General features: G+C 52.0%; 47 protein-coding genes (1 of these 47 running past the window's edge). 28 read left to right on the top strand and 19 right to left on the bottom strand.

Features of this window, described 5'->3' with window-relative positions:
- Positions 1-395: 395 nt before the first annotated feature.
- The 3 genes from HK25_RS09200 (at position 396) to HK25_RS09210 (ending at position 3,682) form a co-directional block, all read left to right on the top strand.
- Positions 396-1,271: a bestrophin family protein gene (locus HK25_RS09200; protein WP_086554332.1), complete on the top strand. Its 876-nt coding sequence runs from the start codon at positions 396-398 to the stop codon at positions 1,269-1,271.
- Between the two features lie 76 nt (positions 1,272-1,347).
- Positions 1,348-1,938, top strand: coding sequence for a CarD family transcriptional regulator (locus tag HK25_RS09205; RefSeq protein ID WP_086554492.1), 591 nt, complete (start codon positions 1,348-1,350; stop codon positions 1,936-1,938).
- Between the two features lie 148 nt (positions 1,939-2,086).
- Entirely contained in the window at positions 2,087-3,682 is a 1,596-nt protein-coding gene (locus tag HK25_RS09210) for a tetratricopeptide repeat protein (protein ID WP_086636019.1), read from the top strand.
- A gap of 35 nt (positions 3,683-3,717) precedes the next feature.
- Here the strand turns inward: HK25_RS09210 and HK25_RS09215 are convergent, their stop codons facing one another.
- A complete protein-coding gene (locus tag HK25_RS09215; RefSeq protein WP_086636020.1) occupies positions 3,718-5,094 on the bottom strand; it encodes a penicillin-binding protein activator in 1,377 nt (458 codons plus the stop codon).
- Between HK25_RS09215 and rsmI the strand changes: the two genes are divergently transcribed.
- Entirely contained in the window at positions 5,088-6,050 is a 963-nt protein-coding gene (gene rsmI / locus HK25_RS09220) for a 16S rRNA (cytidine(1402)-2'-O)-methyltransferase (RefSeq protein ID WP_086636021.1), read from the top strand. The genes HK25_RS09215 and rsmI overlap by 7 nt on opposite strands.
- Positions 6,051-6,088: 38 nt before the next feature.
- On the opposite strand, the gene HK25_RS09225 is transcribed toward rsmI, so the two are convergent.
- Together HK25_RS09225 and HK25_RS09230 are read right to left on the bottom strand one after the other, a co-directional pair.
- Positions 6,089-7,291, bottom strand: coding sequence for an NAD(P)/FAD-dependent oxidoreductase (locus HK25_RS09225; RefSeq protein ID WP_086636042.1), 1,203 nt, complete (start codon positions 7,289-7,291; stop codon positions 6,089-6,091).
- Between the two features lie 19 nt (positions 7,292-7,310).
- Positions 7,311-7,979 carry a glutathione S-transferase family protein gene (locus HK25_RS09230; protein WP_086554335.1) on the bottom strand — a complete coding sequence of 223 codons (669 nt, stop codon included), beginning with the start codon at positions 7,977-7,979 and terminating at the stop codon, positions 7,311-7,313.
- A gap of 159 nt (positions 7,980-8,138) precedes the next feature.
- Here HK25_RS09230 and minC point away from each other — a divergent pair, with 159 nt between their 5' ends.
- The 9 genes from minC to rsmA all read left to right on the top strand — a co-directional run bounded on the left by minC (position 8,139) and on the right by rsmA (position 18,774).
- On the top strand, positions 8,139-8,843 hold the full coding sequence (minC, locus tag HK25_RS09235) for a septum site-determining protein MinC (protein WP_086554336.1): 705 nt from the start codon (positions 8,139-8,141) through the stop codon (positions 8,841-8,843).
- 156 nt (positions 8,844-8,999) lie between these two features.
- Positions 9,000-9,815: a septum site-determining protein MinD gene (minD, locus tag HK25_RS09240; RefSeq protein WP_086554337.1), complete on the top strand. Its 816-nt coding sequence runs from the start codon at positions 9,000-9,002 to the stop codon at positions 9,813-9,815.
- Positions 9,812-10,165 carry a cell division topological specificity factor MinE gene (gene minE / locus HK25_RS09245; protein ID WP_086636022.1) on the top strand — a complete coding sequence of 118 codons (354 nt, stop codon included), beginning with the start codon at positions 9,812-9,814 and terminating at the stop codon, positions 10,163-10,165. Before minD ends, minE begins: the two co-directional genes overlap by 4 nt.
- A gap of 146 nt (positions 10,166-10,311) precedes the next feature.
- Positions 10,312-11,715, top strand: coding sequence for a siroheme synthase CysG (gene cysG, locus HK25_RS09250; RefSeq protein ID WP_086636023.1), 1,404 nt, complete (start codon positions 10,312-10,314; stop codon positions 11,713-11,715).
- Between the two features lie 161 nt (positions 11,716-11,876).
- A complete protein-coding gene (lptF, locus tag HK25_RS09255; protein ID WP_086554340.1) occupies positions 11,877-13,025 on the top strand; it encodes an LPS export ABC transporter permease LptF in 1,149 nt (382 codons plus the stop codon).
- Positions 13,026-13,045: 20 nt separating this feature from the next.
- Positions 13,046-14,161, top strand: coding sequence for an LPS export ABC transporter permease LptG (gene lptG / locus HK25_RS09260; protein WP_086636024.1), 1,116 nt, complete (start codon positions 13,046-13,048; stop codon positions 14,159-14,161).
- A 60-nt stretch (positions 14,162-14,221) separates the two neighbouring features.
- On the top strand, positions 14,222-16,498 hold the full coding sequence (locus HK25_RS09265) for an LPS-assembly protein LptD (protein ID WP_369824742.1): 2,277 nt from the start codon (positions 14,222-14,224) through the stop codon (positions 16,496-16,498).
- Between the two features lie 80 nt (positions 16,499-16,578).
- On the top strand, positions 16,579-17,949 hold the full coding sequence (locus HK25_RS09270) for a peptidylprolyl isomerase (protein WP_086554495.1): 1,371 nt from the start codon (positions 16,579-16,581) through the stop codon (positions 17,947-17,949).
- A gap of 3 nt (positions 17,950-17,952) precedes the next feature.
- The gene (rsmA, locus tag HK25_RS09275; protein ID WP_086554343.1) at positions 17,953-18,774 is read left to right on the top strand and encodes a 16S rRNA (adenine(1518)-N(6)/adenine(1519)-N(6))-dimethyltransferase RsmA; all 822 of its coding nucleotides are present in this window, start codon (positions 17,953-17,955) and stop codon (positions 18,772-18,774) included.
- A gap of 123 nt (positions 18,775-18,897) precedes the next feature.
- Here the strand turns inward: rsmA and HK25_RS09280 are convergent, their stop codons facing one another.
- The 8 genes from HK25_RS09280 to HK25_RS09315 form a co-directional block, all read right to left on the bottom strand.
- Entirely contained in the window at positions 18,898-20,109 is a 1,212-nt protein-coding gene (locus HK25_RS09280) for a cyclopropane-fatty-acyl-phospholipid synthase family protein (protein WP_086554344.1), read from the bottom strand.
- 86 nt (positions 20,110-20,195) lie between these two features.
- Complete coding sequence (gene rplI, locus HK25_RS09285) at positions 20,196-20,774, bottom strand: 50S ribosomal protein L9 (protein ID WP_086554345.1); 579 nt, start codon at positions 20,772-20,774, stop codon at positions 20,196-20,198.
- A 12-nt stretch (positions 20,775-20,786) separates the two neighbouring features.
- Complete coding sequence (gene rpsR, locus HK25_RS09290; protein ID WP_086554496.1) at positions 20,787-21,062, bottom strand: 30S ribosomal protein S18; 276 nt, start codon at positions 21,060-21,062, stop codon at positions 20,787-20,789.
- A gap of 5 nt (positions 21,063-21,067) precedes the next feature.
- Positions 21,068-21,538, bottom strand: a complete 471-nt coding sequence (rpsF, locus tag HK25_RS09295) for a 30S ribosomal protein S6 (RefSeq protein ID WP_086554346.1) — start codon at positions 21,536-21,538, stop codon at positions 21,068-21,070.
- 154 nt (positions 21,539-21,692) lie between these two features.
- Positions 21,693-22,232, bottom strand: coding sequence for a GNAT family N-acetyltransferase (locus tag HK25_RS09300; RefSeq protein WP_233127776.1), 540 nt, complete (start codon positions 22,230-22,232; stop codon positions 21,693-21,695).
- A 34-nt stretch (positions 22,233-22,266) separates the two neighbouring features.
- Entirely contained in the window at positions 22,267-24,219 is a 1,953-nt protein-coding gene (rpoD, locus tag HK25_RS09305) for an RNA polymerase sigma factor RpoD (protein ID WP_086554348.1), read from the bottom strand.
- A 156-nt stretch (positions 24,220-24,375) separates the two neighbouring features.
- On the bottom strand, positions 24,376-26,199 hold the full coding sequence (gene dnaG, locus HK25_RS09310; protein ID WP_086636027.1) for a DNA primase: 1,824 nt from the start codon (positions 26,197-26,199) through the stop codon (positions 24,376-24,378).
- 34 nt (positions 26,200-26,233) lie between these two features.
- Positions 26,234-26,689: a GatB/YqeY domain-containing protein gene (locus tag HK25_RS09315; protein WP_086554350.1), complete on the bottom strand. Its 456-nt coding sequence runs from the start codon at positions 26,687-26,689 to the stop codon at positions 26,234-26,236.
- A 173-nt stretch (positions 26,690-26,862) separates the two neighbouring features.
- On the opposite strand from HK25_RS09315, the gene carA reads away from it, so the two are divergent.
- From carA to HK25_RS09360, 9 genes are all read left to right on the top strand, one after another.
- Complete coding sequence (gene carA, locus HK25_RS09320; RefSeq protein ID WP_086636028.1) at positions 26,863-28,272, top strand: glutamine-hydrolyzing carbamoyl-phosphate synthase small subunit; 1,410 nt, start codon at positions 26,863-26,865, stop codon at positions 28,270-28,272.
- 68 nt (positions 28,273-28,340) lie between these two features.
- The gene (gene carB, locus HK25_RS09325; RefSeq protein WP_086636029.1) at positions 28,341-31,595 is read left to right on the top strand and encodes a carbamoyl-phosphate synthase large subunit; all 3,255 of its coding nucleotides are present in this window, start codon (positions 28,341-28,343) and stop codon (positions 31,593-31,595) included.
- Positions 31,596-31,732: 137 nt separating this feature from the next.
- Positions 31,733-32,206 (top strand): transcription elongation factor GreA, encoded by a 474-nt coding sequence (gene greA, locus HK25_RS09330; RefSeq protein WP_086554497.1) that lies wholly within the window; start codon positions 31,733-31,735, stop codon positions 32,204-32,206.
- A gap of 1 nt (position 32,207) precedes the next feature.
- Positions 32,208-33,404, top strand: a complete 1,197-nt coding sequence (locus HK25_RS09335; RefSeq protein ID WP_086554353.1) for a threonine ammonia-lyase — start codon at positions 32,208-32,210, stop codon at positions 33,402-33,404.
- A gap of 102 nt (positions 33,405-33,506) precedes the next feature.
- Complete coding sequence (gene gpmI / locus HK25_RS09340; protein ID WP_086636030.1) at positions 33,507-35,051, top strand: 2,3-bisphosphoglycerate-independent phosphoglycerate mutase; 1,545 nt, start codon at positions 33,507-33,509, stop codon at positions 35,049-35,051.
- A gap of 6 nt (positions 35,052-35,057) precedes the next feature.
- On the top strand, positions 35,058-36,593 hold the full coding sequence (locus HK25_RS09345; RefSeq protein ID WP_233127777.1) for a murein hydrolase activator EnvC: 1,536 nt from the start codon (positions 35,058-35,060) through the stop codon (positions 36,591-36,593).
- A 179-nt stretch (positions 36,594-36,772) separates the two neighbouring features.
- Positions 36,773-38,263, top strand: coding sequence for a S41 family peptidase (locus HK25_RS09350; protein ID WP_086636031.1), 1,491 nt, complete (start codon positions 36,773-36,775; stop codon positions 38,261-38,263).
- A gap of 21 nt (positions 38,264-38,284) precedes the next feature.
- The gene (locus HK25_RS09355; RefSeq protein ID WP_086636032.1) at positions 38,285-39,406 is read left to right on the top strand and encodes a divergent polysaccharide deacetylase family protein; all 1,122 of its coding nucleotides are present in this window, start codon (positions 38,285-38,287) and stop codon (positions 39,404-39,406) included.
- A gap of 37 nt (positions 39,407-39,443) precedes the next feature.
- Positions 39,444-39,965 carry an RNA pyrophosphohydrolase gene (locus HK25_RS09360; protein ID WP_086636033.1) on the top strand — a complete coding sequence of 174 codons (522 nt, stop codon included), beginning with the start codon at positions 39,444-39,446 and terminating at the stop codon, positions 39,963-39,965.
- A 156-nt stretch (positions 39,966-40,121) separates the two neighbouring features.
- Here HK25_RS09360 and HK25_RS09365 read toward each other — a convergent pair whose 3' ends face one another.
- From HK25_RS09365 to HK25_RS09385, 5 genes are all read right to left on the bottom strand, one after another.
- Positions 40,122-41,699, bottom strand: a complete 1,578-nt coding sequence (locus HK25_RS09365) for a DHA2 family efflux MFS transporter permease subunit (RefSeq protein ID WP_086554360.1) — start codon at positions 41,697-41,699, stop codon at positions 40,122-40,124.
- A complete protein-coding gene (locus HK25_RS09370) occupies positions 41,699-42,880 on the bottom strand; it encodes an HlyD family secretion protein (RefSeq protein ID WP_086554361.1) in 1,182 nt (393 codons plus the stop codon). Before HK25_RS09370 ends, HK25_RS09365 begins: the two co-directional genes overlap by 1 nt.
- Positions 42,881-43,109: 229 nt before the next feature.
- The gene (locus tag HK25_RS09375; protein WP_233127778.1) at positions 43,110-44,987 is read right to left on the bottom strand and encodes an ABC transporter ATP-binding protein; all 1,878 of its coding nucleotides are present in this window, start codon (positions 44,985-44,987) and stop codon (positions 43,110-43,112) included.
- A 68-nt stretch (positions 44,988-45,055) separates the two neighbouring features.
- Positions 45,056-46,276, bottom strand: coding sequence for a CCA tRNA nucleotidyltransferase (locus HK25_RS09380; RefSeq protein ID WP_086636044.1), 1,221 nt, complete (start codon positions 46,274-46,276; stop codon positions 45,056-45,058).
- Positions 46,276-46,788 (bottom strand): DUF1285 domain-containing protein, encoded by a 513-nt coding sequence (locus tag HK25_RS09385; RefSeq protein ID WP_233127782.1) that lies wholly within the window; start codon positions 46,786-46,788, stop codon positions 46,276-46,278. The genes HK25_RS09380 and HK25_RS09385 overlap by 1 nt, the downstream gene beginning before the upstream one ends.
- Positions 46,789-46,979: 191 nt before the next feature.
- Between HK25_RS09385 and HK25_RS09390 the strand changes: the two genes are divergently transcribed.
- The 5 genes from HK25_RS09390 to HK25_RS09410 all read left to right on the top strand — a co-directional run bounded on the left by HK25_RS09390 (position 46,980) and on the right by HK25_RS09410 (position 54,618).
- Positions 46,980-48,002, top strand: a complete 1,023-nt coding sequence (locus HK25_RS09390; protein WP_086636035.1) for a MoxR family ATPase — start codon at positions 46,980-46,982, stop codon at positions 48,000-48,002.
- 6 nt (positions 48,003-48,008) lie between these two features.
- Positions 48,009-49,049: a DUF58 domain-containing protein gene (locus HK25_RS09395; RefSeq protein WP_086554364.1), complete on the top strand. Its 1,041-nt coding sequence runs from the start codon at positions 48,009-48,011 to the stop codon at positions 49,047-49,049.
- Entirely contained in the window at positions 49,046-51,817 is a 2,772-nt protein-coding gene (locus tag HK25_RS09400; RefSeq protein ID WP_086636036.1) for a DUF4159 domain-containing protein, read from the top strand. The genes HK25_RS09395 and HK25_RS09400 overlap by 4 nt, the downstream gene beginning before the upstream one ends.
- Positions 51,818-51,820: 3 nt before the next feature.
- On the top strand, positions 51,821-53,950 hold the full coding sequence (locus HK25_RS09405; protein ID WP_086636037.1) for a hypothetical protein: 2,130 nt from the start codon (positions 51,821-51,823) through the stop codon (positions 53,948-53,950).
- Between the two features lie 68 nt (positions 53,951-54,018).
- A complete protein-coding gene (locus tag HK25_RS09410) occupies positions 54,019-54,618 on the top strand; it encodes an ankyrin repeat domain-containing protein (RefSeq protein ID WP_233127780.1) in 600 nt (199 codons plus the stop codon).
- Positions 54,619-54,665: 47 nt separating this feature from the next.
- Here the strand turns inward: HK25_RS09410 and HK25_RS09415 are convergent, their stop codons facing one another.
- The 3 genes from HK25_RS09415 to HK25_RS09425 form a co-directional block, all read right to left on the bottom strand.
- Entirely contained in the window at positions 54,666-55,799 is a 1,134-nt protein-coding gene (locus HK25_RS09415) for a site-specific DNA-methyltransferase (RefSeq protein ID WP_086636038.1), read from the bottom strand.
- The gene (locus HK25_RS09420; protein WP_173559565.1) at positions 55,796-56,440 is read right to left on the bottom strand and encodes a ribonuclease HII; all 645 of its coding nucleotides are present in this window, start codon (positions 56,438-56,440) and stop codon (positions 55,796-55,798) included. The genes HK25_RS09415 and HK25_RS09420 overlap by 4 nt, the downstream gene beginning before the upstream one ends.
- A 110-nt stretch (positions 56,441-56,550) precedes the next feature.
- On the bottom strand, positions 56,551-56,856 hold the full coding sequence (locus HK25_RS09425; RefSeq protein ID WP_086636040.1) for a CsbD family protein: 306 nt from the start codon (positions 56,854-56,856) through the stop codon (positions 56,551-56,553).
- 117 nt (positions 56,857-56,973) lie between these two features.
- Between HK25_RS09425 and HK25_RS09430 the strand changes: the two genes are divergently transcribed.
- A protein-coding gene (locus tag HK25_RS09430) for an MFS transporter (protein WP_086636041.1) crosses the window boundary here: on the top strand, positions 56,974-57,671 show its 5' portion. Its footprint extends 694 nt past the window's final position; the window shows 698 of its 1,392 coding nt (coding positions 1-698); it begins with the start codon at positions 56,974-56,976; the stop codon falls past the right edge of the window.

The following is a 57,671-nucleotide window of genomic DNA, read 5'->3' on the forward strand; positions in this document are numbered from 1 at the left end:
AGATTTAATTTTATATTATAAAACAATATTTTTCCAAAATACTTCTAAAAATAAATTTGGTAATTTCGTATATTTAAAAGGCACTTATTCTCACAATAAGACCACATAAGCTGTTCTGTCTTGCTAATTGCAATCTATAGTCATTCAGCTGGAGACAACACACTTAAAGCTTCATAAAATCTGATCAGAGCGGTGCGAAGTTTTCGGTCCAAAATCACTCAGGCCGCTTTTTGACGCAGGCTCTAAGGCCAGCCACTGCCCTCTGCGGCCCTCCACAAAAAACAATCCTTTCTGCAGAAATTGACCTTTTATAGTTTTAGTCTGTAGAACTTTATACAGAAATGCAGATTGCTATCTCCTTCCAGAACAAACAAAACCAGACGGAGACATACTGAATGATCATCGACCAGCGGGTAGGTTTACGCATTGTTGCCCGGGAAATTTTCGGGACACTTTTACTAATGATGGCCTGGGATTTTGTCGTGGTCATTCTGTTTCAGATATTCCACCAGGAATGGATGGAACAACCCAGCCTCCCTGTTTCTCTGATTGGCTCCGCACTGGCGTTATTTATGGGTTTTCGCAACAACAGCGCTTATGCCCGCTGGTGGGAGGCCCGCACATTATGGGGTTCCATTACAAACAACTGCCGCTCTTTCGGTCGCCAGGCCGGTACCCTGCTTAAAGACCGGCCTGACCTTATGTTTGGCATTGCGGCATACCCACATGCTTTGCGTGGCGCACTGGGAAATATTGATGTCTCAGCAGATGTTAACCGCCTTCTGCCACCAGAAATGGCACAGGCCATTGTCGGCTGGCGTAACCAGCCTAACGCTATTCTCTATCAGCTTGGCCTTGGCGTAAGCGATGAGGTTGCCAAAAAGAACATCGACGGAGCCGTCCATGGGCAGATTGACCGTATTTTATCTGACCTGGCCAATGCACAGGGAGGCCTTGAACGTATTCGCAATACGCCGCTTCCCATGCAGTTCTCCTCCCTGCCGCGTGCACTCGTCAATATTTTCTGCATCGTTTTACCACTTTCAATGGTGCAGACACTTGAGTGGATCACCCCTCTGGGCTCGACCCTTGTAGGTCTGCTCTTTGTCGTTCTTGATAAAAGTGCCAGTGACCTCCAGGCCCCCTTCTCAAGCACACCGCATTCTCTGCCGATGGCAACAATGGCGCGAAACATCGAAATTGACGTTGTACAACCAACAGGACAACTCTCTCCGCCCCCCCTGGGTACCGTCAACGGGATCCAGTACTAACGTATATGTAGCTATTCGCCGGTTGTTTAGCGATAATCAAAGACATACTTCCTCTTCTGTGGTAAAAGCCAGAGCTATGAATACTTTCAGAGCTACCTCTAAAAATGGCGTGACAGACGCCATGGCACGTACGGCCGCAGCAACTACTGCAGCCGAGGCTAAAATTCGTGTTAAAGACGATGATCCCTTCCAGGAAGGGGATGCTATCGTCTACGCAGCCCACGGTGTGGGACGTGTTGACCGTATTGGCGTTGATGAAATTGCCGGTACAAAGATCGAAGTCATTCAGATTTCCTTTCCTGGCAATCAGATGACTTTGCGCATTCCTTTGTCCAAAGCACGCAAGTCAGGACTGAGGAAGATCGTCTCACGCGAGATCGTTGATAAAGCTATGGCGATCATCAAAGGCAAACCTCATGTCAGTAAGGGCATGTGGGCTCGTCGCGCTGTTGCCTATCAGGAAAAAATCAACTCAGGCGACCTGGTTCAGATTGCTGAAGTCCTGCGCGACCTGCGTCGTAATGTTGACAGTCTCGATGGCAGCTTTAGCGAGCGCAAACTCTTTGAGGCTGCACAGGAACGCTTTGTCGCCGAGGTCGCTATTCTTGAAAAGAAAGATCCGGCAGATGTACTTACAACACTGACTGAAGTGATGAAGGCAGCCTGATTTTTTAATATCACAGCGCCCCGCATAAAAGACCCGGAAGATGCAACATCTTGCCGGGTCTTTTTACATGCAGTTACACTGACCATTATTAGCTTAGTTAAGCAATATCTGCCCTGAGGCAGACACCATAAACAGCGGACCTGATTTTATGCATAATAATTTAAGCACAAGCGATGAGACAACTTTACGTCGGGCGCTTAACGAAATTAAATCCGGCCGCTATGAAGCCACGCTTCCTGCCCTTGAGACACTATCCAACCCCGACAGTACAGAAGCGCTGACATTGAAAAGCTTCTGCCTGGCAGGAATGGGCAAAACTGAAGCAGCCGCCAGTCTTCTGTGCCAGGTTGCAGCTCTTACCCCTCTGGCAAAACACCCTCTGGAACAGCTGGTTGATATAATGATCAGCCAGGAACGACGCAATGACAGCCTGCCCGTCTGCCGTGCTGTTATAAAGCGTACCCCACAGGATGCCCGGGTCTATGATATTATGGGGCATGTGCTCACACAAATGGGGGAACTGACAGAAGCAGTTGATATTATTCGACAGGCCTCTGATCTGCGCCCTGACTGTATTCTTTCAAAAAATACTCTGGCAATGGCACTCGCTGAAAAAGGCGATATGGAAGAAGCTTTAGCTATTCTGCAAAATACCCTGAAGCAACATCCTGATAACGCAGCCACTTTATCAAATGCGGCTATTATTCTGGCCAATACAGGGCGCTTTGACGAATCTCTTGATCTGTACCGCAGGTCTATTTACCTGCGCCCTGACCATGCTCAGATACGCCTTAACCACTCTATCGCCCTGTTAAAAGCTGGACGTTTCACACAAGGGTGGACAGAGCATGAATGGCGGCTTGATTTACCTGGACATACAAGTCTGCCACGAGAAACGCTTCTTCCAACTCTCACTCCGGATACTGATATCAGCGGCAAGCGCATTCTCATTACGCAGGAAGAAGGCCTTGGAGATACACTTATGTATCTGCGCTATATTGAACCGCTGGCAAAACGTGGTGCTATTCCTCATCTGTGGGTACCGGGCACTCTGGAGGAGCTGTGCAAACGCGTAAAAGGAGCAGCACATGTGCAGGTCGGCGGCTCAGTGCCTGAATTTGACTGGCACTGCCCTTTTATCAGCCTGCCACGGGTTTTTGCTGCCACAGAGGAGAAATGGGGCAGCCCTGTGCCATTCCTCTCTGCTGATCCGGTAAAAGTAAAAAAATTTACTGATCTTATGCCTGATAATGGCAAACTTAATGTGGGCATTATATGGGGTGGTTCGCCGCGCCCTACACTGGTCGGAGCACACCTTGTAGACCGTCGCCGCTCAATGCACCTCGACACACTGGCTCCGCTCGGCAAGCTGCGTCATGTTAATCTGATCAGCGTGCAAAAAGGCCCCTATGCCGGGCAGACAGAAAATCTGCCCGAAGGAATGACACTTTATGACCCGACAGATGACCTTAATTCTATGGATGACACAGCAGCCCTGATTATGGCTCTGGATGTCCTGGTCTCTGTTGATACATCGTGCGTTCACCTGGCCGGCGGTTTAGGCAAACCCGTGATCATGATGGATCGTTACGATAATTGCTGGCGGTGGCTGCACAAAACAAGCACAAGCCACTGGTACCCCTCCCTGCAGATTGTAAGGCAGGAAGTACCGCGCCAGTGGAAACCTGTTGTTGAAAATGTCTGTGCCATTCTGCGTAAAATGGCCCGTGAAAAAAGCAAATGACCTCTGCTGCTGCAAAGGCCAGAAGCAGAAAACACCTAGCCTGAAATACCTGTCTTAACAGCAGATGGAGCAATCAGTTTAGCCGGACTGCCGTTACCAATCACTTCGAATACACCAAGGTCACGGCGGGTCCGTCCGTTAGGTAATAAGGTAATCGGGCCATCAACGCCGTTAAACCCTTCTGAACGAGTCAGAATATTCACCGGATAACCTGATGGAGCGATTTGAGAAACTGTCTTCGCAATATTCGCAGCATCGTAAGATAAATCAGCAAGCGGCCGTGGCATATGGTGATTTCTGGCCATAAACTGATTAACAAAACCCTGACGGGAGGCCGGGTCGGGTGCGGCGTACCAGGCGCCTCGCAGCGCTCCCAGCTTTGTCGCGAAAGCTGACCATAAACCAGGACCAAGGATACGCACGGAAGGAGCTGCGACCTGTGTCTCATTCAGAGCATCTATAACCATCCTGAGACCGGCTCCGGTATCTCCCAGAAGCAAAGCATCAAACGGTGGTGCAGGCAGTTGCAGCTTCTGCTCCGCTGGCGTTGCCTCAGCATCCGGCCTGAGTGCTGCGGCAAGATCTGCAGGCAGCGAGCTGTTATTTTCCCCTGCAGAATCTGTCACGGCGGGCTCGGCCTGAACAGGAGCCGTCTCGCCTGCTCCTCCCTGTGCCTGAGCCAGCCGCGAATCATAAGCAGTCAGCTCATGCGCGGTCATCTTAATGCTTGCTGCGCTGGCGATATGGTACACGACAACAGGTGAAGGTAACCCCTGCTCAAGACAAGCTGCTTTCAGACCTGCTCCCATAGCGCGACCCAGGGGGTTGTCGGGCAGTAAGGCTGCAAAACGCGTGCGCCCCTCCTGGTGAGCAAGAAACACCAGCCTCTGAACCTGATCCTCAGGCGTAATACCCATAACCCACACGCCAGGATGTGCCTGCGAAATATCACTGGTAAATGCCAGGACAGGAACGCCGGCAGACAATGCACCAGGGGCCGCTGCGGCTGTATCACCTGCTGTAAGAGGGCCGAGAAGCAGAGTATCACCCGCGCTTATTGCCGCTGCAGCGGCAGCAGCCGCACCACCAGAGCCGGCGGTGTCTCTTACATCCATTTGAGGAACAGCTACGCCCTGCGCCGAAGACGTGGCAGATAAAGCCAGCTGTGCACCTGCAAGTAACTCGTGCCCAAGAGATGCATTAGGCCCGGACAACGGCAGTAAAACACCGACTTTATGACCTGCTTCTGTCGCCTCTGGCTTAGTCGTTTCGTGCGCACAACCGGCAAGCAAAAAACCTGCCAGACCAAAAACAGCCAGTCCGGTCTTGCGTATCATCTTATTTACCGTCACATCCCGATACAATACCCTGGCAGTCGTCACACCAGAAAAGAAAGAGCAGGCTCGTGCCATCATCCAGTTTATCTCCCGAAAGCAACCGGCCTGATATAGAACACGGCGGGCCTCTTTCGTCCAATAATAATAATAATCAGCACACTACAGATCGTACATCCCGTACATTTGCTCTGACGCTGGTCGCAACACCTATCGGTAACCTCAGTGACTTCAGCCCGCGGGCCATACAGGCCTTAAAACATGCTGACCTCGTTTTGTGTGAAGATACACGTACAACAGCCAGATTACTGAGCGAATATAATATTTCAGTCAGAACTGAAGCACTTCATGAACATAATGAGGAACAAAGAGTTCCGGGCCTGATAAACAAATTAGAACAGGGTTTGCAGATCGCTCTGGTCTCAGATGCCGGTATGCCTCTGCTGTCTGACCCGGGATATCGCCTGGTACGGGCTGCCATTGATGCTGATATTCCGCTCACTGTCATTCCCGGCCCCAATGCTGCACTAACGGGCCTTGTTTTGTCAGGGCTGCCGCCACATCCGTTTATGTTTATTGGCTTCCCTCCTCCACGCTCTTCAGCGCGCAAAGAAGCCTTTGCAAAACTTCATGCAGCAGAACATGCAGGTCTGGCAGCCACCTTAATATGGCACGAATCCCCTCACCGCCTGAGCGAAACACTGGTGGATATGGAAGCCATATTTGGCCCGTCACGCCAGGGAGCTGTCGCACGTGAGCTGACCAAGCGCTTTGAAGAAGTCAGGCGGGGGACACTGAGCCAGCTGGCAGAATATTATGCAGCCAATACACCCCGCGGAGAAATTACTGTGCTTCTTGGCCCGCCGTCAGAAACACAGGAAACAAGCCAGCGCTCGCTCGACGATACACTGCGCTCGTTGCTTGAAACACACTCTGTCAAGGATGCTGCAACTCTGGCTGCAACAGCCGCAGGCCTGCCACGCCGAACCGTTTATGCACGGGCACTGGAGCTGACAACGAAAGGAAAAAACTAAAAACGCAGCCTGAAGTCAGCAGACGATAAAAATGCTGACTATCCCTCTTCAGCCAGTGCCATGCCTGCGGCATGTCCGCTGGCCCAGGCCCAGTGAAAATTGTAACCGCCCAGCCAGCCGGTAACATCTGCAGCTTCGCCAATGACATACAGGCCAGGCACTTTTTCAGCCTGCATCGTGCGCGATGAGAGTGAGCGGGTATCGATCCCACCCAGTGTCACCTCAGCTTTGGCAAAGCCCTCCGTGCCTGTCGGATGCACATCCATACGATGACAGGACTGCGCAATATGACGCACAGCTTTATCAGACCATTCAACCACCGGACGGTCAGGGGCATACTGTCCGGCCATCTCATGGGCCAGACGCTGCGGCAACCAGCGGCTTAAGGCTGCGGGGCCACGCATCTTGCCTTTAGCCTTTTTAATGTCTCCCAGCAGCTGTTCAAAATTCTGACCAGGCAGCAAATCAATACGTATCGCCTCACCAGGTTGCCAGTATGACGAAATCTGCAGCAATGCCGGGCCTGAAAGCCCGCGATGAGTAAACAGAAGTGCCTCATCAAACACACGCTTGCCGCATGATACTCTGACCGGCAGAGAAATACCGGCAAGTGTGTGCACCCACCGATCCGACTCTGCGCCAAAAACCAGCGGCACAAGCCCGGGGGTGGGCTGTATTACGGAAAGACCGAACTGACGGGCAATGTCATAGGCAAACCCGGTAGCGCCTGTTTTAGGTACAGACAAACCTCCCGTTGCCAGCACAACAGCACGGGCAGAGAAATTACCTGCGGATGTTTCTACGCTAAACTGATCAGAGCGACTGACAGATGTCACTTTTACATCCGTCATCACACGCACATGAGCCTGTGCGCATTCTGCAAGCAGCATCGTCACGATATCGCGTGCTGAGTTATCACAAAAAAGCTGCCCCAGCTTTTTCTCATGCCAGGGAATATGATGCTTTTTAAGAAGTTCAAGAAAATCAGCCGGTTTATATCGGCTTAGTGCCGAATAAGGAAAGCGCCTGTTCTGCGACAGGTAGCATTCAGGCTGGATATCGAGGTTAGTAAAATTGCAGCGCCCACCCCCTGAAATAAGGATCTTACGTCCCACTTCGGCATTGTGATCAAGCACAACAACCTGGCGTCCGCCACGGGCAGCCGTGATGGCAGCCATAAGACCCGCAGCACCACCACCAATAACAATAACATCGGCAGAGCGTGCCGTCCGTTCACGTATCGTCACAATAATTCAGAACTCAGAAATCAAGATTAGCGTAATGACCGGGCGGTGTAATGCCCGACACACGATCAGACAGTAATGGCCGGAAACACGGACGTGACTTCATACGGGCATACCAGTCACGCAGTGCCGGAACGCGGGACCAGTCAATATCACCAATAAAATCGAGGCATGACAGATGCGCCGCAGCTGAAAAATCAGCAAGCGACAGAAACGACCCGGCAAGCCAGTTTCGATTCTCTGCCAGTCCGTTGATATATTTCAGCCTGGGCTTCATCGCGTTATAGCCCTCGCGCAGAATCGAACCATCAGGATTCCCCTGTCCGCTCAAACGCTTAAACACACGCTCTGTAATAAAGCGATCCGTCACATCACGGGCAAAATGCCCGCCAAACCATGCAACCAGGCGCCTGACCTCAACACGCTCTGCCAGGGTACGCCCCAGCAATGGTGTGCCGGAATATGCCTCTTCCAGATATTCACAGATCACTCTGGAGTCAGGCACAACCAGCCCGTTATCCTCACAAAGGACCGGGACTTCACCCGCCGGGTTAAGCGCCAGAAATTCCGGGCGTTTTTCCCACACAGGCTCAATTACCGTATCGAACGGCAGACGTTTCTCACCCAGAACAAGACGCACATTGCGGCAATAGGGAGACATGGGATGATGAAAAAGGGTACGCATAGAAATAAGATTTATGACATTGTCTGCTGTCTTGCCAGAGGCTAAATGAAAATGAAGTAAACTTTAAAATGTCGCACCAGATTATACAGACACAACGTAGCCTTCCCTGATAGTCAGGCACCCTATCCTTTATGATTTTTCCTCCAAGAGGTATTTTCTTTGTCCGGCACGCCTTCCTCTCCCCGTATTCGTTTGTCTGGCCGCTCTTTTCTGGCACTGACCCTCACACCTGAAGCCCCGCTTGTGGACTGGCTGCAGGCACTGGATGCACAGATCAGCCGCTCGGCAGGCTTCTTCTCAGGGAAACCCATCATTCTTGATCTGGCGTGCCTGGCAGAAAATACGCCCCACCTTGCAGATCTCAAATCTGCTCTCGAAGAGCGCGGCATTAATATTATTGCTATTGAGAACGGGAATCGGGAGTGGGCGTCTGTCGCCGACTGGGGATGGCCGGAAAGTCTCGTCGGCGGACGCTCATCAGGTGAAGTGAAAATTCCTGATGAAACAACTCCCCCTCCTCCCCCGCAGGCTGTGGCTTCCAGCCTGCTCATTGAAGACCCTGTCAGGTCAGGTCAGCATATTGTCTGGCCAGATGGTGATGTCATTATTCTTGGTGCGGTTGCCTCAGGGGCTGAAATTTCAGCAGGCGGATCAATTCATATTTACGGCGCATTACGTGGCCGTGCGATTGCAGGCCTTGGTGGCCACCCCGAAGCGCGAATCTACGCCCGTGTTCTTGAGGCTGAACTTGTGGCGATCGACGGATTTTATGCCACAGCCGAAGAAATGGAAGCCGCCCCGGCTGGCAAGCCAACGCAGGTGCTGCTTGAGGGAGAAACCCTTGTTTTCCGCGCGATAACCTGATTTTCCGCCTACCCGATTACAAAAAAGAAAGTTTCCGTCACATTCTGCATTTCTTTATTTCTGTGCAAACTGTATCTTACACTTTCTATATTGTCTTTGTGCGTTTTTACGAACGCCGGGGGCTACAGATTACAGGGCGCAGAGAGGATAAGGCGGATGTCAAAGGTTCTGGTTGTTACGTCGGGCAAAGGCGGGGTAGGTAAAACCACGACGTCCGCAGCGCTGGGTGCAGCGCTGGCTAAAGCGGGGGAAAAGGTCGTCCTGGTCGACTTTGATGTGGGCCTGCGTAACCTCGACCTGATTATGGGTGCCGAACGACGGGTTGTTTTCGACCTCATCAACGTCATTCAGGGAGACGCCAGCCTTAATCAGGCATTAATCAAAGATAAACGAGTCGATACACTTTACCTGCTGCCCGCCTCGCAAACGCGGGACAAAGATGCCCTGACATCTGAAGGCGTAAAAAAAGTTATCAACGAACTCCGCTCAAAATTCGACTGGGTTGTCTGTGACAGCCCTGCCGGTATCGAGCGCGGTGCACAGATGGCCATGTATCACGCTGACATGGCTGTTATTGTCACCAACCCTGAAGTCTCATCGGTCAGAGATAGTGACCGTATTATCGGTATGCTCGACAGCACGACCGAGCGTGCAAAAAAAGGAAAGAAAATCGATAAACACCTGCTGATCACCCGTTATGATCCGCAGCGTGCCGCACGGGGCGATATGCTTGCCACCGACGATATGCTCGATATTCTTTCTATTCCTTTGCTTGGCATCATCCCTGAGAGCACAGATGTGCTGCGCGCCTCAAACCTGGGCGCACCGGTAACACTTGCTGAGCCGGAAAGCCCACCCGCCCGTGCTTATATCGATGCTGTTCGCCGCCTGAAAGGTGAAACAGTGGAAATGACCGTTCCGTCAGGTCGTCGGACCCTGCTGGACTGGCTCTTCAGACGGAGGGTAGCATGAGTTCTTTTCTGAGTGCTCTTTTTAAAAAACGTTCATCAGCGCCTGTTGCCCGCGACAGACTGCAAATTCTGCTTGCCCATGAACGTATTTCAGGCAGCGACGATAAAAATGACCTGATCACACAGCTGCATCGTGAGATCATGGAAGTTATCAAACGCTACGTCGCTGTTGATCAGGACAAAGTGCAGATCAAGCTTGATCGTGGCGCACACTGCTCAATGCTTGAAATTGATGTTGAAGTTCCTGGCCTTTCAAACAGTAAGCCTGCATCAGATAAAGCTGCAACGCCCGGGCCTGCTCCGGAAAAAAAGCCTGCCTCGCAGGATGCATCAGCGCCGGCTAAAAAGTAACCGGAAGAGCAATTATGTTAAAAAAAGACTGGCATTTTCTGCCGGTCCTTTTTTAACAGCTCCGCCTGAGAAAATATCCTTATATTTTTGATAAATATCCCAAACAAAGCTTGCATTGATCATAAAAGCCTGCTTGCTCTTTTCCTATGCAGCCCACATCTCCCAAAACCGGATGGTTCCCCATTGTTTTGCACATGGAAGACGCTCATGTGCTCGTTATCGGAGGCGGAAACGTCGCTGCCAACAAAGTGCAGCTACTTGTCCAGACCGGAGCGCGTATCGAGGTTCTGTCTTCTGATTTATGCGATGAGCTGCGCATACTTGCTGAAAAAAAAGAAATTGCGCACCAGGCCCTGGATGTAACTGCTGCTGACGTCAGGGTGCGACTGCCGCACTGCCGGCTGGTTTATATTGCCACAAATGACAAAGCGCTGAACCGCTCGCTGGCTACCCTGTGCCTTGAGGCTAATGTGCCTGTCTGCTCAGTCGATGATCCGGGTTTTTCAAGTTTTATTACGCCTGCCCTGTCTATTCGCGGGGAAGTGCAGATTGCGGTTTCCACCGGAGGTGCAGCCCCCGTTCTGGCGCGACGACTGCGGGCACGCATTGAAGAGCTCCTCCCGGCTGGTCTGAATAAGCTTGCAGCCTTTATGCAAAACGCCCGCCTGCCCCTGCGTGACAAGCTCCCTGATCCATCTGAACGCCGCAGGGTGTGGGAAAGTTTTCTCGATGGCAAAGGTCAGAAACTGGCTCTGGAAGGGAAAACCGAACAGGCCACCCAGGAACTTAACCGCCTGACGGAAGGACACCGCCAGCAGGGTGAGGTCTGGCTTGTTGGCGCCGGACCAGGAGACCCGGATTTATTGACCCTTGCCGCTCTGCGCCTGATGCAGGACGCTGATACAGTTCTGTATGATAATCTTGTCTCGCCAGATATTCTTAATTATGTCCGCCGCGACGCTGAGCGTGTTTTCGTTGGCAAACAACGCAACCACCATACCCTGCCTCAGCAGGACATTAATGCCGAACTCATTCGCCGTGCAAAAGCCGGGGAACGTGTACTCCGCCTGAAAGGTGGTGACCCCTTCATCTTTGGCCGGGGCGGTGAAGAAATGGAAGCTCTGGTTGATGCAGGCGTTTCTTTTCGCATTATTCCAGGCATTTCAGCCGCTAATGGCTGTGCAGCCTATGCCGGCATTCCCCTGACACACCGCGACTGTGCACAGGCCTGCCTCTTTCTGACGGGGCATGCCCGTGCAGATGGTACGCTCGAACTGGCATGGGAAAAAATTGCTCTGCATGGCCAGACAGTTGTTATTTATATGGGGTTAAATGCCCTGCCATCTTTATGTCAGCAGTTACAGGCTCATGGTTTACCCGCAGACTGGCCAGCAGCTCTGATTGAGCACGGTACAACACCACGCCAGCGTGTTTTCACCGGCACACTCAGCTCTCTTCCTGAAACTTCCGTAACACACAAGGTAACCAGCCCGGCCCTTGTAATAATTGGTGAGGTTGTCCGCCACAGAGTGGTTCCATTGCACCCCTGACTTTGACGACAAATATATTTTTCATATCGTCGGAATGGTAACGTGCTATCTTTTTTTCAGATATCGACTATGATTTCAGAAGAACGAAACGCAGAACTCTTTCATATTTCATAAATCAAAGAAAATATTGCTCTTCCCGGTGGAGGCGGTAGATACAACATATGACACCTGCTTCATTGCTGCTCTGGCTGAGAAACAGCATTCCCACACTGGACCGCTATATTTTTCACCAGCTTTTTGTCGCATTGCTTGCAACAACCGGTGGGCTGGCAGCATTAATATGGCTTATGCAGTCACTGCACTTTGTGTCTCTGGTTGTTGACCGTGGGCTCTCTCTGGGGGTTTTTATCAAGCTGACAAGCCTGCTTGTTCCCTCATTTGTCGCTGTTATTCTGCCTATTACGACATTTGTCGTCAGCCTGTTTGTGTATCAGAGGCTGGCAGGAGACAGAGAGCTGACTGTTATGCGCGCTGCTGGCCTTTCGCCTTTTGCGACTGCCAAGCCAGGGGTAAGCTGCGCCATCATGGCAACCATTTGCGGTTTTTTGCTCAATTTATGGATTGTACCGCATTCTTATCATGCATTCAGAGCTTACGAATTTCAGATCCGAAATAAAATGGCTGCCTTTATGTTGCAGGAAGGCGTTTTTACCAAAGTCTCAGATGTAATGACTGTCTATATCCGTTCACGCAGTCACGATGGCACACTACACGGTATTATGGTTGAGGATGATCGCCAGCCTGACCGCCATGCAACTATTCTGGCCAACCACGGCACACTGGTTGTGGTGGATGATGTGCCGCGGGTCATTTTATACGATGGCTCACGTCAGGTGATTAACAAACAGACCGGCCGCCTGGATATGCTTGTTTTTAAAGAAGACACTATGGACCTTACGTCTCAGAAACAGGCAGAATCACGCAGTACAGACGCAGCCGAAATGTCTCTTTCTATGCTGCTTCATCCTGATCCGGAGCTTGTGTCAGAGCGTGATACAGGCAAATTTAAAGTGGAAGGATGGAGACGGCTGACCTCACCCCTCACCTGCTTCTCTTTTGCTATGGTCGGGCTGTTTGCTGTTCTGCGCGGTGTCTTTTCACGCCATGGCAATATCAAGCGTCCCCTGGGTGCCATTCTTGCCGTCGTTGGCCTGCTTGCATGTAACCTGGTCCTGCAAAACCTCGCGAGCCGCAATACCTCTCTTATTCCTCTCATTCCTGTTCTGGCCCTGCTGCCAGGTCTGATTTGTTCTGCTATTCTGTTCGGCCCCGAACGCGCGAAAAGCACCAAAGCAGAAATGACCTCCTGAAGAGAGAGATAAACACAACCATGTTCGCCTCTCCGACATTCTCTTTTTATATCGCACGGCAGTTTGTCTTTTGCGTTCTGGCTATGATTGCGTCTTTGACAGGCATCGTCTGCCTGTTCGATTTTATTGACCTGTTACGTCGCGTTGCAACAAAACCAAACGTATCAACAAATGTGGTTACTGAAATCGCAGCGTTGCATGTGCCTCATTTTTCAATTCAGATTTTACCATTTGGTGTACTGCTTGGCGGCATTATCTGTTTCTGGCGTCTGACGCGCTCATCCGAGCTTATTGTCGCCCGTGCAGCGGGCATTTCGGCGTGGCAGTTCCTTACTGCCCCTCTGGCCTGCGCCATAACAATAGGCCTGCTGACAACCATGGTGCTCTCTCCCATGGCATCCTCCCTCTACCGCAAGGCTGAAGAGCTGGATCAGCAATATTTACGCACAGAAGGCGGGCCACTCACCTTAACGGGGGGCTCTCTCTGGCTGCGACAGTCAGACACCCGGTTTGACCCGCATGGTGTCGCACTCATTCATGTAGGCAGCGTGAAAATGGGGAGCAATGCTTCACTTCATGTGAAAGATATCTCCGTTCTGCGCCTTGACCATGAAGATGGTCTGATTGAACGCATCGAATCACCTGAGGGATACCTGTCACATCAGAAATGGATTCTGAATAACAGCTACACAGCCAGACCTTATCAGATTTTACAGCCTGCAGGACAATTCGTGCTTCCGACTGATTTAACACTGAACCGGGTGCAGGATAGTTTTGCCTCTCCTGAAACTCTTTCCATCTGGACATTACCAGGCTTTATTCATCTGCTTGATACATCAGGCTTTTCATCTGTCAGGCATCGTATTCATTTCCAGTCACTACTTGCTATTCCTGTGCTTGCCGGCACAATGACCCTGGTCGCGGCAGGCTTTTCTATGCGGCCTATCCGCCGTGGTGGTGTTGCCCGTATGATTGGCTCTGGTGTTGCTGCTGGTTTTCTGCTCTTCACTGTGTCAAAAGTTGCTGAGCAGTTCGGTAATTCCGGTGCACTCCCGCCAATCATGGCTGCATGGGCACCTGCGGTTGCAGGGCTTTGCCTGGCACTCTCACTACTTCTCCACCTTGAGGATGGCTGACTTAAAACAATGCATTATAAGCCACCGTCACGATACAGGTTAACGCGCCGCAAACATGCTATGGCAGCAGCCACCGCCCTGAGCACGCTTGCATCAGGCCTGGGCCTGGCAATGCCAGAAACTGCTATGGCTCAGTTTCGTCCATCTCCGATGCATCTGACACCGACCAAAAATAATTCAACTGATCAGCCAGCAACCTTTCAGGCTGACAAAGTTGATTATAATGACGTCGAGCATACCATCACCTGGACGGGGAACGTACAGCTCTGGCAGGGCGATAACGTCATGCACGCTGACAAAATCGTTTATGACAGAGACACGGGCGTTGTCGCAGCGCATGGCAATGTTGCTTCTATACAGCCTGATGGAACAGTCATTCACGCGCAATATGCCGAACTCACCGGCGGTATGCGCGATGGGATTATGATGCATGTCGGCACAACTCTGCCTGAAAATGCACGAATGGCTGCCAATGGTATGCGCCGTACAGGCGGAAAAGTTAACGACATGAGCCGTGCTGTCTACACAGCCTGTGAAATTTGTAAAAAAGACAAAAAACGAGCGCCGTTCTGGCAATTCCGTGCCTACGACGCGACACAGGACCTCGAACATCAGGAAATTATTTTCAGAGACACCTATCTCGATATTCTGGGAATTCCGGTCCTGTACATGCCCTTCTTTTCTATGACCGACCCTTCTGCCAAACGACACAGCGGCTTTCTGATGCCTGGGGTTACTCCCCATGACCGCTACCTTGGTACCTATTTTACAATCCCCTATTACTGGGTGATTGATAATCAATCCGACATGACTGTGCAGGCACTGTTTTCAACCAAAACAAACCCTCAGCTAAGCGCACAGTATCGTCGTCGCTTTAACTTCGGTATGGTCAAAGTGCAGGGCGGCATAACTGACAGCTCTATGCGCTCCAAAGCCTATACCAACGATTTTGGTAACGATGTTTCAGGCGGTAATGGGCATGGTTTTCAGGGCTATCTGTTCCTGAATGCTAATTTCTCACTCAACAAATACTGGCGTGCAGGTCTGAACGTCAATCTGGCAACGTCAGCTGACTACATGCGTAACTACCGTGTTACCGGTTATGGTAACGATACCCTTAACTCTAATGTTTATCTTGAAGGGTTCGGCACAGGCTCATATTCACGTATCGACGCCCAGTATTATCAGGGGCTGAACCAGGGTGTTATTCGTAACACGGACCTGCCTTTTGTTTTGCCCCGTTACACATACAGCTTCCTTGGTCAGCCTGATGCACTTGGCGGACGCTTTGGTATGTCTACAACCGACTTTAATGTCAGGCGTGACAACGGGACTTCTGATATCAGAGGGCAGGTTGCACTCAACTGGGACCGTCCTTTTCAGAACAAGCTGGGACAAAAATACCTGCTGACGCTGCATCTTGATTCAACACTCTATAGTGCTTCTCATCTTGACCAGCAGCCCAACTATTATAACCGCCACGGCGCTGCAACTTCAGGGCAGGTACTCCCGACCATCGCTCTAAAAACCAGCTGGCCTTTTGTCCGGGCATTTGAAAAGGGACACGGCTCTCAGATTCTCGAGCCCATCGTCCAGCTTATCTATGCACCCAATACAGGGTATAGCAGAAATAATATGCCGAACGAAGACAGTATGTCCTATGAGTTCACCGATTCAACTTTGTTTTCGCTGAACCGCTACCAGGGCACGGACAGACTGGACGGCGGGTTGCGCGCCAATGTCGGTTTGCACGCAAACTGGACATGGGACGGACATGAGGTTGACCTGCTGGGAGGAGAAAGCTTTCAGGAGCATATCAACCACGATCAGCTCCCATATTCCGGACTTGAGCACCACGCCTCTGATATCGTCATGCGGGCGCGCGTGGTCCCTAATCAGTATTTCGATTTTAACGGACGCATGCGTCTCGATCCCTACACCAAGCACGTAAATTTTGGTGATGCATTATTCAGCGTTGGTGTTCCTCACTTCCGCGTTCGTGGTGGCTATGTTTATGAACCGGTTACACCTTACTATTATTATGCCACAGACTATCGTTCATCAGGGCCCTCTTCACTCTATTACGTCAAAACCAACGAACTGAGTGGTGGTTTCTCCTCAGACTGGGGCGCATGGCACTTGTCTGCTTTTGCACGCCGCAGCCTGTCACGAAAAGAATTTGTATCACTGGGTGGAGACCTTGGTTACAGCAACGACTGCTTTGGAATAGATGTATTATATATGAAACAATACACAACCATTGGCGGGCAGCAGCGTAACTCGACTGTGCTTTTCACAGTCAGCCTTAAAACCCTTGGCTCTTTCGGCCTGAAGTAAGAACTACTTCAAAAACCTTGCCGATTCCGCTATCAGCAATGATACGCTTCTTCTGTCAGAAAGCTGAAAGACCGCTCTGTATGCTTCTACGCTCTCCTGCTCTCATGTGCTCTCTCGCTGCGCTGACCGTTTTTTCTCTTTCCTGTGCACCAGCTATGGCCGCCAGCCATACAACAATTAAGGCGGTCACCCCGGCCGGGCACACAGGCAACGCTGCACCGGCAACCCCTGAGCCGGATGATATGATTCTGGCTGTTATTAACAATATTCCGCTGACCAAACGTGATGTTGATAACAGAGGAAAATTATTTGCCCTGTCAACAGGCTTACAAATCAGCCCGGAACTGATGGAGCGCATGCGCTCGCAAATTATCCGTCAGATGATTGATGAGCGTCTGCGCACCCAGGAAATCTACTCCCGGCATATCAACATCTCTCCTGAGCAGATTGCAGCAGCCATTGCCAATATTGAAAAACGCAATGGCATGGCGCCTAACGCTTTGCGGGACCGCCTTGCCTCTGATGGCGTCTCTCTGACCACCCTGATCGATCAGATTCGCGTGCAAATTGGCTGGATCCAGGTTTTGCGGCAGGATCTGGGGGCACACGGGCGTGTAACCGCAAAGGAAATCGCACAGCGTGAAGAAGCGTTGCGCCGTGAGGATGGACGCCCGGAATATAATCTGAGCGAAATTTTTGTAAAAGTTGACGACCCCCGGCATGCAGAGGAAGAGCTGGCTTTTACGAACACCGTTATTCAGGAATTACGTAAAGGCGCCCCTTTCCCGATTGTTGCTGCACAGTTTTCACAAAGTCAGACCGCATTGCAGGGTGGCTCAATGGGCTGGGTACAGGAAGATGAACTCGATCCGGCCGTCGTTAATATTATCAGGCAGATCCCTGTTGGGGTAAATGCCATTTCAAATCCCATTAAAGTTCCCGGTGGGTTTGTCATTATTACAGTCAATGGCAAACGCATTATCGGGCATCAGCCTGGTCATGTTGTCACTGTGCGTCAGGCTTTCCTGCCATTTAGTACCCCTCTCAACCCACAGCATCCAACAGCACAGCAGGAACAGGTACTGCAAAAAGCAGTACATTATGGGCAGACCGTTAATACCTGCCAGCAGGTAGAAGATATCAATAAAGAATCTGGTGAGAAACGCCCCAGTGACCCGGGTGAATTACCGCTTGAGAGCATGAATCCTCAGATGCAGGAAGTTATTGCACCTCTGCCACTCAATAAACTTTCCCGTCCTCTGATTACTCCTGATGGCATTTCCCTGATTATGGTCTGCTCGAAGAAAGAGAAAAATTTCGCTTCACGGTCACCAAGTGAAATTGCTGACCAGCTGATGAGCGAGCGCGTTGAGCAAACAGCACGCCAGCTTGATAATGACCTGCACCGTCGGGCTATTATCAATAAACGTATTAAAATTAAGGGAGTATAAGTTCTGTCTGCTTCTACTGACAGTCTTAGCGACGTTATCAAACGCCATGGTCTGGATGCCCGTAAAGCTCTGGGACAGCATTTTTTACTCGACCCTGCTATCACAGGGCGTATTGCAGCTCTCGCCGGCTCTCTTGACGGACGACACATCATTGAAGTCGGACCTGGACCGGGAGGGCTGACCCGCTCCCTTCTGGCAACGCCGGCAGTCAGTGTCACTGCCGTAGAGGTCGATACCCGTGCTGTCGCTGTTATTAGCGAGCTGGCACAAAGCCACCCTGCACGTCTGCGCGTAATCGAAGCCGATGCCCTCAAAGAAGATCTGAGCAGTCTCACTCCCGCCCCGCGGCAGATTATTGCTAATCTGCCTTATAACGTCGCAACCCCTATGCTAATCGGGTGGCTGCACCAGGGGAAAGCCTGGGAGCGCTTAACGCTGATGTTTCAGCTCGAAGTTGCTGAACGTATCTGTGCTACACCTGGCAGTACGCATTATGGCAGGCTGGCTGTGATCTCGCAGTGGTGCGCTGACTGCGCGGTGGTTATGAAGCTACCTCCCGGCGCTTTTTCTCCTCCACCTGCTGTGTGGTCAGCAGTCGTCAGTATTATCCCTAAAGCAGAGCAGCCATCTCCCGCGTTATTTAAAGCCATGGAGCAGGTAACGGCGGCAGCTTTTGGCCAGAGACGAAAAATGCTCCGTGGCGCTCTGAAATCTGTCGGTGGTGAAAAACTACTCGCCACAACGGGTATAGATGGCACACGCCGGGCAGAAACACTCAGTATTGAAGAGTTTGACCTGCTGGCAAAAGCACATCTTAACCGCTGAGACGATACGGGGCGGTCCCCCTCCTTTAAAAGGCCTGCCTCCCCTCTGTACCTGGTAAGGTAATAAAGGCTGCCAGCTGTTTCTTTCTGCCGGCAGACCTTACGTTGCCCTACTCAGGCAAAGCTACTTCTTTGCTTCAGCCTCAGACATATAATCACGGGTAAGAGGCACAGTATCAATCCCCCGGGAAAGCTGGATCTGAAAATTCATATGACCCTGCACCCGAAAAGATAACTCTGCTGCGTCAAGGTAAAACTCAAACATACGGGCAAAGCGCTCGTCATAAAGCGCAACCGCTTTTGCTCTGTTTGCAGCAAAACGCTCTCTCCAGACAGCTATGGTTTTTGCATAATGCAGGCGTAAAATCTCACAGTCAGTGACCCACAGACCAGATTTTTCAACCGCTGTAAAAACTTCACTCAGAGCCGGAGAATAACCACCGGGGAAGATATATTTATCAAGCCACGGGTTTGTCGTACCAGGCCGGTCATTACGTCCTATGGAATGAATAAGAGCGATACCATCGTCTTTCAGACTATTTTTTACGGTCTCAAAAAACTGTTCGTAATGGCTCACGCCAACATGCTCAAACATACCAACGGACACAATACGATCAAAACGACATTGCAGGTTACGGTAATCGAGCATTTCAAACCGTACCTGCCCCTGTAATCCTTCGTCCAGAGCGCGCTGACGGGCAACATCAAGCTGCTCCTGCGACAGGGTTATACCTGTAACAATGGCACCGTAATCCCGCGCCAGAGTCAGCGCCATACCGCCCCACCCACACCCGATATCAAGCACTTCAAGGCCTGGCCTATTAAGTAAAAGCTTGGATGCAATATGGTGTTTTTTTGCTTCCTGCGCCTCATCCAGTGTTTCATCGCCACGGCGAAAATAAGCACAGGAATATTGCCGGTCTTTATCAAGAAACAACTGATATAAACGACTATCGAGATCATAATGATGCGCGACATTGCGCCGTGAACGTTTAACAGGGTTAAACTGGATCCATTTTCGACAAACGTAACGAAAACCTTCTGCAATCTGAGCTGGCAAATGTCCCGGAGACATTGAGTTAAGCATCAGCAGGTCAAGAAGCTGATACAAACTGCACCCAAGGGGAGTAATCGCACCATCCATATAGCCTTCACCAAAGGCCAGGCCTGGATTAAGAGCCAGAGCAGCTTCAATCTGATGGTTTGACAAGGCCATGCCAGCCGATGGCCCTGACACAGCCCCCTTATAAACACTCTGGCTGCCATCTGCCCATGTTACAGACAACTGCCCTGCTGAAATAAAGCTTTTCAAAATACGATCGAGAAGTCGGTTCATAGTTTTTCATCCCTGTCACGGACATAAAAAAAAGCCCGAAACAAAGTTTCGGGCTTTTTTTCAGCTTATATCAAGAGTGTTGTCACTCAGGCTTCTGCCTGAACTTCAACTTCTTCTGCTACGATCTCGCCCTCAAGAACAACATCGTCGCCGATTTCGGCTTCTTCTTTAACAACAGTTGCATCGCCCTGTGCCTGACGTTCTGCTTCTTCAGCTGAACGGGCAACGTTAACGATAACCGGCACAACAACTTCAGGATGCAGAGCAACCTTGATTTCATACAGACCAAGAGATTTGATCGGATGAGCAAGAGAAACCTGCTGACGAGAAACTGTAAAGCCAGCTTCTGTTACAGCCTGAGCCACATCACGTGGAGACACAGAACCATACAGGCTGCCGCTGTCACCTGCCTGACGGATCAGAACAACTGACAGGCCATCCATACGCTCAGAAAGACGCTCTGCTTCTTCACGGTTTTTGATGTTCTGTGCTTCCAGCTGAGCGCGTTCACGGTCGAAGCGTGAACGGTTGGCTTCGTTTGCACGAATAGCCTTGCCCTGTGGCAGCAGGAAATTACGGGCATAGCCCGGACGAACTTTCACCACATCGCCCATCTGACCCAGATGTGCAACGCGCTGAAGCAGGATTACTTCTGTTACAGCCATAATTGCCCCCTATCAGCTCATAACGTAGGGAAGCAGAGCCAGAAAGCGAGCACGCTTAATAGCCTGTGCCAGCTCACGCTGCTTCTTTGCGGAAACCGCGGTGATCCGGCTAGGGACGATCTTACCGCGCTCTGACAGGAAGCGGCTCAGAAGACGAACGTCCTTATAGTCGATTTTCGGTGCATTTGCGCCAGAAAAAGGACAGGATTTACGACGGCGATAGAACGGACGACGAGCACCTACGGCTGGACGACGTGCTGCTGGGTTGATTTCATTCGTATCAGACATTCTGATCACTCCCCATCATTCTCAGCCAGATCGGCTGGTTTGTCGTCACGTGCACGATATTCTTCACGATCTTCGGAAGAACGACGGCCACGGCCGCTCTCAAAGCGTCCTGCTGGCTTTGGACCACGGAAGCTGCGCTCACCACGGTCTTCACCCTTACGAGACAGAGTCGGAGAAGGAGTGTCATCAATCTCTTCAACGCGCAGTGTCAGAAGACGCAGAACATCTTCATTGATCATCAGCTGGCGTTCGATTTCTTTGAGCATCTCAGACTTTGTGTCCAGACCCAGAAGCACATAATGCCCTTTGCGGTTCTTCTTGATGCGATATGCCAGGGTACGCAGACCCCAGTATTCACGCTTCTTGACACTACCACCGTCTGTTTCGATCTGAGCAACGATACCATCAACAATGGCATCAACCTGCTGCTGAGAAATGTCGTTACGTGCAATAAGCACGGTTTCATAAAGCGGCATATTGTCTCCCTTCGGATAAAATCAACCCGACTGAGCCAGACCATTCTGACAATCAGCTGTTTTTGTACAAAACAACGGGTATAGCCGGCGTGATGCCACACACCGGCAGGGAAGACGGCCTAACAATCATAATACGCAAAAAAACGCAAGATTTTTAAATACGAAAGCGCTCAGGAATAATCAGTCCCAGGCGTTGCGGTACGGGCCATACCTCTTCCAGCTCGCGAAACACCTCAAAGCCGGCATCCCGGTAAAGCGGCAAAGCACGTGGATGATCCGCTGAACAGGTATTAACCTGCAACATAACCGGATAATATGACCAGGCGAGACGTACAACCGCATCAAGGAAGCGACGCCCGACACCCGCACCAATAACCTCCGGGAAAAGCCCGAAATAATTCAGATTAATAAACTGAATATTCGACAGGTCTAATTCAAAAAAACCGCGAACTGCACCATTTTTAAGCAAATAACCTATCTGCAGGTTACCCGAAGCAAGCAGTCGCTCAAGAGCTGCATCTGGCTGCGCCTGGCGCATCCACCAGCAATACTCAGCCCCAACGCGATGATGCAGCCTGCGATACTCAGTCACACTGACGCTGACTGAAGGGACAATCTCCCAGCCAACAGGCAACACAGGCGCCTGGCCAGACGGAGCTTGCAGCATACGCATGAAGGTCACAACGACCTTCATGCATGTTACCGGCTCAGCAGGAGGAATTAACGGCTCAGTTGTCATCCAGGAAGGATCGAAGCTTACGACTCCGGCTGGGATGCTTCAGTTTACGCAGAGCCTTCGCCTCAATCTGACGAATACGCTCACGGGTTACGTTAAACTGCTGCCCGACTTCCTCAAGGGTGTGGTCGGTGTTCATACCGATACCAAAACGCATACGCAGCACACGCTCTTCACGTGGCGTCAGTGACGCCAGAACGCGGGTAGTTGCTTCACGCAGGTTGGTCTGAATAGCAGCATCAAGCGGAATAATGGCTGTTTTGTCTTCAATGAAGTCGCCAAGGTGACTGTCTTCCTCATCACCAATCGGCGTTTCAAGAGAGATGGGCTCTTTGGCAATTTTGAGCACCTTACGCACTTTTTCAAGCGGCATACCCAGCTTTTCAGCCAGCTCTTCCGGGGCAGGCTCACGACCAATCTCATGCAGCATCTGACGCGACGTACGCACCAGCTTATTGATCGTCTCGATCATATGTACCGGGATACGAATGGTACGGGCCTGATCAGCAATAGAGCGGGTAATAGCCTGACGGATCCACCATGTTGCATAAGTCGAGAACTTATAGCCACGGCGGTATTCAAATTTATCCACCGCTTTCATGAGCCCAATATTCCCTTCCTGAATCAGATCGAGGAACTGAAGGCCACGGTTGGTATATTTTTTTGCAATCGAGATAACGAGACGCAGGTTAGCCTCAATCATCTCTTTCTTGGCACGCGCTGAGTCACGCTCACCACGTGCCACTGTGGCATACACACGACGGAACTCACCGATAGGCAGCCCGGTCTCCTGCGCCAGACGAGCAACCTGATTACGCAGATCAACGACTGTTTCAGCATGCTTGGCGACAAAGTTCTTCCAAGACTTACCAGGAAGAGCTGAGACCATATCCATCCATGCCGGATCAAGCTCACGACCACGATATTTCAGCAGAAAGTCCTCACGGGTAACCCGGCAGCTCTCAGCAAGACGCAGCATGCGGCCTTCAAGGGCATTGAGGCTACGGAACATTTCTTTAAGCTGAAGGACCAGATCTTCAATACGATTATTATGCAGGCAGACCAGCTCGACTTTACCGACCAGCTCATCGCGCAAAGCAACATAAGTTTCTTCAAACTGGCTCTGTACCTCTTCACCGGCGGTCAGAGATTCAATGCGCTGAACCTGGATAGAACGCAGCTTTTCGTAAAGCGGCTCGATATCTTCAAAATGAGCAAGAATTTCCGGCTTAAGCTTCTCTTCAAGGGCGGAGAGTGAAAGACCACTGCCTTCACCTTCGATATCGCCTTCGGTATCTTCAGCCTCTTCTTCGCCCTCAGCGGCCTCTTCGTTTTCTTCGAAGCCTTCTTCGGGCGGATTACCACCTGACTGCATAGCCTCAAGATCAACGATATCGCGCAGCAGCATTTCGTTGTTACGAATCATTTCATGCCAGGAAATGATGGCGCGGAATGTCAGGGGGCTTTCACACAGCCCGCCAATCATTTCATCACGACCTGCTTCGATACGCTTGGCAATTGCGATCTCACCCTCGCGTGACAACAGCTCAACTGTTCCCATTTCACGCAGGTAGATACGCACGGGGTCATCTGTACGACCCAGATTTTCGTTTACATTGCCGGCCGGGGTCTCTGTTTCTTCGGCCTCTTCCTCCGACTCTTCACCGTCTTCAGATTTAGCGTCCTTGGAAGTCTCAGAATCGTCGCCTTCTTCATTCTCGACAACCTGAATACCCATTTCAGACAGCATAGCCATAATGTCTTCGATCTGCTCAGAAGACATTTTATCCTGCGGCAATACAGCATTCAGCTCGTCAAACGTGATACAACCGTTTTCACGACCTTTGGCAATCAGCTTTTTGACCGCAGCAGACTGCGTATCAAGAGTAGCGGTATCGCCGTCTTCTGCCTGTGTTACGCTACCTGATGCTGTTTTTGTTGCCATTGCCAGACCTGTGCCTCCCCGTTCGCGTTCCGAAAAAATAAAAATCGCAGTGCTTGTTCAAAACAAACACTGTTGAATCTTCCCGGAGCGGGCAGGACGTGGGATATCCCTCGCCATAAGTCAAGAGGTGTCTTATGATAGTAAAGAAAATTCCGGTTATTTCTCTCCCTCTGTTTCACCGCTTTTCAGGCGGGTCAGAGCTTCAAGACGGGGCTGTAAACGCCTCCATTCGGCCTCATCCCCTCCCTCAGCGGCAAAACGGGCAACTTCCTGATCGACTTCCTGCTTAAACTGAGAAAAATTCAGGAAACCATAGAAATGCCACCACTGTGTTCTGGCCGCAACAGCGAGCGAAACATCCTCCCTGCCAGAAAACAGCGGCAAAACACCATCTGACAAAATATATTCCTGCAAAACAGCACGGTCAGACTCTTCAAGCTTTTCCAGCAAATCCTCACTGGTTTGCGGCACCTCACCTGCTATCGACAGATCCAGCAAAACATCTCTGACCTGCTGTAATCCGGCTGATAACGACAGGCGGCAAAGTGCCTCCTCAACCTCCGGGATAATTTCAGGGTAACGCACCAGCAAACCCAGTAACTTACGCTGCCTTTCATAATCAGCATCAACACCGGCTCCGGCAAGCTCAATATTGACCGCACGACTCTTCTGAAAATCTGACCTGCCACTGGTTTTCTTTTTACGAAAAACTTCAAAAAAACGATCAAGCAGTGTCGAACGATACTCTGATGCCAGAGCTTTATCGGGAATCTGCCCAGCCGCCTCAACAAGCTTATGGCGCAGGGCGGCACGCTCTTCCGGCCCCGGATTCTCAACACGCCCGACCAGCAGCTCAAACAAAACATCTGACAGCGGGCGGGCAGCCGCAAACATCTCTGCCACAACCTGCTCTCCACGGGCACGCACGAGACTGTCCGGATCTTCCCCTTCAGGAAGCAGGCAAAAACGCAGAGTATAACCAGCCTTCATCAGCGGCAGCGTCAGCTCTGCCGCACGCTTTGCTGCCCTGCGACCAGCAATATCACCATCAAAACATAAAATCGGCTGAGAGTTCATCTGCCAGAGCACTTCAAGCTGCTCCTGCGTCAGTGCCGTACCCAGAGGGGCCACGGCACCACAAAACCCGGCCTGATGCAGCGCAATAACATCCATATACCCCTCAACCACAATCAGATCGGGGGCTGCCGCACCTGGCGGCCGGGGCGCCCTGAGGGCTGTACGCGCACGATCAAGACCAAAAAGCAGTCGTCGCTTAGAAAACAGAGCCGTCTCCGGCCCGTTCAGATATTTAGGCTGACCATCACCCAGCATACGCCCGCCAAAGGAGACAATCTGCCCCTTTCGGTCACGAATAGGGAATGTCACACGCTCCCAGAACAGCTCACCTTTAGGGCCACCACGCTCATCCAGACGCATCAGCCCGGCATCAGCCATCATCTGCGGCGTAATACGCTGTGAAGCCAGCGCCTGGGTCAGGCTGTCACGCCCGCCAGACGCCCAGCCCAGCCCAAATTTTTCTATCGTCTCACGCGTCAGCCCGCGTTTTTCGAGATACGCAAGGCCCGCCCGCCCCTCAGGAGCATAAAGTGCACGCGACCAGACAAGCTGCGTCTGCTCAAGCACATCACTGAGAGACTGCACACGGGCAACCTCCTCTCGCGAGCGCTGCGTCTCTTTAGGCACTTCCATACCTGCAGAGGCCGCCAGCTCCTCAACAGCCTCGGGAAAGCTTTTACCCTCGCTTTGCATGACGAAAGAAATAACATCGCCATGCACACCGCAGCCAAAACAGTGAAAATGATCATCATAAACGTAGAAGGACGGGGTCTTCTCACCATGAAAAGGGCAGCACCCCTTCCAGTTACGCCCTGAGCGCGCCAGCCTGACCCGCCGGCCAATAACAGAGGCCAGCGGCGTACGCGCACGCAGCTCTTCAAGAAAACCAGGCTCTATCGCCATAAAAAATCATATCCTGTTTCTGAACGCATTATTCTTAGCTTAACTGCGCCTTAACCACGGCATTAGCACGGGACATATCAAGGTTACTGCCAAATTTCGCCTTCAGCGCACCCATAACTTTACCCATATCTTTCATGCTTTGGGCACCTGTTGCCGCAACAGCTTCGCTTACAGCCGCGACCAGAGCAGCCTCATCCATTTCAGCAGGCAGATAGGTACGGATAACCGCAATTTCAGCTTCTTCTTTCTCTGCCAGCTCAGGGCGGGCTGCATCACGGTACATTGTGGCAGATTCAGTGCGTGACTTTACCATACCACGCAGAGCTGAGACCGCTTCGTCCTCATCAAGCCCTTCGCCCCCTTTTGCACGGGCAGCAATTTCAACATCTTTAATTTTTGCCATAATCATACGGATAGTCGCAACACGTGCGCTCTCTCCGGCTTTCATTGCACCCTTAAGGTCTGCCATCAGACTTTCACGTAAAGACATCTTCGCTCCTGTTGTTTTCTGTGCATCTCAACCGCATATGAACCAAAGAGAGAGAACTTTCCAGTTTGGGAAGTTTTTTCCCTCACAGGAAATAAAAACCATGAGTGGGAAATTTCTTCCCACTGCGTGGAAAAACTGGTAAGAGAGCGGCATCGCGAGGAGTAACACGCGCCATGTCCATGTCTATCGATAGCATCATCGCTCGCCTGGGTGGCCCGGAGGCCACTGCCCGCCTGACAGGCGTTGGCACCGAAGCCATTCGTAAATGGCGGCAGGCTCAGTCTATTCCCTCCCGCCACTGGCCTGTTATTGCGCAGGCCACGGGGCTTTCTCTGACAGACCTTCAGCCCGCAACATCAGCCTCAGACCTTTCTGCGGCCATGACTGCAGGCACCAGCTCAACAGGATCCTCCATGCCTCATGCCCGCCCCGACGGCGCCACAGCCGTTCTTGTTCTTGCAGACGGAACCCTCCTCTGGGGCAAAGGGTTTGGCGCCTTCTCCGATACCCCTGCTGTGGGTGAAATCTGCTTCTCAACAGGTATGACAGGCTATCAGGAAACCCTGACTGACCCATCCTTCGCCGGGCAGATCATTACCTTCACCTTCCCGCATATCGGCAATGTCGGCATCAATGATGAAGATGCTGAAGCTAATAAGATTTTTGCACGTGGCCTGGTCATTAAAGAAGACGTGACGGAGCCTGCAAACTGGCGCGCCACAGCACCGCTGCAAAACTGGCTGAAAACGCAGAACATTACAGGCATTGCCGGTGTTGATACACGGGCCCTTACCCTGAAAATTCGCGATAAAGGTCCGCAGAACGCAGCTTTGTTCTTCCCTGAAAACGGGCAGTTCGACCATGAAGCTCTCCTGGCTGCGACAAAAGCCTGGCCCAGCCTTGAAGGCATGGACCTGGCAAAGGATGTCACCTGCAAAAAAGCTTACACATGGAACGACGGTGTGTGGTCATGGCCTGCCGGCACGGTTGCCCCCGCAGGTAAACGCCACAAAGTTGTAGCTGTTGATTATGGTGCAAAACGCAACATCCTGCGCTGCCTGGTCACTGCCGGCTGTGATGTGACCGTTGTGCCAGCTACCACTTCTGCAAAAGAAATTCTCGACCTGAAGCCTGAGGGCGTGTTTCTCTCCAACGGTCCGGGTGATCCGGCTGCAACCGGCACCTATGCTGTCGCTGTTATTCAGGATATTCTGAAAACCGGCCTGCCATTATTTGGCATCTGCCTGGGGCACCAGCTGCTCGCACAGGCCCTGGGAGGCAAAACCTATAAGCTTGAACAGGGACATCGCGGTGCGAACCAGCCCGTAAAAGACCTGGATACAGGCAAGGTTGAAATTACCAGCCAGAATCACGGTTTTGCTGTTGATGCCAAGAGCCTGCCAGCCAATGTGCGCGTAACCCATGTCAGCCTGTTTGACGGATCAAACGAAGGCCTGGCCTCTGAGCGCTACCCGGCTTTCTCTGTTCAGTATCACCCTGAAGCAAGTCCTGGTCCATCAGACAGTTTTTACCTGTTTGAACGGTTCGTTAAACTGATCGACGACCATGCCAGCAAAAACTGACACACACGCCCCTTCCCTCCGCTTTCCCAGCCCGGACCGGGCTGTCTGCCAGAACTGGACGACACACCATGCCTAAACGGACAGATCTTCGCTCCATCCTCATCCTCGGTGCCGGTCCCATTGTCATTGGCCAGGCCTGTGAATTTGACTATTCAGGCACCCAGGCCTGTAAAGCCCTGAAAGAAGAGGGCTACCGGGTTATTCTGGTTAACTCTAACCCGGCGACCATTATGACCGACCCGGGCCTGGCTGACGCAACCTATGTTGAGCCGATTACACCCGAGTATGTTGAGCGCATCATCATCAAAGAAAAACCCGATGCGATTCTCCCCACCATGGGCGGACAGACGGCACTCAACACAGCCATGGCGCTTGATGCATCAGGCGCGCTCAAAAAACACGGTGTTGAGCTGATTGGTGCCAGCGCAGAAGTTATTGACCGCGCCGAAGACCGTCAGAAATTTCGCGAAACGATGGATGCCATCGGCATTGAAAGCCCGCGCAGCTTTATTGCCCACACACTGAGCGAAGCCCATGACGCTCTGAAAGAAATTGGCTTCCCCACCATTATCCGCCCGTCTTTCACCATGGGTGGCTCAGGTGGCGGTATCGCTTATAACCGCGAAGAGTTTGAGCAGATTGTCCTGTCTGGCCTGGATGCCTCTCCCACCACAGAAGTACTGGTGGAAGAGTCTGTTCTGGGCTGGAAAGAGTTCGAAATGGAAGTTGTCCGCGATAAAGCTGACAACTGCATTATCGTCTGCTCGATCGAAAATATTGACCCGATGGGCGTGCACACCGGCGACTCAATCACTGTCGCCCCGGCTCTGACTCTGACAGACAAAGAATATCAGCGCATGCGCGATGCTTCTATCGCCTGTCTGCGCGCTATTGGTGTTGAAACCGGCGGGTCAAACGTTCAGTTTGGTGTAAACCCCAAAGATGGCCGCATGGTCGTCATTGAGATGAACCCACGCGTCTCACGCTCCTCCGCTCTGGCGTCTAAGGCTACAGGCTTCCCGATCGCCCGTATCGCAGCAAAGCTGGCTGTTGGTTATACGCTCGATGAGCTCAAAAACGACATTACCAAAACAACACCGGCCTCTTTCGAGCCAACAATCGACTATGTTGTTGTGAAGATTCCCCGCTTCACATTTGAAAAATTCCCTGGTGCACCAGCCCTGCTCTCCACATCGATGAAATCAGTGGGTGAAGCCATGGCCATCGGACGGTCCTTCTCAGAAGCACTGCAAAAAGGCCTGCGCTCGATGGAAACAGGCCTGACCGGCCTTGACCCTGTTACCCCTCCCGGCGATGGCGGCACAGATGCTTTCCGCGCGGCTCTTTCACAGCCACGCCCCGAACGTATCCTTATGGCGGCACAGGCTCTGCGTGCTGGTCTTTCCGTTGAGGATATTAACGAGGTCTGCCACTTTGAGCCCTGGTTCCTCAGAGAGCTTGAAAAGATTATTCAGGCCGAACATGCCATTGAAAATCACGGCCTGCCACGCGATGCACAGGGCCTGCGCCGCCTGAAAGCTATGGGTTTCTCTGACATCCAGCTCGCCCGCCTCTCCGGCCTTCAGACTGACGAAGTCACGCGTCTGCGCGCAGAGAAAAAAGTTGTTCCGGGATACAGGCGCATTGATACCTGTGCGGGTGAATTTGCCTCTGCCACACCTTATTTCTACTCTTCTTACGAAGGTGTTTTTGCAGCGCCCTCCTGTGAGGCAAACCCGACAGAGCGTGAAAAAATTATCATCCTCGGCGGTGGCCCCAACCGCATCGGTCAGGGTATTGAGTTCGACTATTGCTGTGTGCATGCAGCATATGCTCTGAGCGAAGCCGGGTTTGAGACCATTATGGTCAACTGTAACCCTGAGACTGTCTCAACTGACTATGACACCTCTGACCGCCTGTATTTTGAACCTCTGACCGCTGAAGATGTGATTTCCCTCATCCAGTGCGAGCAGCAGAATGGCAAAATTCGCGGCTGTATCGTGCAGTATGGTGGCCAGACTCCGCTGAAACTGTCTCATGCTCTTGAAAAAGCCGGCATTCCTCTGCTTGGCACTCCGGCTGATGCAATTGATAAGGCCGAAGATCGTGAGCGTTTCCAGGCGATGCTGCACAAGCTCGGCCTGCGCCAGCCTGCGAACGGTATTGCCCGCTCTCCGCAGGAAGCTGAAGAAATTGCCGAAAAAATCGGTTACCCTGTTGTCGTCCGCCCCTCTTACGTTCTGGGCGGACGTGCGATGGAAATCGTACACGATCGTACAGCCCTGCAACGCTACATGCGTGTTGCTTTGCAGCTGGCTGGCGTTGATGTTGCTTCCGGCCCTCTTCTGATCGACCATTATCTCAACGATGCTATTGAAGCTGACGTTGACTGCATTGCAGACGGCACAGATGTCTACGTCGCCGGGGTTATGGAGCATATTGAAGAAGCCGGCATTCACTCAGGCGATAGTGCCTGCGCCCTGCCGCCTTACACGCTCTCACCGGCTATTGTGACTGAACTGAAAGAACAGACCGAAGCAATGGCTCGTGAGCTGGGCATTATCGGGCTGATGAATGTTCAGTTCGCGATTAAAGGTGCGGATATTTTCGTACTTGAAGTCAACCCCCGTGCCTCACGTACCGTGCCTTTTGTTGCCAAAGCCACAGGGGTACCTGTTGCTAAAATTGGCGCACGCGTCATGGCAGGCAGCAAACTGACTGATTTCGACCTGGATGACCGCGCCGTAACCCCGCATGTTGCTGTTAAAGAAGCTGTCTTCCCCTTTAACCGCTTTGCAGAAGCCGACACGATCCTCGGGCCTGAAATGCGCTCAACAGGTGAAGTCATGGGGCTGGATACGTCGTTTGAGCGGGCTTTTGCCAAATCTCAGCTTGGTGCGGGCGTGCGCCTGCCCACTTCCGGCACTGTTTTCCTCTCTGTCAGAGACAGCGACAAGGCGCACCTGCCTGCCCTTGGCCGTCAGCTTGCCAGACTGGGGCTGAACATCATGGCAACCCGCGGCACCGCACAGAAACTACGCGACGCCGGCATTGAGGTGAAAGTGGTCAGCAAGGTGCTTGAAGGCCGCCCGCACTGTGTTGACGCTATTCGCTCCGGCGAGGTGCAGATGGTCATCAACACAGCACTTGGCGCACAATCAGTGGCAGATAGCTTTGATATTCGCCGCTCTGCCCTTGTTCTGGGCATTCCTCACTACACAACAATGGCCGGCGCACGCGCTGCAACACATGCCATTGCAGCAATGCGTGAAGGACCGCTTGATGTTGCGCCACTTCAGTCATACTTTAGTGGGACGTTCTGAAAACAGCAAAAGCGGGTTTTCACCCTTCTGCCCCTGTCAGGGGCGGAAGGGATACTCTTATCATAGCGGCCAAAACCGCTTATTATGTGCAACTTTCAGCCGGCATCATGCCGGCGAATTTACTCTGGGGACATGTCTTGCAGAAAACTCCAATGACCGGCAAAGGCTTACTGCGGCTTGAAGACGAACTGCGCAAACTCAAAACTGAAGAACGGCCAGCCGTTATTCGCGCCATTGCAGAAGCCCGCAGTCATGGTGACCTGTCAGAAAACGCCGAATACCATGCAGCCCGCGAGCGACAGTCGTTCATTGAAGGACGCGTTCTGGAGCTGGAGGAGATTATTTCGACGGCTGAGGTAATCGATCCGACTTCACTTTCTGGTGATCAGGTGAAGTTTGGTGCGACCATTACTGTTGTTGACGAAGATACCGATAAAGAAATGACCTATCAGATTGTTGGCATGCATGAAGCCGACATCAAACAGGGCCTTCTGTCTGTCTCTGCTCCGCTGGCAAAAGCCATGATTGGCAAAAGCGAGGGAGATACCGTGTCTGTTCCTGCCCCCGGTGGTGACCGGACCTACGAAATCCTTTCAGTGAAATTCATCTGATATGATTACTTTTGAGGATATCTCAGCAGCCGCAAAACGGATCGAAGGGAAAGTTATTCGTACCCCGACAATTCCGTCTCATGCGCTTTCCAGAGCGACGGGTGCTGAGGTTACCCTTAAGCTTGAAAATCTTCAGGCTGTTGGCTCTTTTAAAGAGCGTGGTGCGGCCAATAAACTGGCGCTCCTCTCTGCCGAAGAACGCGAACGTGGTGTTATTGCAGTTTCAGCGGGCAATCATGCGCAGGGTGTCGCCCGGCATGCCAGCCTGCTGGGTATTGATGCTGTAATTGTTATGCCCCGCTTTACCCCCGCCGGTAAGGTTGTACGCACCCGCAACTGGGGCGCCCGTGTTGTGCTGGAAGGTGAGAGCTTCGCAGAAGCTGTTCTCTTCGCCAAAGAACTTCAGGAACGTGAGGGACGGACTTTTGTTCATCCCTATGATGACCCTGCTGTTATGGCCGGCCAGGGTACCTGCGCACTCGAGCTGCTTGAAGATGCCGGCCCGCTGGACATGCTGATTGCGCCGATTGGCGGGGGTGGCCTGCTGGCAGGCTGTTCTGTTGCAACCCGCGCGATGCGCCCTGATGTTGAGCTGATTGGTGTACAGGTTGAGAGTTATAACTCTCTCTCCGCCTTTCCTGGCCCAGCAACACACCCGGTGGGTGGAGCGACCATTGCCGAAGGTATTGCCGTTTTGCAAATCGGTCAGCAAACCGACGAAGTCATTCGCGATATGGTGTCACAGGTACTGATTGTGCCTGAAGCTGCAGTTGAAAACGCCATTACACTGCTGGCTGAGGGGGCAAAGCAAATAAGTGAAGGTGCCGGTGCGGTCTCTCTCGCTGCCATGCTGACTTATCCTGATATCTTCCGCGGCAAAAAAGTTGCCATGCCTGTCAGTGGCGGCAATATCGACAGCCGGATTCTGGCCAACACGCTGCTGCGCGCTATGCTGCGCGATGGCCGGATTCTGCGCCTGATTATGGAAATTCCTGACCGGCCTGGCGTTCTGGCTGACATTTCAGGCAAAATCGGTAAAGCCGGTGGTAATATTATTGAAGTCTCACACAGAAGGCTGCTCTCTGCCCCCTCTGTACAGGCAGCAGAACTTGAAGTCATGATCGAAGCACGCGACCCTGAGCACGCTATTTCGATCACAGCTGAGTTACGTCAGTTTTATACCGTTAAATACGCCTGAGTTTTATCGTTTTATAAATTAAAGACTGCATCTGCTTATTATCATCATTATAATGATCTGGTAGTGTGGTCTTTAATTATAAAATCAAAAAGGCGTAGTACTATGACAGTCCAGTCTCACTCTCACGCACATCGTCCTGTTATGCTTGTCATTCTCGATGGTTTTGGATGGCGCGAACATGATTCTGATAATGCTGTCAGGCTGGCGCGCACGCCTGTTTTTGATAAATTATGGAACAGTAATCCTCACGCTTTTCTGCGTACCTGTGGCGATGATGTTGGTCTGCCCGATGGTCAGATGGGAAACTCAGAGGTCGGGCATCTGAATATCGGTGCCGGTCGCGTTGTTATGCAGGAACTCCCCCGTATTTTTAAAGCACTGCATGATGGCTCTGTCGCTCGCAGCCCGATTATGCAGAAATTTATCAGCACATTAAAAAGCACAGGCGGGACGTGCCATCTTGCCGGGCTGGTCTCCCCCGGTGGGGTTCACTCTCACCAGGAACATGCTGCTGCACTGGCAAAAATTCTGACAGAGGCTGGTATTCCTGTTACATTTCATGTCTTTACTGACGGACGTGATACAGCCCCACGCTCAGCCGCTGATTACATTAAAACATTGCAGCAGGAGCTGCCTGATGGTGTAAAAATTGCAACGGTTTCAGGCCGCTACTATGCCATGGACCGTGATAAGCGCTGGGAACGTGTCGAGCTTGCCTACAATGCCATTGTCTCAGCACAGGGTCCGAAAGCAGCAACAGCCGAAGATGTGATCTCCTCAGCCTACACAAATGATCTCTCTGACGAGTTTATTCTCCCCACCGTCGTGGGTGATTATGCTGGCATGAAAGACGGTGATGGCCTTCTGACTTTCAATTTCAGAGCTGACCGCATACGCCAGCTTCTTGATGCTCTGGCAGAACCTGAGTTTGATGGGTTTAAACGCCAGAAAGTTATCAGCTTTGGTGCTGTTATGGGCATGACCCATTACAGCGACACACTTGCTAAGCGTCTTTCCATTCTTTTTCCGCCACAGACCCTTGAAAATATTCTGGGAGAAGTTGTCTCCAAGGCTGGCCTTAAACAGCTGCGTATGGCCGAAACTGAGAAATACCCCCATGTGACATATTTTCTCAATGGTGGACGTGAGGAGCCATTCGCAGGCGAAGATCGTATCCTTGTGCCCTCCCCCAAAGTTGCAACCTATGACCTTCAGCCAGAAATGTCTGCCCCTGAACTTACCGACAAAGCTGTAGAGGCTATTGCAAGCGGCACCTACGACCTGATTATTCTGAACTTTGCCAACCCTGATATGGTAGGGCATACCGGCATCCTCTCTGCTGCGATTAAGGCTGTTGAAACTGTTGATACGGGCCTGGGGCGGATTGTTGAGGCCCTGGAAAAACAAAATGGTGCATTACTGGTCACAGCTGACCACGGCAATTGTGAAACAATGAAAGACCCTGAAACAGGTCTGCCGCACACCGCACATACCCTCAACGAAGTACCTCTGATTGCCTTTAACACCGGGACAAAAACGCTGAACAGTGGCCGCCTCGCCGATCTGGCGCCTACTCTTCTTGCCCTGCTCGACATACCCCGGCCAGCAGATATGGGCGGCTCTTCTCTGCTCGCTCCTCAGGCCTGACCGATAGTGCAGCCCCCCTTACCTGCTTTTCTGCACGTTAAGATAACGGGGCTGATGCTGCTGTCATGCTGCACACTCTCAGGCGCTGCTCTGGCCACAACCAGAACGACTGAGCACCATAAGGTGTGGACATCTCAGCATCATCCCTCGTCAAAGCCGCCACAAAAAAGCAGCCATAGAAAAGTAACACCCCAGGCCACGCATCAGCCGGCAATGACCCGCAATGAGCTTAATGCTGAAAAATCTGTAAAACAGGCGCGCGACGCACTACAGGCGGCACAAACACAGCGTAATGCCGTAAAACAGCAAACAGCGGCACAGGTCGCTGCGGTTAAAACTTTTGAGGCCAGAAATGAAACCGCGCAGACACAGGCACGACAAAGCGCCGCTGTTGCTGCCACATTATCTGCTGCGGCCTCCTCCGCTGCAGCAACATTGCAAAGTACAGAGCAAAATATTTCTGACCTTGAAACTCAGATTGCAGATATCCGCAAAGAGCAGGAAGAGTTACGCGCTGACCTGATCCAGAAAGGTAAAGCCCTTTCTCCTGTTCTGCCACTGGCGGAACATCTCTCTCTTTACCCCTCTGATACGCTGGTTACGGTCCCACTCCCCCAGGACAAGGCCATAACCGGCTTTCTTGTTATCAAAGGCATCTCTCACGGGCTCGAAAGACAGGCGCAGGAAATGCGCGGACAGCAGGAAAAGCTGACATTGCTTGATGCTGAGCAATCAAAAAAACTAGCCACTCTGACGACTCTTCAGCAAACACAGGCCCGGCAACGCGACGTTGTAAAACAGCAGGCGACTAAAGCCCGGACAGCCCAGCTTAAAGCCGGGAGAGCGGCAAAAGATGCGGCCCGACAGCTTGAAAATGCCACAAGAAAAGCCTCAAGCCTTCAGGATGCTGTCGCCCGGCTTGAATCTCTTGAAAGCTCTGCTGAGGCTTCTTTACAAAAAGAACTCGCCTCTGCCGAAAAAGCACATAAAGATGCGCGGGATGCAGCGGCCCGGGCTCTGGCTCAGCAACGGGCTGAAGCCGCAAAACGCAAATTACTGGCCCTGCAAAAACAATCAGGACCGGGCCTTTCTGCACGAAGTGCTGTCTCTTCACAGTCAGCCGGCTCATCTGCTCAGCAGGCATCGACATCATCAGCACCGGCAGTATCTTCTGTTGCCGGCAATGGTCCTGAAAGCGGATCTCGCCCGGTAGCGGGCCATATTCTCACAGCATGGCATGCTTCAACAGAATCGGGACCCGCTACAGGTATTACGTATCGTACACCATCAGATGCAGGCGTACGCGCACCCTGTACCGGCCAGGTCGATTTTGCTGGCAGCTTTCGCACCTACGGCCAGATGGTCATCTTAAATTGTGGAAAACATTACCGTTTTGTTATCGCTGGTCTGGGAGAACTTTCCGTTAATACAGGGCAGGCACTCGCCAGAGGTGCGCCTGTTGGCTCTATGGGAAGCCATAATTCTCTGTTTGTGCAACTTCGTCATGGTCAGACACCTATTAATCCTGCACCTTTCCTTTAAGAATTAGACAGCAAAGAGTTTTCCTGCACGGCAGAAACCGCTATTCTACCCCACACGGGCCGCAAAATATTATCTGTGCCCCTGTAAAAACGCCTGGCTACTATGGCTTGCAAGAACTGATAATTGTTAGAAAATGCTTTCAGCACGGGATACAGCCCGGCGACAGGAGATTAAAAAATATGAAGTTTCGCACAGGCCTGATGCTCGGTGCCACGTTTCTCACGGGCCTTGCCGTAACCTCTCCCTCCGGTTTATTCCATGCAGGCAGTAACAGCTTCCTGCAATCCGCTTTCGCCGCACCTGCTTCTGACACTGCGACAGAGCAACACCCACAGGCTAAAGCAGCTGACGATTCACCCACAAAAAATCATGCCGAAACCTACCGCCTGCTAACTCTGTTTGGCACGGTCATGGACCTTGTCCGCTCTGATTACGTTGAACCTGTTTCAGATAAAGATCTGATTACTAACGCCCTTAACGGTGCCCTGTCCGGTCTGGACCCTCACAGCTCATACATGACTGAAAAACAGTATGATGACATGATGACCCAGATGAAAGGCGAGTTTGGCGGCCTGGGCCTGGAGCTGCAGCAGCAGGACGGACATATTCGCGTTGTCTCTCCCATTGACGGCACCCCTGGTTTTCGTGCCGGTGTTAAATCTGGTGACTATATTATTGCTGTTGATGGTCGCCCGGTTGATGGCGTACCTCTGGATGAAGCCGTCAAAAAAATGCGCGGCAAACCTAATACGAAAATTAGCCTGACGCTTGTCAGAGCTAAAACACCCAAACCTATTATTCTGACACTGACCCGCGAAAATATTCATATTGATGTCGTGAAATCAGCTCTTTATGGCCGCATAGGATATATCCGCATCGCTCAGTTCAATGAAGAAACTGAAAAAGCTCTTGTCAGTGCTTACGACAAACTGAAACGCGATGCAGGAGGCAAACTGGCTGGCCTGGTTATCGACCTTCGAAACAATCCCGGGGGGCTGCTTGACCAGGCAATTAAAGTCTCCTCCAGCTTTATCCGATCAGGTGCTATCGTTTCGACACGTGCCCGCAACCCTAAAGACAGCCAGTTGTGGAATGCTCATGGCGAAGACATGACCAACGGTATGCCTATCGTCGTGCTGATTAATGGTGGCTCTGCCTCAGCATCTGAAATTGTCTCAGGCGCGTTGCAGGACCACGGCCGCGCTGTGGTGATGGGAACCCGCTCTTTTGGTAAAGGTTCTGTTCAGTCCATCATTCCGATTCCTGGAAATGGTGCAATCCGCCTGACAACCGCACGCTATTACACGCCGTCAGGCCGCTCAATTCAGGCAAAAGGCATTACACCTGATATCGTTGTAAAAGAAACCCGCGAAGACCCGGGCTTTAGCATGCATGAAGCTGACCTGGAGCACATCCTTAAAAACCAGGGTGGTAACCAGACCAAGCGCCAGCCTCGCAATGACCTTCCCTCCGTTGCCAAAGATATTCCTGGTGAACCACCAGCAAACTGGCCGGAATTTGACTACACGAAACCAGAGACTGATTTTCAGCTGCAGGAAGCTCTGAGGGTTGTTAAATTTATGGCAAACCTGCCAGCACCTGACCCGGTTGCTTCTCTCCCCCCGGTAAAAACTGACGCCAAAAAAAGCGAAATCAAGAAAAAACCCTGATTTATCAGAGGAATAAAGAGCATGACGATAACATCCCACTGGCAACAAATGCCTTCCTCCGGACGTATGTTTGTCCGTTTCTGGGGGGGATGTTTCGTATTGACCGGTATTCTTGTCATCAGCCTTCAGGTCATGGGACCTCCCCGGCTGGACGGGGATGATATTGATGTCGCCTCTTCTAACCTCAACCCTGGCTCCCGCAATGTTATTCCGGCCCCCTTACCTGAACTGCAGGAAAAACACCGGGGGCCGAATGGCTTTCCTCTTCCCAAAAAAGACGCAAAGGGACGCACACCACGCCTTGCTTACGCCTCTCCTACTGTTGAGGTCCCGCCGGGTAATGCTGAAGTCGCTCTTGTTATTACCGGCATAGGGGATGCCAGAAACCTGACAAATGAAGCTATGGCTTCTCTGCCGGCACCGGTCACATTTGCTGTTTCGCCTTATGCTCCTGAAATGAAAAAATTGCTCGAGCAGGCACGTCTTAACAACCACGAGACACTTCTTGCCCTCCCTGTTCAGCAGGATTCAAAATATGATCCGTCTGCCGGAGAAGATGTGACAGGCTCTTATGCGCTTGGCCCTGGCCTCTCTCCGGAGGAAAATCTCCAGAATTATAAATGGGCTCTTTCCAGCCTCAGTGGCTTTATTGGTGTCACAAACGGCTTCCCCGGTTCCGGCACTGAAAGCTACACCCTTTCCAATGCCTTCTCACCCATTCTTAAAGATATTGACGACCGCGGTCTGATTTATCTGAATGCCACGCCTGAAACCACACCCAGAACAAGCGGCCCTGGCGGTACAGTAGACGTCAACATCAATACAGATACTGACATTGTTAAAATTGACATTCAGCTGCTCAAGCTCCAGCAGGCAGCCCGCCGCAACCATAGTGCTATCGGAATTATGGGGCCGCTACGGCCGGTTGCTCTGGCCTGCCTGAGAGCATGGATCCCTCACCTGGAAGATGTCGGCATTACTCTTGTGCCTCTTAGCATGCTTGCCAAAACCCCTGATATTAAGGCGACAGCGTCTGACGCCGGGGCCAATACTCAGGACGCATTACCACATAAAACAATCTTTCATATTGACCTGAATAACCACATGCAGCCAGCCGACAGTGCTCAGTCACCTCAGCCTTAAGCCCTTACTTCAGTTTATAAGATGCAGGATAATTATGATGCGCGACTCTTCCGGTTACAGCCTGCCATATCGCCGTAATGTCGGAGCTCTGATTTTTCGTGCAGATGGTAAAATTCTCATAGCCCGGCGGGCAGATATGCCAGGAGCAGGCGGGCCTTTGTCAGAAGGTGTCTGGCAGTGCCCCCAGGGTGGTATTGATAATGATGAAGCTCCGGATAGTGCGGTACTACGCGAAGCTGAAGAAGAGATCGGCACGACTAAGCTTTGCATCGTGCAGGAATGCTCTGACTGGATAAGCTATGACTTTCCTGACCATCTGATTGGAAAAGCCATGGGCGGGCGTTTTCGCGGGCAGACACAAAAATGGTTTGCGCTGGCTTTTAGTGGTTCTGACAGCGACATTAACCTGAACCTGCAAAACCCACCTGAGTTTGATGCTTTTCGATGGATTGAACTGGAAGCTCTGCCTGAGCAAAATGTTGGGTTTAAAAAACCCGTTTATGAGAAGCTGGTTGCTTATTTTTCAAAGCATCCACTCATTTACCCTGCGACACGCTGACAGCATTATCTCTTCTCTGGGTTCCAGCGCAGACATCGGGCATAAATCCCGTCAACTTTAGCAGCACTCTTAAACATCAGGGGTATGATAAATACCCTCTTCGTTGCTTGCGCAGCCCTACTAAAAAAGGCCGCCGAAGCGACCTTTTCTAGTAAATTAATGAGCTGGTTTTGCCTTACCGTCTCCTTTAAGAGGAGACAGCAGGTAACACAGTGGCACGCATAAAAAAGCACCGATACCCAGTGTCATAAAGACCTCGTTATACGTCAGAATAGAGATCTGACGTGAGAACTCACTGAACAGACTATGCTGCGCAACAGCAGCCGCAGCCTGATGTGTCGCCCCTCTGGCCTGGGCAGCAGCCTGCACCTGATTGAGGTAATCGTTATAAGGCTGATGATAAGGGGTCATCCAGTGCACCATATGAGCCTGATGAGCCTGCCGGCGTTCTGTCAGCAAAGCCGTCGCACCCGAAATTGCCAGTGACCCCAGCACATTACGCGCCATTGAAAAGAGAGCAGAAGCGTCAGAGTTAAGATGCTTAGGAATAGTCGAGTAAGCAATGGTCGAAAGTGGCACAAACAGAAATGCAAGACAGGCTGTCTGACTCATACGGAAAAGCACAAGATGCCTGAAATCAAGGGTCGGCACGAGGTCCGCTGAGAAAAAGAATGAGCACCCCATCAGCGTAAAGCCCAGCGCGATAACATTACGCACACTGGTCTTCGTCATTAATTTGCCGACCAGCGGGATCAGAAAAATCACAGCAACCCCGCCCGGAGACAATACCAGGCCTGACAATGTTGCCGTATACCCCATCACCTGCTGTGCAAACTGAGGCACAATTAACGCTGAGGCATAAAGCAGCGCTCCCATAGCCCCCATCAGAGTTGTGGCAACAGCAAAATTGCGGTCTTTAAAGACGCGCAGATCAACTGCAGGGCGTTTTGCACGCAGCAGCCAGAAAATAGCGCCTCCTAAACCCAGAACCGCCATAACGGCCATAATACGAATAAAGTCTGAACCAAACCAGTCCGCATCTTCTCCGCGGTCAACCATGACCTCAAGACAACTGAAACCAAGCGTAATCAGACAGATACCAACTGTATCAATAGGAGATTTCTGCTTTACTGCCCATGGCGGATCATCAACTGTGAGAATCACACCAAGAGTTGTCAGAAAACCAAAAGGCACATTGATAAAAAAGATCCAGCGCCATTCAAAGTTATCCGTGATCCAGCCACCAAGCGTCGGCCCGATAACTGGTGCCACTACTGTTGCAATGGCTGTCAGACCAAAAGCAGCGGCACGTTTTGCCGGAGGGAAACTGTCAAGAATGATCGACTGCTGCACCGGCTGCAACCCCCCCCCGAAGAACCCCTGCATCATGCGGAACACGATAAGCTGGGTCAGCGATGTCGCCATGCCACACAGAAACGAAGACACTGTGAACATGGTGATACAGATCATAAAATAACGTTTGCGCCCGAAGACCTTACCCAGCCAGCCAGAAATTGTCAGCACAATGCCATTGGCAACCAGGTAAGCTGTCAGCGTCCACGTCGCATCGTCATATGTGCTCGACAGGCTACCCGCAATATGTGGCAACGACACGTTTACAATGGTCGTGTCCAGAATTTCCATAAATGCGGCCATGGTCACCACAAACGCCACAATCCAGGGATTATGGCGGGGCTTCCACTCTGCCGCAGATGTTCCGGGCTGTGTACTCATTATTTTGTATTTTCAGTCACCGTTGATGGAACTGGCTGTGCAGCAGATGTTGTCCGGGGCGGAACACCATCCGGACGTCCGGGAGTATCAACATGCACAACCGGCTCGACTGACAGACCAAGCGCCAGCTGCTGTTCAGGGTTCAGCCCTTCATCGATGATGATTTTAACCGGAACACGCTGAACAATTTTAACATAGTTGCCCGTAGCATTTTCGGGAGGGAACGCACTGAATGTTGCTCCCGTTCCCTTTTGCAGCGAATCAATATGCCCTTTCAGCTTCAGTGACGGATACGCATCAACATGAATATCCACTTTCTGGCCGGGTCTCATATCAGTGATCTGGGTTTCTTTATAATTAGCAACAACCCACACTTCAGGCTCAACAACTGACAGCACATGCTGACCCGTTGCAACATAATTACCCTGTTCGATATTACGTTCTGAGATCCAGCCATCACATGGCGCACGAAGCTCTGTCCAGCCAAGGTTGAGAACAGCATTATCAAGCCTGGCCTGAGCTGTTTTAACCTGACCTTCCTGCTGGCTGACCTGAATTTTGGTATTCGACACATTAGGCTGCACCGGCTCGGCGATCTGCAGAAGACCTTCAGCCTGCATAACCTGCGCCTTTGCCGCATCAAGAGCAGCCCGTGCGTAATCAATATCCTGCTGCGATGTTGCAGCACGCTGCACACGCATCTGACGTTTATAATCGGTCTCAGCTTTAAATACCTGAGCCTTCGCTGCGGCAAGGCTGCCCTGTGCTTCAACCAGATGCCCGGGATACGTTTTCTGAGCAACCAGATACATCATCTGAGATGCTTCAAAAGCAGCCTGCACCTGCTCAAGGTTACCCACGGCTTCATCGCGCTGTGCTGTCCAGTCCCGCGGGTCAATACGCGCAAGCAGCTGCCCTTTGCGAACAAACTGGTTATCATTGACATAAAGACCAACGACATAACCACTGACATGCGGTGCGACAGACACAGCCCGGCCGGCGGTAAAAGCATCGTCCGTCTCGACTTCATTGCGTGTGAGATAAAAATACACGCCTGCCAGAACAGCCAGAGCAACAATAACAATTGTCAGAACAACCTTACGCGTTCCGCTTTTCTTTGGGGGTGCACTATTTTCTTTTGCAGATACTTCTTCAGACTGTTCACTATGGACTTCGGCCATTCTGCTCCCCGCTTTTCAACATACACCGTGTAGATTTTCCGACTCACGGCACATTCAACACCACACCGCTGACCGATCGGTTCGGTCATTTTGTGGCACGATCATCAAACCACTTCAAGCAGTACTATGCAGAATGTTAACGCTGCCCTATTATAAATAATAGCGTTTTTCATAAAAAAATTATTTAAAAACAAATAATTATACTTTTTATCATTCCTGAAAAGACACTCTACTGCTCCAGACTTTGCGTACGTACAAGACGGGCATATAAACCATTTTTCTCCATAAGAGTGTCATGGTTACCCTGCTCAATAGCCCGCCCGTCCTGCATCACCACAACCAGATCAGCGGCTCTGACTGTAGAAAGCCGGTGCGCCACGATAATTGTTGTCCGGTCATGGCGAATACGTGCAAGAGCCTGCTGCACGGCGGCTTCATTTTCACTATCAAGCGCACTGGTCGCTTCATCAAGCAGCAACAGCCGCGGGTTACGCAAAAAAGCCCTCGCCAGAGCAATGCGCTGACGCTGACCACCTGACAGGAACTGACCGCCGGAGCCGACACAGGTTTTATATCCCTCAGGTAACTCAAGAATAAAAGCCTCTGCCGCGGCTGCCCGGGCGGCTGCATGCACTTCAGCCTCGGATGCATCCGGCTTACCCAGAAGAATGTTCTCATAAACCGGAAAATCAAACAGAATCGGGTTCTGGCTCACATAGGCAATGGCTTTACGCAGGCTCTCAATCTGCAAATAACGAAGATCCTGGCCATCAAGCAGAATACTGCCAGATGTCACATCATGCAGGCGTGGCACCAGTGATAAAGCTGTCGATTTACCCGCACCCGACAAGCCCACGAGAGCGACGACCTGACCAGCCTGAGCCTCAAAACTAAACGAATCAAGTCCAACACGCCCGTCATTATAAATAAAACCAACATCTTTAAATATCAGATGTCCGCCGCCAGCAGGTAAAGGAACAGCATCAGGAGCCTCAGTCACCGCAGGTTTTTCATCGACAACACTGAAAATTCTGACCAGTCCGGCCAGCCCCTCCTGCAAGGCGGCGTGAAGAGCCCCTAATGCTCTGAGAGGACGTGCCGCCAGCAGCAAAGCCGCAACGAACCCGGAAAAATCACCCAGCGTTGTGCCAGACATAGCAGCCCGCCAGCCGGCAAAACCAAGAACCGCAGCCACTGCTGTTCCCCCCAGCACTTCAAGCAGAGGGTCAACTCTGGCACGTCCCTGAGTAATGCTCAGCATCGCCTTATGAAGACGCTCGAAAGATGTAACTGCGCGCGCTGTTTCTTCCTGCTCCATACCGTAGACCCGCACTGTACGGGCCTGAGAAAAGCTCTCTGTCAGAAACGCCGCAGTCTCCCCGATCTGCTCCTGCATCCCGCCTGAAGCCCGTCTGACCTTTTTACCTAATTTCTGAATAGGTACGACCGCAACCGGATACAGTAACGCAGCAATCAGGCTCAGCTCCCAGTCCATATAGAACATTGAGACAATAAGGCCTGCAATTGTGACCGTATCCCCCAGGGAGTTAACAACCTTAATCATCGCTTCACGAATAGAAACAGCGTCTGTTGTAAAGCGTGCGGCCAGTTTTGCCGGTGCTTCCTGCTCTATCCGGGTGACATCTGCCTGTATCAGGTGGCTGAACATGATATTTTGCAGGTCACGAATAACCACCAGCACAAGCCCCTGCGCTGCCAGTGTCTGCGCATATTGTGACACAGCTTTTGATGCTGTCACAATCACCACGAGCATCGGCACCTGATACAGAATACGCGGATCATGCGAGGCAAACATATCCAGCGCACGCTGAATAACCAGCGGATAAAGCGCCGTGAGGGCCGCCATCACAACAGTCAGCAGCAAAACAGCCAGAATACGCCCCGGGTAGTGCCTGACCTGCCCCACCCATAACCGGCGCAGCAGCGCACGGGTATCATCCGGAGATAAAACCTTACGCGCAGGTTTTTGTTTTTTCTTTCGCTTACGTCCACGAGGAGCATGCTCTGTATCATCAGATACCGAATGAGCCTGAGAAGCGGTAGACGCAGAATGTGTACCAGAAGCGGAGGAGCGTGAAGACATCATACCGTTCCTCTACCAGCCTCACGACAAGAGGTAAAATCCGTCAGCAAAAAATTCTGCTGCTATTTTATCTACCTCAGGTTCATGGCTTGTTTAAGGCATGCCTCCAGCCCCGCCTGACACCCATGCTGTTGCCACCACTGGCGCACCTCTGTGAGAACACGACCAATATCGGGGCCGGTAGCAAGTCCTGCGTCGCACAGATGTTTACCTGCCAGCGGAAAAACCGGTACGGGCATATCGCGGATGCGCGCCCTCAGAGCGATAAACGATTCTGCCAAAACAGATGATGAGAATGACGCGTCAGCCTGCGCAAGCCAGACCAGAGCAAGTAGCAGGTCTTTAGATTTATCAGATAAGAGACAACGTAATACATCATCGCTGATATCAGTCGCGGGTGCCTTGTTACACGACACTGCTACCAGATAGCGCATTTCTGAGCGTGACAGTTTCAGGCGTCTGGCCAGCCCGGAAGGATCTTCCGCAATTAATGCAGCCAGTCGCAAAACCGGATCGGCGGGGGCACCAGCTGCAAGTAGCGCATCGAAACGGGAAATGGTAACACCTGAAGGAAAAAGAACAGACAGCACGCCCGTCTCCTCCATCAGGCGAACCTGCCCCCGGGCACCCAGTCCGGTTAGTATTTTCTGCATTTCCGACCAGATGCGCTCAACAGATAAACGCTTAAGCCAGTCTGCATTCTCCCTGATCGCACTTATCGCCTCAGCATCAGGCTCAGCACCACCATAACGTCCCTGAAAACGAAAAAATCGTAAAATCCGCAAAGCGTCTTCACGGATGCGTGCAGATGCCTCTCCCACAAAGCGCACTCTGCCAGCGGCAAGGTCTGCCTGACCACCGAAATAATCCGTCAGCTGCCCATGACGGTCACGAAACATCGCATTAATCGTAAAATCACGCCGCTTTGCATCCTCTGCCCAGTTGCTGGTCCAGCAGACAGAGGCATGACGCCCGTCAGTCGTGACATCGCGCCGCAATGTCGTAATTTCATAAGGCTGCCCCTCCATCACAGCTGTAACTGTTCCGTGCGCCAGGCCAGTGGGTACGACTTTAATACCCGCAGCTTTAAGGCTGGCCAGAACCTCTGCCGGAGGCTCTGGTGTCGCGAGATCAATATCAGACACAGGCCGCACCGCCAGCAGGTCTCGCACAACACCACCGACCAGACGCGCCTGAGGCAAAACACGCCACAAGGCAGTCAAAGCATCACGCTGCTTCGTCGTAAGCCCGGCACTCCCCTCTGAATAATCCTCTGACACGCCAGGCTGCATCATGCTTCAGGTTCTTCGGGGGGCATTAACGAGAGAGGAAAAAAGCTGTCACAGCTCCACACCCCCATGCAGGGGATACCATGACACTGTCCGGGCTCAGCCAGTGCTGCCAGCTCATACCACACAGAGCGCGACAGGCGCGCCTCAACAGGAAAAAGACCATCACCGGCACGTACAGTCAGGTAAGGCGGACAGGCACCCTCTGCACAAAAATCAGAAGAAATTTGCCATCTGGCCCGAATCGGATGCTCACGGTCAGCGACAACAGGCTCATCTGTATTTGTGCAAAAACACAGTTTCTGCATGCGGCCACACCCCGACCACTCAAGCTTCACAGCCTGAAACGGAGCATCCTCCACATCAATATATCCTGTTTCAACAGGTGTACGAAGCAGATAAGCCCCCTCCGAATCACGCGTCAGAACAGAGCCAAACAGACACACCATCGCCTTACGATTTAAAGGCTCTCCTTTGTACAGCCACTCCCCGTTTCTTTTAATCAGAAACGGCAGCTTTCTGACCTGCGAACCTGAAGCAGACCGATCAGAGGTTGTATCAGAACAAGAATGTGTCGTGTTCAGGTGTAGATCTTCTTCATCGCGCACTGACAGATAATCCTGTAATAACTGTTTCACTGCTCAGGACATGATATAGGGTGAATACCCTACTTGATGTAAGACCCATATCTGCACAGACTGGACACATGGCCGTATCAGACAAAAAACATTCCGCTGCTCTCTCTCCTTCTGCCGCACCAGATGTCAGAAAAGCTGATGATCTGTGTGAGCACCTCAAAGCTGTGCAGCAGGAAATCTCGCGCATCATTTTTGGTCAGGACCAGGTTGTTAACCAGACCCTGATCACTATCCTCGCCGGAGGGCACTGCCTTCTGGTTGGTGCACCGGGACTGGGCAAAACATTACTGGTGACAACGCTGGGCACCGTGCTGGGCCTGGATACACGACGTGTACAGTTTACTCCTGACCTGATGCCTTCTGACATCACCGGCAGCGAAATTCTCGATGAAGATAACTCAGGGCGACGCAGCTTTCGCTTTGTACCCGGGCCGGTATTCTGTCAGCTGCTGATGGCAGATGAAATTAACCGTGCCAGCCCCCGCACACAATCTGCTCTGCTTCAGGCCATGCAGGAACATCAGGTGAGCGTTGCCGGCACTGAGCATCAGCTACCCGCACCTTTTCATGTGCTCGCCACGCAAAACCCGATGGAGCAGGAGGGAACCTATCCGCTGCCAGAAGCACAGCTCGATCGCTTCATGCTGCAAATTCCACTCACCTTCCCTGATGAAGCGGCTGAAAGAGCTATGCTGCTGGCAACCACCGGCACAGAAAAAGCCACCCCTGAACGCATTATCTCCACCGAAATTCTCAGCGAAGCGCAGGCCCTGGTCCGTACGCTGCCAATTGGCGAAAAAATAGTCGATGCTATTTTAAAACTGACCCGTGCTGCCCGCCCCGAAACAACCAGAGATGAAACTCTGCGCCGTCATATTGCCTGGGGGCCTGGTCCGCGCGCAGCACAAACTCTTATGCTGGCAACCCGCGCACGGGCGCTGCTGGATGGTCGCCTCTCTCCCAGTATAGATGACGTCATTGCCCTTGCACGCCCGGTTATGGCTCATCGTATGGCACTGACTTTCGCCGCCCGCGCAGACGGTGTGCAGATTGACTCTGTCATGACACAGCTTTTAAAAATTCTGGACTAAAGTCTCTTGAGCACACCGGTCCTGCGCCTCAGAAATTTTCTCGGGCGCCTTTCCTCCAGAGGCAGGCAGAGCGTCGCTGATGATTTTACACATACAGCCTCACAGCCTCCCTCATCGGGACATGCACCAGCTGATGGCTCTCTGTCAGGGTTTATAGCCTCTCAGGCTGACGATCTGGCTTCGCGCCTGCCTGCGCTTCTGCTTGAAGCCAGTCATGTCGCAGCCTCTCTGAGCACCGGGCAGCACGGCCTGCACCGTGCGGGCAGCGGCGAAAGTTTCTGGCAGTATCGCCAGGCTCAGCCTGGTGAACCTGTCTCACAGATCGACTGGCGCCAGTCAGCACGCAGCCAGCATGCTTATGTACGCGAAACCGAAGCAGAAGCACCACAAACAGTTCTGCTCTGGTGTGATTTATCAGCCTCCATGCAATGGCGTTCTGCTTCAGACCTGCCTGAAAAACGGGACCGGGCCCTGCTCCTGCTTCTTGCCACCGCCAGCCTGCTTTTACGCAGTGGTGAGCGCGTGCGCATCCTTACACCATCAGGTCAGGCTACACGTCATGCGACAGGGACCCCGCTTGAACGTCTGGCTCTTGGTCTGCTTGAAACCTTACGAAACAATGGTGGCCAGGTGCCCGCCCTACCAGCGGCAGCACTCATACCCCGCTATTGCAGACTGATTATAGTCAGCGATTTTTTATGTGATGACACCGAACTGGGCAAACTGCTCAGCCACTGTGCCGGCCAGCAGGTCAGAGCACACCTGGTGCAAATTGCAGACCCGGCCGAACGTACACTCCCTTACAAAGGGCACATTACCTTTGAGGGACTTGAGCAGGAACCTGAGCTCGACCTGCAGCACGTCCAGTCTTTGCAGGATGCCTATCAGTACCAGGTCAGACTGCGTGAGACAGCTCTCACCGCCCTGGCAACACGCCACAACCATTCGCTGACAGTACATAACACTAACAACTCCCCCCTGCCGGCACTTATGAGCATACAGGCGCATATGCATAATAAAGGTCAACTGACAGAGGTGCCTGCATGATTTTTCTTGCTCCCCTGGCTTTATGTGGCCTCCTGACCCTGCCGCTGGTCTGGTGGCTGCTCAGGGCAACCCCGCCACGCCCACGCCAGATGCGCTTTCCGCCATTGCAAATTCTGCGTACGCTGCGCCCGACCGAAAATGATGCAGCCAAATCTCCCCTGTGGCTGCTGATTTTACGCTTACTGGCTGTCAGCCTGCTCATACTGGGCCTGTCACAACCTGTTATTACCGGCACACCGCTGCCTGTTTCAGGCAATGGTGCCATAGCTCTCGTTATTGATAACGGTATGCTGACAGCCCCTGACTGGAGCAAACGTCTGAGAACGGCCTTAAATATCGTTGATAATGCCGCTCTGAGCAGACGTCAGGTTTCACTCATTCTCACTGCGACGAGCAATACAGCAGACACGGCAACCTCACCTTTCACGCCCCGGCCGGCTGAGACTGTCAGACGCACACTCACTCAGTTACGTCCTGTGCCGTGGGGTGTGCGACGTGCTGAAATAGCAAAACTCTCAAAAATCCACCCGCCTGGTCATTTTGGCACCGTTATTTATCTGTCAGATGGTGTGGCGTCCGAAGGTGATGCTGCTTTTGCTCAGGCATTACAGACGATGGGGCCTGTACGGGAGATCCGTTTTCCTGATGCACCGGTTTATGTGCTCAAACCTGCGACCGGGGCTCATAATACGGCGATAGCTCAGCTTGTCACTCTGCCCGCACCACATCCGCGCCAGATAACTGTACGCCTGCACACGCAGGAAGGTGGCACACTGGCGACTATTCCCCTCACTCTGCCGGCCAGTGCCACGCAGGCTGATATTTCTGCCAGCCTGCCTTCAGCAGTCATGAACCGTATTGACCGCATCACGCTTAACGGGCTGCCAGGCGCAGCCTCTGCCTTTCTCCTTGATGAGGGTGACCGTATGCACCCTGTCGGGCTGATTACGTCAGGAGCATCTGACACCCGCCTGACAGGCCCCTTATTTTACCTGCGGCGTGCCCTGAGCCCAACGGCAGAACTGCACGAAGGCACAGGAGCGTCACTCCTCCAGCAGTCACTTTCCGTCATTATCGCTCCTGATGGCACACTGTCTGACCCGGCCGTACGTCATACAATGGCTAAATGGATTGAACAGGGTGGCACCCTTATTCGTTTTGCAGGCCCCACCCTGGCCGGGCACAATCAGGAAAATGCACAAAATACTGAAGCTGCCAGAACTGCTGACGCAGCAACTGATCTTCTCCCGGTTCCCCTGTTGTCAGGAGCACGGCAACTGGGGGGCACCATGACCTGGGGCACTCCACAAAAGCTTGCGGCGTTTGATACGACATCGCCCTTCCACGGCTTGCAGGTACCGGCAGATGTCACGGTCTCACGGCAAATTCTCGCGAGCCCCGTTGCTGATCTGTCATCCCATAACTGGGCCAGACTGCAGGATGGCACTCCGCTTGTTACCTACACGACACTGGGGAAAGGCACGATCATACTCTTTCACGTCAGCAGCACAGCCGACTGGTCCTCACTGCCACTCTCAGGCCTGTTTGTCAGTATGCTGCAACGTCTTATTGACCAGGCAAATGGTGTCAGTGCCCCGGCAGATAACAGCCTTCTTGCTCCGGTCTTAACACTTGATGGTGACGGTGTGCCAGGCCTGCCACCACCAGAGGCACGCAGCCTGAGAGCCGATGCCTTTACCAGCACACCTGTTTCTGAGCAGCACCCTCCGGGGCTTTATGGTCCCAAATCTATGAGACTAGCCCTGAATGCCGGCACAGCCCTGCCAGCGTTAAAAGCTGAAAAGCCCACCGGCCCGCTGCTTGATCCGTCGGGTCACAGACCAGACACGCACCTTGCAGGCTTTTGCCTGGCAGGGGCACTCATACTGCTTTGCCTCGACACAATGCTTACATTGCTGCTTCGCTCGGGCTTTCCGGGCACAAAACGATCTGTTAAATCAGGAGCCTCTCTCCTTGCCTGTTTCATCATGCTCTCTCCCTCAGCCAGAGCACAGGAAGCAATGCAAAACACACCACCTGCTGCTCTTGAAACCAGGCTGGCCTACATCATCACAGGGCATAAAAAAGTTGACGATGTCTCTCGTCAGGGGCTGCAGGGTTTGTCTGACTACACCAATGCCAGAACATCAGCCCGCCTCGGCTCTCCTGACGGAGTTATACCAGGTAAAAGTGACCTGAGTTATTACCCCATGATTTACTGGCCGGTCACGGCTGATGCGCAGGTCACTCCTGCACAGACGGCTGCACTGACATCTTTTATGGCACATGGCGGCATTCTGTTTATTGACACTCAGGGACAGGATATGAACGACCAGAGTGCTGGTAGTTCGTCAGAGAATTTTGCCGGCGATGCTCCGGGCACTGCTGCGGCATTACGCCGTGTTACAAATGGCCTGCCTATCCCTCCGCTGACAGAAATGACCGACCACCATCTGCTGGCTCATACTTTTTATCTGCTGCACGAATTTCCTGGCCGGTATGCCGGGCAACCGGTTTGGGTCACCCGCGAGGGAGAAGCAGAAAATGATGATGTAAGCCCGGTCATTATCGGTTCAGCCGACTGGGCCCATGCCTGGGCTGTCGATGACACCGGCAACTCTCCCTATGCTGTTATTCCGCAGGGAGCTGCGCAGCGAAAAACAGCATATCGCTTTGGTGTGAATGCGGTGATTTATGCTCTGACCGGTAATTATAAAGCAGATCAGCTTCATGTACCTGCTCTGCTTAAACGACTGGGAGGGGAGTAAATCATGCTTAACCGTCTTATGCACGAAGCAGACTTCTCTCCTCTGCTGCCGCTCTGGTTTCTCATCTGTCTCGGCATTCTGGCCTTTGCGCTATGCTGCTATGCCATTATACGCCGCACAAAGGGAGCCCTGTTCAGGCTTGCTGGCATTCTGCTGGTTCTGCTCTGGCTGAGCGGACCACAGAAACTACATGAACACTGGCGCCCACTGCCACAAACTGCCCTGCTGGTTGTCGACAACTCCCCTTCCATGCATATCAGAAACCGCGAACAGCTGGCGCAGCAGGCGGCGCATATTCTCACACAGGCCAAAACTGAAGGTCTTACACTACGCACAGTAACACTTAACAGCCCACCGCAGGACGGAACCCGCCTGTTTGACGCCCTTGAACAGGCAGCTGCCGATATTCCGGCAGACCAGTTTGCCGGGGCAATTATGCTCACCGATGGCCAGGTCTCTGATATTCCTCACACGCTGCCAGAACGTTTCGCAGCAACGTCACAGGATGGCGTAACAACGCACCTGCCTCTGCACCTGCTGCTGACAGGCAAAGGCGAAGAAACTGACCGCCGCCTGCGAATATTGCAGGCTCCGCCCTACGCCATTATCGGACAACCTGTATCGTTACGCGTGCAGGTAGATGACAGCGGACCAGGCACTGCGCCTGACACAAAAGCAGACCTGAAAATACAGGTGAATGGTGAGGCTCCCTTCACTATTCCTGTTCTGACTGGCAAACCACAGGATATTTCAATCCCTGTTTCTCACACAGGGCAACTGCTTGTCAGCCTCACGGCTTCTCCTCTCGAGGGTGAGGCCTCTTCTCTCAATAACCAGACCACCGTTAATATGAACGGCATTCGTGACCGCCTGCGTGTACTGCTGATTTCAGGCACACCAAACCAGGGTGAACGGGTCTGGCGCCGTCTGCTTAAATCTGATCCTTCTGTTGACCTGATTCACTTCACCATTCTGCGGCCACCGGATAAAGACGACGGCACCCCGATTTCTGAGCTGGCTCTGATCGCTTTTCCGGTAAAAGCCCTGTTTCAGGATAAAATTGATCAGTTCGACCTCATTATCCTTGATGGTTTTGAGAATATGAACATTTTGCCCTACGAGTATCTGGATAATATTGCCAGGTTCGTAAAAAAAGGCGGTGGGCTGCTTCTTACAGGCGGACCTGAATTTACAGGTAATGGCTCGCTGCAGGACACTCCTGTAGGCGGCATTCTGCCTGCACATGTCTCTGGCATAACCCAGCAGGCTTTCCGTCCACAGCTCACAGATGCGGGGCGCAAACACCCGGTCACAGCAAACCTGCCCGGTGCGCCGGCACCCGGGGTGAAAACGCCAGCGGAAAAAACGATACCTGGTCAATGGGGCCCGTGGTACCGCGCTCTCAAAGCTGACAGCACTCACGGGCAGGTGCTGCTAAGCGGCCCTGACAGCAGCCCTCTGCTCGTGCTGAACAGAGAAGAAAATGGCCGGGTTGCTTTCCTGCTTTCTGATCAGATCTGGCTATGGTCGCGCGGTGAAGGTGGTGGTGGCCCGCAGGCTGAGCTGCTCCGCCGTATCTCCCACTGGCTGATGAAAGAACCAGAACTGGAGGAAGAACAGCTACACGCCAGCCTTCATGACGGCACTCTGAGCGTCGTACGCCGCAGTGCAGCAGATAAAAACGCCATAACGGTTCAGGTGCGCGCACCTGATGGCAAATCTTCAGAGCTGAAACTCCGCGAAACCGGGCAGACCAGTGGCACTACGCGTGGTCAGATGCAGGCTGAGCAGGCAGGGATATGGGAAGTAAGCGACGGCACACATAAAACTTTTACTGCACCTGCCCCTCTGAATACTGAAGAGTTCGCTGACCTGCGCGCAACGGCCGACAATATGAAAGCAATAGTACAAAAAAGCGGTGGTCATATTTTCTGGACGGGTGATCACCCCACTGAAAAGACGCTGCCCGGCCTTACGCTTGCACATGCTCCATCTGATTCGCTGAGTTTTCCACACAGAAATGCTCATATTGTAACCGAGCGCACAGCGACACCGTTGCTGCCATCATGGGCTATCCTTTTTGTATCTTTAGCTTTTTTATTTGCAGGCTGGTGGCGGGAAGGACGTCCATGAGCAGCTTATCCTTGGATCATCACACACGTTGTGCTAGAGTCAGGAGATATTATTCCCTGCATGGACACATGATGACACGTTTATTGCGTACTTTTCCTCTCGTTATAGCGTGTTCTGGTTTTTTTCTTACGGTGCTGCCGGATCTTTCACACGCTCAGAGCGCCCGTGACCAGGAAGCACAGGCTGAGGCGGCTGAAGCTGCTCAGAAAGCCGAAGCTGCTAAAGCTGCCAAAAGAGCTGCTCCGCCATCAGCCATTCCTGGCGCGGCAGAAGAAGACGGCGAGGATGAACATGGCAGTGGTGATATCGAGCCCACAGCAGCATTGTTTGATGCCATTAACCGTGGCAGTACGCCATCTGCTAAAGAGTCAATCAACCGTGGAGCAGATCTGAACGGGCGCAACATCCTGGGGCAGACCCCCCTGGAGATGTCGATTGACATGAACAGAAATGCCATCACATTTCTTCTTCTGTCGATGCGTGGACAAAATACCCGTGCATCAACGGTATCCTCTGTCAAAGAAACCGTTGCCTCATCAGGAGACCAGCCTGACACAGGAAGAAAAATAAAACCTGAAAAGTCAGTTGCAAAACCTGGGAAATTACCCGACCAGTCGGGCGGGAAACCACAGCCATCCGTTGGCTTCCTGGGATTTAGCGGCAGTTAAATCAGTTCAGAAAAAGCCGGGGAAATTTCTTCCCCGGCTTTTTTGTGTCAACCTGCTGCGGCTGCAGGTGCTTCAGCCATGAGCTGAGCAGTAAGCGCCAGACTTTCCTGACGTAAGACATCAAGAGGCAGCAACTCACCACCACGTTCGAAATGCCAGAATGTCCAGCCATTGCATGACGGGGCGTTTGTCAGTGCAGCACCCATTTTATGGATAGAGCCCCGCTTATTGCCGCTGATAACCGTACCATCAGGTGAAACAACAACGCGAATACGTCTTTTCTTATCATACAACATGGTTCCGGCATCAAGCAGCCCCTGCTCGACCAGGCTACCAAATGGAACCCTTGGCGCTTCACGCTTATCTGGTGTTGTCACGACTGCATCCTCAGCAAGAGGCACTTCCTGCGCAACACGCTGACGCGCCGCGGCAATATAATCAGGATGACGTTCAACACCGATAAAACGACGACGCAAGCGGCGGGCCATTGCAGGTGTTGTGCCGGTGCCTGTAAACGGGTCCAGCACAACATCACCAACTGACGTGGAAGCCAGCAGCACTCTGTGCAAAAGACTTTCAGGCTTTTGCGTAGGATGAAGCTTCAGCCCATGTTCGTTACGCAACCGCTCGTTGCCTGTGCACAACGGCAGGCACCAGTCAGAGCGCATCTGCACATCATCATTAAGAGCCTTCATCGCCTGGTAGTTAAAGCGATAACGGCTGGTTTCGCTCTTAGCGGCCCAGATCATCGTCTCATGTGCATTGGTAAAACGCCGCCCACGAAAATTAGGCATAGGATTTGATTTACGCCAGACGATATCATTCAGGATCCAGAACCCCAGATCCTGCAGGATGGCACCAATACGAAAAATATTATGATAAGAGCCGATTACCCAGATCGTACCGTCCTTATCAAGCAGGCGATGCGCTTCTTTCAGCCAGTCACGTGTGAATTTATCATATGCCTGCAGGTCTGAAAATTTATCCCAGTCATCATCAACACCATCAACAAGCGTATCATCCGGGCGACGCAACTCACCCCGCAGCTGCAGATTATATGGCGGATCAGCAAAAATGCAGTCAACTGAGCCTGACGGAAGCGTTTTCATGACTTCCACACATTCACCACACAGAATCTGATCCAGCGGCAGCTCTTTATCTACCGTTTTTGCGCCGCTCATACCTGCTCTCCTGCATAATAAAGTTCGAATTGTTTACGGACTGTGCCGAATGTTTTGCGATGATGGGGGGTAATACCTGATGCGATCAGTGCCTGACGATGCACCGCTGTGCCGTAACCTGAATTTTTCGCCCATCCATAAGCTGGCCAGCGCTGATCAAGGCTGTTCATAATGCGGTCGCGCGTGACCTTAGCGATCACAGAAGCCGCCGCGATGGACAGGCTAAGGCTGTCACCGCCGACCAGGCACTCCGCACTGCACCCGAAATCTGGTTTTTTATTACCGTCAACCAGCACATGATCTGGCAAACGAGGCAGGCGCGCGACGGCACGCTGCATAGCCAGATGAGCCGCATTATGAATATTAAGGCGATCTATTGCGGGAGCAGAAACAGCTCCCAGGCCAATTTCAACACCCGGAACCTCAGGCAAACGCGCAGCTATAAACGCACGCAACTGAGGCTTAAGTTTTTTGGAATCATCAATGATCGCTGCCAGATCGTCTGGCACACCGGCACCGAAAACAACGGCCGCAGCGACAACAGGACCTGCCAGAGGACCACGGCCAACTTCGTCCACTCCGGCTACGCGGCCGCCATATTGAAGTTCCCGTGTCAGATCCGGCATTACCCCTGCTTTCATCAGTCATGGTACGACTCGATGTTATTTCACGAGTCGTACCAATCGCGACTCCGTAAAGCAAGGAGAATCACTTTTTGCGACTCAGGGCAAGAGTCGCATCAAAAAAAAGTTCAGGAACTTTTTTTACGCGGGAACATCAGCCAGCTCAGAATAAGAGCAACACCTGATACAATCCCCAGAGAAAGAAGAGGTTTATCACGCACAAAAGTTGTGGCTTTTTCTACAAACCCTTCACCTTCTTCATAAAGATCGGCAAAGTCCTGACGTGCGCCACCGGCAAACTGGTCAAACTTACCCTCAGCCTGAAGACCAATATCACCTGTCAGACCACCAACCGCATCCTTAGCGCGACCTTTAGCTTCCGTAGCCAGTCCTTCAACTTTATTCGCTACGACTTTAAGTTTATCATCAGCCATCTGGATTTTTCTCCATTCTGTGGTTAACGACCATCAGCATACACTTAAATTTTATTAATACCACATATTGAATCCACTCTTTTTCTACCAATACCCTACACGAGTTCATGATTAATTATGCAAAAGCCTCTTAATTTACCTCTTATCGTTTTACTTATAGCCAGCACTGTTTTTATCGAGCAGCTTGACGCAACAATACTAACAACAGCCCTGCCCTCTATTGCTCATACCCTTCACGTCAGTATAGTTGACACGTCAGCCACATTAACGGCGTACCTCATCGGCCTGACCATTTTTATTCCGGCATCCGGCCCGCTGGCAGACAGACTGGGCAGCCGCACCACCCTTTGTATGGCGCTGTTTATTTTTATTACTGCTTCTGTTGCCTGCGCCTCAGCACAAAGCCTCAGCTTTCTTGTCGCTATGAGAACATTACAGGGCTTTGGCGGCGCCCTGATGTTTCCGGTCGGGAAACTCATTATCCTGCGCATTACGCCCAAAGATAAGCTGGTTTCGACCATGACATGGATGATGCTGCCCGTCGCGCTCGGCCCTCTTCTCGGCCCGGCCGCGGGTGGCTTTATTACTACATATTATTCATGGAGATGGGATTTTTATATTAACATACCCTTTTGCCTTATAATAATTCCCATGATTTATAAATTTGTACCTGAAATAAGAGTAAAAAATGCAAAGTCATTCAATATAAAAGGATTCATCATTACTGCATCCGGACTGACCTGCATCGCAATATCCATTGAATTATTTAGCCACAACCAGGCATCCAAACTCATATCACTCGCGCTTTTTGCTAC

Origin of the sequence: Acetobacter sp. DsW_059 (genome assembly GCF_002153695.1) — a bacterium.
GTDB lineage: Bacteria > Pseudomonadota > Alphaproteobacteria > Acetobacterales > Acetobacteraceae > Acetobacter > Acetobacter thailandicus.

Bases quoted from the DNA above. Each gene is read 5' to 3' on its own strand.
- HK25_RS09200 (WP_086554332.1), top strand. From the start codon at position 396: ATGATCATCGACCAGCGGGTAGGTTTACGCATTGTTGCCCGGGAAATT.
- HK25_RS09205 (WP_086554492.1), top strand. From the start codon at position 1,348: ATGAATACTTTCAGAGCTACCTCTAAAAATGGCGTGACAGACGCCATG.
- HK25_RS09210 (WP_086636019.1), top strand. From the start codon at position 2,087: ATGCATAATAATTTAAGCACAAGCGATGAGACAACTTTACGTCGGGCG.
- HK25_RS09215 (WP_086636020.1), bottom strand. From the start codon at position 5,094: ATGGCACGAGCCTGCTCTTTCTTTTCTGGTGTGACGACTGCCAGGGTA.
- HK25_RS09230 (WP_086554335.1), bottom strand. From the start codon at position 7,979: ATGCGTACCCTTTTTCATCATCCCATGTCTCCCTATTGCCGCAATGTG.
- minD (WP_086554337.1), top strand. From the start codon at position 9,000: ATGTCAAAGGTTCTGGTTGTTACGTCGGGCAAAGGCGGGGTAGGTAAA.
- minE (WP_086636022.1), top strand. From the start codon at position 9,812: ATGAGTTCTTTTCTGAGTGCTCTTTTTAAAAAACGTTCATCAGCGCCT.
- cysG (WP_086636023.1), top strand. From the start codon at position 10,312: ATGCAGCCCACATCTCCCAAAACCGGATGGTTCCCCATTGTTTTGCAC.
- lptF (WP_086554340.1), top strand. From the start codon at position 11,877: ATGACACCTGCTTCATTGCTGCTCTGGCTGAGAAACAGCATTCCCACA.
- lptG (WP_086636024.1), top strand. From the start codon at position 13,046: ATGTTCGCCTCTCCGACATTCTCTTTTTATATCGCACGGCAGTTTGTC.
- HK25_RS09265 (WP_369824742.1), top strand. From the start codon at position 14,222: ATGGCAGCAGCCACCGCCCTGAGCACGCTTGCATCAGGCCTGGGCCTG.
- HK25_RS09270 (WP_086554495.1), top strand. From the start codon at position 16,579: ATGCTTCTACGCTCTCCTGCTCTCATGTGCTCTCTCGCTGCGCTGACC.
- HK25_RS09280 (WP_086554344.1), bottom strand. From the start codon at position 20,109: ATGAACCGACTTCTCGATCGTATTTTGAAAAGCTTTATTTCAGCAGGG.
- rplI (WP_086554345.1), bottom strand. From the start codon at position 20,774: ATGGCTGTAACAGAAGTAATCCTGCTTCAGCGCGTTGCACATCTGGGT.
- rpsR (WP_086554496.1), bottom strand. From the start codon at position 21,062: ATGTCTGATACGAATGAAATCAACCCAGCAGCACGTCGTCCAGCCGTA.
- rpsF (WP_086554346.1), bottom strand. From the start codon at position 21,538: ATGCCGCTTTATGAAACCGTGCTTATTGCACGTAACGACATTTCTCAG.
- HK25_RS09300 (WP_233127776.1), bottom strand. From the start codon at position 22,232: ATGAAGGTCGTTGTGACCTTCATGCGTATGCTGCAAGCTCCGTCTGGC.
- rpoD (WP_086554348.1), bottom strand. From the start codon at position 24,219: ATGGCAACAAAAACAGCATCAGGTAGCGTAACACAGGCAGAAGACGGC.
- dnaG (WP_086636027.1), bottom strand. From the start codon at position 26,199: ATGGCGATAGAGCCTGGTTTTCTTGAAGAGCTGCGTGCGCGTACGCCG.
- HK25_RS09315 (WP_086554350.1), bottom strand. From the start codon at position 26,689: ATGTCTTTACGTGAAAGTCTGATGGCAGACCTTAAGGGTGCAATGAAA.
- carA (WP_086636028.1), top strand. From the start codon at position 26,863: ATGTCCATGTCTATCGATAGCATCATCGCTCGCCTGGGTGGCCCGGAG.
- carB (WP_086636029.1), top strand. From the start codon at position 28,341: ATGCCTAAACGGACAGATCTTCGCTCCATCCTCATCCTCGGTGCCGGT.
- HK25_RS09335 (WP_086554353.1), top strand. From the start codon at position 32,208: ATGATTACTTTTGAGGATATCTCAGCAGCCGCAAAACGGATCGAAGGG.
- gpmI (WP_086636030.1), top strand. From the start codon at position 33,507: ATGACAGTCCAGTCTCACTCTCACGCACATCGTCCTGTTATGCTTGTC.
- HK25_RS09350 (WP_086636031.1), top strand. From the start codon at position 36,773: ATGAAGTTTCGCACAGGCCTGATGCTCGGTGCCACGTTTCTCACGGGC.
- HK25_RS09355 (WP_086636032.1), top strand. From the start codon at position 38,285: ATGACGATAACATCCCACTGGCAACAAATGCCTTCCTCCGGACGTATG.
- HK25_RS09360 (WP_086636033.1), top strand. From the start codon at position 39,444: ATGCGCGACTCTTCCGGTTACAGCCTGCCATATCGCCGTAATGTCGGA.
- HK25_RS09365 (WP_086554360.1), bottom strand. From the start codon at position 41,699: ATGAGTACACAGCCCGGAACATCTGCGGCAGAGTGGAAGCCCCGCCAT.
- HK25_RS09370 (WP_086554361.1), bottom strand. From the start codon at position 42,880: ATGGCCGAAGTCCATAGTGAACAGTCTGAAGAAGTATCTGCAAAAGAA.
- HK25_RS09375 (WP_233127778.1), bottom strand. From the start codon at position 44,987: ATGATGTCTTCACGCTCCTCCGCTTCTGGTACACATTCTGCGTCTACC.
- HK25_RS09380 (WP_086636044.1), bottom strand. From the start codon at position 46,276: ATGCAGCCTGGCGTGTCAGAGGATTATTCAGAGGGGAGTGCCGGGCTT.
- HK25_RS09390 (WP_086636035.1), top strand. From the start codon at position 46,980: ATGGCCGTATCAGACAAAAAACATTCCGCTGCTCTCTCTCCTTCTGCC.
- HK25_RS09400 (WP_086636036.1), top strand. From the start codon at position 49,046: ATGATTTTTCTTGCTCCCCTGGCTTTATGTGGCCTCCTGACCCTGCCG.
- HK25_RS09405 (WP_086636037.1), top strand. From the start codon at position 51,821: ATGCTTAACCGTCTTATGCACGAAGCAGACTTCTCTCCTCTGCTGCCG.
- HK25_RS09410 (WP_233127780.1), top strand. From the start codon at position 54,019: ATGATGACACGTTTATTGCGTACTTTTCCTCTCGTTATAGCGTGTTCT.
- HK25_RS09415 (WP_086636038.1), bottom strand. From the start codon at position 55,799: ATGAGCGGCGCAAAAACGGTAGATAAAGAGCTGCCGCTGGATCAGATT.
- HK25_RS09420 (WP_173559565.1), bottom strand. From the start codon at position 56,440: ATGAAAGCAGGGGTAATGCCGGATCTGACACGGGAACTTCAATATGGC.
- HK25_RS09425 (WP_086636040.1), bottom strand. From the start codon at position 56,856: ATGGCTGATGATAAACTTAAAGTCGTAGCGAATAAAGTTGAAGGACTG.